Annotated in this window: 62 protein-coding genes, 1 tRNA gene and 4 pseudogenes (1 of these 67 only partly in view); 10 read left to right on the top strand and 57 right to left on the bottom strand. The window is 63.6% G+C overall.

What is annotated here, in order from left to right:
- On the top strand, positions 1-1,073 hold the 3' portion of the coding sequence (gene serB, locus AC54T3_RS07185) for a phosphoserine phosphatase SerB (RefSeq protein ID WP_496623566.1). 154 nt of this gene lie to the left of the window's left edge; the window shows 1,073 of its 1,227 coding nt (coding positions 155-1,227); its start codon lies beyond the left edge, outside the window; it ends in the stop codon at positions 1,071-1,073.
- On the opposite strand, the pseudogene AC54T3_RS07180 reads toward serB, so the two are convergent.
- From AC54T3_RS07180 to pncC, 8 genes and pseudogenes are all read right to left on the bottom strand, one after another.
- Positions 1,022-1,453: pseudogene (locus tag AC54T3_RS07180) on the bottom strand (BREX system Lon protease-like protein BrxL); the annotation flags it as partial. The gene serB and the pseudogene AC54T3_RS07180 sit on opposite strands and share 52 nt — an antisense overlap.
- A 383-nt stretch (positions 1,454-1,836) precedes the next feature.
- Positions 1,837-1,927: transfer RNA gene (locus AC54T3_RS07175), tRNA-Ser, on the bottom strand.
- A 207-nt stretch (positions 1,928-2,134) separates the two neighbouring features.
- A complete protein-coding gene (csrA, locus tag AC54T3_RS07170; protein ID WP_201246251.1) occupies positions 2,135-2,353 on the bottom strand; it encodes a carbon storage regulator CsrA in 219 nt (72 codons plus the stop codon).
- 172 nt (positions 2,354-2,525) lie between these two features.
- Positions 2,526-3,755 (bottom strand): aspartate kinase, encoded by a 1,230-nt coding sequence (locus AC54T3_RS07165; protein ID WP_496623565.1) that lies wholly within the window; start codon positions 3,753-3,755, stop codon positions 2,526-2,528.
- A 4-nt stretch (positions 3,756-3,759) separates the two neighbouring features.
- Entirely contained in the window at positions 3,760-6,372 is a 2,613-nt protein-coding gene (gene alaS / locus AC54T3_RS07160; RefSeq protein ID WP_496623563.1) for an alanine--tRNA ligase, read from the bottom strand.
- A gap of 139 nt (positions 6,373-6,511) precedes the next feature.
- Positions 6,512-7,087 (bottom strand): regulatory protein RecX, encoded by a 576-nt coding sequence (locus AC54T3_RS07155; protein WP_496623562.1) that lies wholly within the window; start codon positions 7,085-7,087, stop codon positions 6,512-6,514.
- Positions 7,080-8,243, bottom strand: coding sequence for a recombinase RecA (recA, locus tag AC54T3_RS07150; protein WP_496623560.1), 1,164 nt, complete (start codon positions 8,241-8,243; stop codon positions 7,080-7,082). Before recA ends, AC54T3_RS07155 begins: the two co-directional genes overlap by 8 nt.
- 75 nt (positions 8,244-8,318) lie before the next feature.
- A complete protein-coding gene (pncC, locus tag AC54T3_RS07145; RefSeq protein WP_496623558.1) occupies positions 8,319-8,819 on the bottom strand; it encodes a nicotinamide-nucleotide amidase in 501 nt (166 codons plus the stop codon).
- Between the two features lie 78 nt (positions 8,820-8,897).
- Between pncC and AC54T3_RS07140 the strand changes: the two genes are divergently transcribed.
- On the top strand, positions 8,898-9,179 hold the full coding sequence (locus AC54T3_RS07140) for a cupin domain-containing protein (protein WP_496623556.1): 282 nt from the start codon (positions 8,898-8,900) through the stop codon (positions 9,177-9,179).
- Between the two features lie 18 nt (positions 9,180-9,197).
- Here the strand turns inward: AC54T3_RS07140 and larE are convergent, their stop codons facing one another.
- Positions 9,198-9,980, bottom strand: coding sequence for an ATP-dependent sacrificial sulfur transferase LarE (gene larE, locus AC54T3_RS07135; protein ID WP_496623555.1), 783 nt, complete (start codon positions 9,978-9,980; stop codon positions 9,198-9,200).
- 283 nt (positions 9,981-10,263) lie between these two features.
- On the opposite strand from larE, the gene AC54T3_RS07130 reads away from it, so the two are divergent.
- Complete coding sequence (locus tag AC54T3_RS07130; protein ID WP_496623553.1) at positions 10,264-10,761, top strand: DUF302 domain-containing protein; 498 nt, start codon at positions 10,264-10,266, stop codon at positions 10,759-10,761.
- A 35-nt stretch (positions 10,762-10,796) separates the two neighbouring features.
- Here AC54T3_RS07130 and AC54T3_RS07125 read toward each other — a convergent pair whose 3' ends face one another.
- From AC54T3_RS07125 to AC54T3_RS07115, 3 genes are read right to left on the bottom strand one after another with little or no spacing between them, the layout of a single operon-like run.
- Positions 10,797-11,921: an MFS transporter gene (locus tag AC54T3_RS07125; protein WP_496623552.1), complete on the bottom strand. Its 1,125-nt coding sequence runs from the start codon at positions 11,919-11,921 to the stop codon at positions 10,797-10,799.
- Positions 11,922-11,947: 26 nt separating this feature from the next.
- On the bottom strand, positions 11,948-13,063 hold the full coding sequence (gene aroC, locus AC54T3_RS07120; RefSeq protein ID WP_496623550.1) for a chorismate synthase: 1,116 nt from the start codon (positions 13,061-13,063) through the stop codon (positions 11,948-11,950).
- A gap of 9 nt (positions 13,064-13,072) precedes the next feature.
- Positions 13,073-14,449 (bottom strand): TolC family outer membrane protein, encoded by a 1,377-nt coding sequence (locus AC54T3_RS07115; RefSeq protein WP_496623629.1) that lies wholly within the window; start codon positions 14,447-14,449, stop codon positions 13,073-13,075.
- A 270-nt stretch (positions 14,450-14,719) separates the two neighbouring features.
- Here AC54T3_RS07115 and AC54T3_RS07110 point away from each other — a divergent pair, with 270 nt between their 5' ends.
- From AC54T3_RS07110 to AC54T3_RS07090, 5 genes are all read left to right on the top strand, one after another.
- Entirely contained in the window at positions 14,720-15,769 is a 1,050-nt protein-coding gene (locus AC54T3_RS07110; RefSeq protein ID WP_496623548.1) for a hydrolase, read from the top strand.
- 98 nt (positions 15,770-15,867) lie between these two features.
- Positions 15,868-18,837 carry an ATP-dependent RNA helicase gene (locus AC54T3_RS07105; RefSeq protein ID WP_496623546.1) on the top strand — a complete coding sequence of 990 codons (2,970 nt, stop codon included), beginning with the start codon at positions 15,868-15,870 and terminating at the stop codon, positions 18,835-18,837.
- Between the two features lie 217 nt (positions 18,838-19,054).
- Positions 19,055-20,398 carry an NAD(P)/FAD-dependent oxidoreductase gene (locus AC54T3_RS07100; protein WP_496623544.1) on the top strand — a complete coding sequence of 448 codons (1,344 nt, stop codon included), beginning with the start codon at positions 19,055-19,057 and terminating at the stop codon, positions 20,396-20,398.
- Positions 20,395-21,159 carry a DUF1365 domain-containing protein gene (locus AC54T3_RS07095; protein WP_496623543.1) on the top strand — a complete coding sequence of 255 codons (765 nt, stop codon included), beginning with the start codon at positions 20,395-20,397 and terminating at the stop codon, positions 21,157-21,159. Before AC54T3_RS07100 ends, AC54T3_RS07095 begins: the two co-directional genes overlap by 4 nt.
- Entirely contained in the window at positions 21,159-22,688 is a 1,530-nt protein-coding gene (locus AC54T3_RS07090) for a class I SAM-dependent methyltransferase (protein ID WP_496623541.1), read from the top strand. Before AC54T3_RS07095 ends, AC54T3_RS07090 begins: the two co-directional genes overlap by 1 nt.
- Here the strand turns inward: AC54T3_RS07090 and AC54T3_RS07085 are convergent.
- Both AC54T3_RS07085 and ffh read right to left on the bottom strand, forming a co-directional pair.
- The gene (locus AC54T3_RS07085; protein ID WP_496623540.1) at positions 22,680-26,558 is read right to left on the bottom strand and encodes an EAL domain-containing protein; all 3,879 of its coding nucleotides are present in this window, start codon (positions 26,556-26,558) and stop codon (positions 22,680-22,682) included. The genes AC54T3_RS07090 and AC54T3_RS07085 overlap by 9 nt on opposite strands.
- Before the next feature lie 45 nt (positions 26,559-26,603).
- Positions 26,604-28,019 carry a signal recognition particle protein gene (ffh, locus tag AC54T3_RS07080; RefSeq protein ID WP_496623539.1) on the bottom strand — a complete coding sequence of 472 codons (1,416 nt, stop codon included), beginning with the start codon at positions 28,017-28,019 and terminating at the stop codon, positions 26,604-26,606.
- Between the two features lie 164 nt (positions 28,020-28,183).
- On the opposite strand from ffh, the gene AC54T3_RS07075 reads away from it, so the two are divergent.
- Positions 28,184-28,990 (top strand): cytochrome C assembly family protein, encoded by an 807-nt coding sequence (locus AC54T3_RS07075; protein WP_496623537.1) that lies wholly within the window; start codon positions 28,184-28,186, stop codon positions 28,988-28,990.
- 70 nt (positions 28,991-29,060) lie between these two features.
- On the opposite strand, the gene AC54T3_RS07070 is transcribed toward AC54T3_RS07075, so the two are convergent.
- Together AC54T3_RS07070 and arsS are read right to left on the bottom strand one after the other, a co-directional pair.
- Entirely contained in the window at positions 29,061-29,693 is a 633-nt protein-coding gene (locus AC54T3_RS07070; RefSeq protein WP_496623536.1) for a TIGR04282 family arsenosugar biosynthesis glycosyltransferase, read from the bottom strand.
- 1 nt (position 29,694) lies between these two features.
- A complete protein-coding gene (arsS, locus tag AC54T3_RS07065) occupies positions 29,695-30,660 on the bottom strand; it encodes an arsenosugar biosynthesis radical SAM (seleno)protein ArsS (RefSeq protein WP_496623627.1) in 966 nt (321 codons plus the stop codon).
- Between the two features lie 400 nt (positions 30,661-31,060).
- Between arsS and AC54T3_RS07060 the strand changes: the two genes are divergently transcribed.
- Positions 31,061-31,642, top strand: coding sequence for an ice-binding family protein (locus AC54T3_RS07060; RefSeq protein ID WP_496623534.1), 582 nt, complete (start codon positions 31,061-31,063; stop codon positions 31,640-31,642).
- Positions 31,643-31,767: 125 nt separating this feature from the next.
- Here the strand turns inward: AC54T3_RS07060 and AC54T3_RS07055 are convergent.
- The 41 genes and pseudogenes from AC54T3_RS07055 to rpsJ form a co-directional block, all read right to left on the bottom strand.
- Positions 31,768-31,992: pseudogene (locus tag AC54T3_RS07055) on the bottom strand (dCTP deaminase); the annotation flags it as partial.
- Positions 31,993-32,754, bottom strand: a pseudogene (locus tag AC54T3_RS07050) (dCTP deaminase domain-containing protein); the annotation flags it as partial. It lies immediately after the preceding pseudogene.
- A gap of 9 nt (positions 32,755-32,763) precedes the next feature.
- Positions 32,764-33,117: pseudogene (locus tag AC54T3_RS07045) on the bottom strand (dCTP deaminase); the annotation flags it as partial.
- 113 nt (positions 33,118-33,230) lie between these two features.
- Positions 33,231-34,271, bottom strand: a complete 1,041-nt coding sequence (locus AC54T3_RS07040) for a LysR family transcriptional regulator (RefSeq protein ID WP_496623532.1) — start codon at positions 34,269-34,271, stop codon at positions 33,231-33,233.
- A 94-nt stretch (positions 34,272-34,365) separates the two neighbouring features.
- Positions 34,366-35,622, bottom strand: a complete 1,257-nt coding sequence (gene tatC / locus AC54T3_RS07035) for a twin-arginine translocase subunit TatC (protein ID WP_496623531.1) — start codon at positions 35,620-35,622, stop codon at positions 34,366-34,368.
- A gap of 10 nt (positions 35,623-35,632) precedes the next feature.
- Positions 35,633-35,938 (bottom strand): Sec-independent protein translocase protein TatB, encoded by a 306-nt coding sequence (gene tatB / locus AC54T3_RS07030; protein WP_496623529.1) that lies wholly within the window; start codon positions 35,936-35,938, stop codon positions 35,633-35,635.
- A 60-nt stretch (positions 35,939-35,998) separates the two neighbouring features.
- Positions 35,999-36,271, bottom strand: coding sequence for a twin-arginine translocase TatA/TatE family subunit (tatA, locus tag AC54T3_RS07025; protein ID WP_496623528.1), 273 nt, complete (start codon positions 36,269-36,271; stop codon positions 35,999-36,001).
- A gap of 174 nt (positions 36,272-36,445) precedes the next feature.
- Positions 36,446-36,763, bottom strand: a complete 318-nt coding sequence (locus AC54T3_RS07020; protein WP_496623527.1) for a phosphoribosyl-ATP diphosphatase — start codon at positions 36,761-36,763, stop codon at positions 36,446-36,448.
- A gap of 65 nt (positions 36,764-36,828) precedes the next feature.
- The gene (gene hisA, locus AC54T3_RS07015) at positions 36,829-37,569 is read right to left on the bottom strand and encodes a 1-(5-phosphoribosyl)-5-[(5-phosphoribosylamino)methylideneamino]imidazole-4-carboxamide isomerase (protein ID WP_496623525.1); all 741 of its coding nucleotides are present in this window, start codon (positions 37,567-37,569) and stop codon (positions 36,829-36,831) included.
- Positions 37,570-37,603: 34 nt separating this feature from the next.
- Positions 37,604-38,212 carry an imidazoleglycerol-phosphate dehydratase HisB gene (gene hisB, locus AC54T3_RS07010; protein WP_496623626.1) on the bottom strand — a complete coding sequence of 203 codons (609 nt, stop codon included), beginning with the start codon at positions 38,210-38,212 and terminating at the stop codon, positions 37,604-37,606.
- Positions 38,213-38,298: 86 nt separating this feature from the next.
- Entirely contained in the window at positions 38,299-38,736 is a 438-nt protein-coding gene (gene dtd, locus AC54T3_RS07005; RefSeq protein ID WP_496623523.1) for a D-aminoacyl-tRNA deacylase, read from the bottom strand.
- A gap of 31 nt (positions 38,737-38,767) precedes the next feature.
- Positions 38,768-39,709, bottom strand: coding sequence for a prolyl aminopeptidase (gene pip / locus AC54T3_RS07000; protein WP_496623522.1), 942 nt, complete (start codon positions 39,707-39,709; stop codon positions 38,768-38,770).
- 81 nt (positions 39,710-39,790) lie between these two features.
- Positions 39,791-40,579, bottom strand: coding sequence for an SAM hydrolase/SAM-dependent halogenase family protein (locus AC54T3_RS06995; RefSeq protein WP_496623520.1), 789 nt, complete (start codon positions 40,577-40,579; stop codon positions 39,791-39,793).
- Between the two features lie 91 nt (positions 40,580-40,670).
- Positions 40,671-41,060 (bottom strand): 50S ribosomal protein L17, encoded by a 390-nt coding sequence (gene rplQ, locus AC54T3_RS06990; RefSeq protein WP_496623518.1) that lies wholly within the window; start codon positions 41,058-41,060, stop codon positions 40,671-40,673.
- Between the two features lie 31 nt (positions 41,061-41,091).
- Complete coding sequence (locus AC54T3_RS06985; RefSeq protein WP_496623516.1) at positions 41,092-42,108, bottom strand: DNA-directed RNA polymerase subunit alpha; 1,017 nt, start codon at positions 42,106-42,108, stop codon at positions 41,092-41,094.
- 25 nt (positions 42,109-42,133) lie between these two features.
- The gene (rpsD, locus tag AC54T3_RS06980) at positions 42,134-42,754 is read right to left on the bottom strand and encodes a 30S ribosomal protein S4 (RefSeq protein WP_496623515.1); all 621 of its coding nucleotides are present in this window, start codon (positions 42,752-42,754) and stop codon (positions 42,134-42,136) included.
- A 13-nt stretch (positions 42,755-42,767) separates the two neighbouring features.
- Positions 42,768-43,154, bottom strand: a complete 387-nt coding sequence (rpsK, locus tag AC54T3_RS06975; RefSeq protein WP_201244756.1) for a 30S ribosomal protein S11 — start codon at positions 43,152-43,154, stop codon at positions 42,768-42,770.
- A gap of 81 nt (positions 43,155-43,235) precedes the next feature.
- On the bottom strand, positions 43,236-43,592 hold the full coding sequence (gene rpsM / locus AC54T3_RS06970; RefSeq protein WP_496623512.1) for a 30S ribosomal protein S13: 357 nt from the start codon (positions 43,590-43,592) through the stop codon (positions 43,236-43,238).
- A gap of 105 nt (positions 43,593-43,697) precedes the next feature.
- Complete coding sequence (gene rpmJ / locus AC54T3_RS06965; RefSeq protein WP_200344028.1) at positions 43,698-43,811, bottom strand: 50S ribosomal protein L36; 114 nt, start codon at positions 43,809-43,811, stop codon at positions 43,698-43,700.
- An 85-nt stretch (positions 43,812-43,896) separates the two neighbouring features.
- Positions 43,897-45,249 carry a preprotein translocase subunit SecY gene (secY, locus tag AC54T3_RS06960; protein WP_496623510.1) on the bottom strand — a complete coding sequence of 451 codons (1,353 nt, stop codon included), beginning with the start codon at positions 45,247-45,249 and terminating at the stop codon, positions 43,897-43,899.
- Positions 45,250-45,296: 47 nt separating this feature from the next.
- A complete protein-coding gene (rplO, locus tag AC54T3_RS06955; protein ID WP_496623508.1) occupies positions 45,297-45,734 on the bottom strand; it encodes a 50S ribosomal protein L15 in 438 nt (145 codons plus the stop codon).
- Position 45,735: 1 nt separating this feature from the next.
- Positions 45,736-45,924 (bottom strand): 50S ribosomal protein L30, encoded by a 189-nt coding sequence (gene rpmD, locus AC54T3_RS06950; RefSeq protein WP_496623507.1) that lies wholly within the window; start codon positions 45,922-45,924, stop codon positions 45,736-45,738.
- A 9-nt stretch (positions 45,925-45,933) separates the two neighbouring features.
- Positions 45,934-46,440 carry a 30S ribosomal protein S5 gene (rpsE, locus tag AC54T3_RS06945; RefSeq protein WP_496623624.1) on the bottom strand — a complete coding sequence of 169 codons (507 nt, stop codon included), beginning with the start codon at positions 46,438-46,440 and terminating at the stop codon, positions 45,934-45,936.
- A gap of 10 nt (positions 46,441-46,450) precedes the next feature.
- Complete coding sequence (rplR, locus tag AC54T3_RS06940; RefSeq protein WP_496623505.1) at positions 46,451-46,807, bottom strand: 50S ribosomal protein L18; 357 nt, start codon at positions 46,805-46,807, stop codon at positions 46,451-46,453.
- Positions 46,808-46,816: 9 nt separating this feature from the next.
- Positions 46,817-47,350 (bottom strand): 50S ribosomal protein L6, encoded by a 534-nt coding sequence (gene rplF / locus AC54T3_RS06935; protein WP_496623503.1) that lies wholly within the window; start codon positions 47,348-47,350, stop codon positions 46,817-46,819.
- 11 nt (positions 47,351-47,361) lie between these two features.
- Entirely contained in the window at positions 47,362-47,760 is a 399-nt protein-coding gene (gene rpsH, locus AC54T3_RS06930; protein WP_496623502.1) for a 30S ribosomal protein S8, read from the bottom strand.
- Positions 47,761-47,980: 220 nt separating this feature from the next.
- Complete coding sequence (gene rpsN / locus AC54T3_RS06925; RefSeq protein WP_496623501.1) at positions 47,981-48,286, bottom strand: 30S ribosomal protein S14; 306 nt, start codon at positions 48,284-48,286, stop codon at positions 47,981-47,983.
- 15 nt (positions 48,287-48,301) lie between these two features.
- A complete protein-coding gene (gene rplE, locus AC54T3_RS06920; RefSeq protein WP_496623499.1) occupies positions 48,302-48,841 on the bottom strand; it encodes a 50S ribosomal protein L5 in 540 nt (179 codons plus the stop codon).
- A gap of 4 nt (positions 48,842-48,845) precedes the next feature.
- Positions 48,846-49,163: a 50S ribosomal protein L24 gene (gene rplX / locus AC54T3_RS06915; RefSeq protein ID WP_201244767.1), complete on the bottom strand. Its 318-nt coding sequence runs from the start codon at positions 49,161-49,163 to the stop codon at positions 48,846-48,848.
- 71 nt (positions 49,164-49,234) lie between these two features.
- Positions 49,235-49,603 (bottom strand): 50S ribosomal protein L14, encoded by a 369-nt coding sequence (gene rplN, locus AC54T3_RS06910; protein ID WP_496623497.1) that lies wholly within the window; start codon positions 49,601-49,603, stop codon positions 49,235-49,237.
- Between the two features lie 87 nt (positions 49,604-49,690).
- Positions 49,691-49,951 carry a 30S ribosomal protein S17 gene (gene rpsQ, locus AC54T3_RS06905; RefSeq protein ID WP_496623495.1) on the bottom strand — a complete coding sequence of 87 codons (261 nt, stop codon included), beginning with the start codon at positions 49,949-49,951 and terminating at the stop codon, positions 49,691-49,693.
- A complete protein-coding gene (rpmC, locus tag AC54T3_RS06900) occupies positions 49,948-50,157 on the bottom strand; it encodes a 50S ribosomal protein L29 (protein ID WP_496623494.1) in 210 nt (69 codons plus the stop codon). The genes rpsQ and rpmC overlap by 4 nt, the downstream gene beginning before the upstream one ends.
- Positions 50,157-50,570, bottom strand: coding sequence for a 50S ribosomal protein L16 (gene rplP, locus AC54T3_RS06895; RefSeq protein ID WP_496623492.1), 414 nt, complete (start codon positions 50,568-50,570; stop codon positions 50,157-50,159). The genes rpmC and rplP overlap by 1 nt, the downstream gene beginning before the upstream one ends.
- 3 nt (positions 50,571-50,573) lie before the next feature.
- The gene (gene rpsC, locus AC54T3_RS06890; protein ID WP_496623491.1) at positions 50,574-51,248 is read right to left on the bottom strand and encodes a 30S ribosomal protein S3; all 675 of its coding nucleotides are present in this window, start codon (positions 51,246-51,248) and stop codon (positions 50,574-50,576) included.
- 3 nt (positions 51,249-51,251) lie between these two features.
- Positions 51,252-51,596: a 50S ribosomal protein L22 gene (rplV, locus tag AC54T3_RS06885; RefSeq protein ID WP_496623489.1), complete on the bottom strand. Its 345-nt coding sequence runs from the start codon at positions 51,594-51,596 to the stop codon at positions 51,252-51,254.
- 10 nt (positions 51,597-51,606) lie between these two features.
- The gene (gene rpsS / locus AC54T3_RS06880) at positions 51,607-51,885 is read right to left on the bottom strand and encodes a 30S ribosomal protein S19 (protein WP_200343995.1); all 279 of its coding nucleotides are present in this window, start codon (positions 51,883-51,885) and stop codon (positions 51,607-51,609) included.
- 21 nt (positions 51,886-51,906) lie between these two features.
- On the bottom strand, positions 51,907-52,734 hold the full coding sequence (gene rplB, locus AC54T3_RS06875; RefSeq protein WP_496623488.1) for a 50S ribosomal protein L2: 828 nt from the start codon (positions 52,732-52,734) through the stop codon (positions 51,907-51,909).
- An 82-nt stretch (positions 52,735-52,816) separates the two neighbouring features.
- Positions 52,817-53,113 carry a 50S ribosomal protein L23 gene (rplW, locus tag AC54T3_RS06870; protein WP_496623623.1) on the bottom strand — a complete coding sequence of 99 codons (297 nt, stop codon included), beginning with the start codon at positions 53,111-53,113 and terminating at the stop codon, positions 52,817-52,819.
- An 8-nt stretch (positions 53,114-53,121) separates the two neighbouring features.
- Complete coding sequence (gene rplD / locus AC54T3_RS06865) at positions 53,122-53,730, bottom strand: 50S ribosomal protein L4 (RefSeq protein WP_496623486.1); 609 nt, start codon at positions 53,728-53,730, stop codon at positions 53,122-53,124.
- A gap of 2 nt (positions 53,731-53,732) precedes the next feature.
- Entirely contained in the window at positions 53,733-54,386 is a 654-nt protein-coding gene (gene rplC, locus AC54T3_RS06860) for a 50S ribosomal protein L3 (RefSeq protein WP_496623484.1), read from the bottom strand.
- A 10-nt stretch (positions 54,387-54,396) separates the two neighbouring features.
- Positions 54,397-54,708 carry a 30S ribosomal protein S10 gene (gene rpsJ / locus AC54T3_RS06855; RefSeq protein ID WP_200343988.1) on the bottom strand — a complete coding sequence of 104 codons (312 nt, stop codon included), beginning with the start codon at positions 54,706-54,708 and terminating at the stop codon, positions 54,397-54,399.
- Positions 54,709-54,768: the final 60 nt, after the last annotated feature.

Here is a 54,768-nt window from a genome sequence, read left to right as displayed (position 1 = left end):
TGCCCGAGGAGCCGGCGAGCTGCCCGGTGTTCAAGGAGCTGCTGTTCGCCGCCCATGAGCTTGGGCTCGCGGTGCGCTTCACCCCGGTCGAGGCCGACGCCTACGAGCGTTGGGTCGATGAGCAAGGCAAGGCGCGCCACATCCTGACCCTGCTCGGGCGCGAGATCACCGCCGCGCAGATCGCCCAAGTGTCCGCCGTGGTCACTCAGAACGGGCTCAACATCGAGCAGATCACGCGGCTCTCGGGGCGCATCTCGCGCCGCGCAAGCCGACCGAGCCGCCCGGCCAGCGTCCAGCTCTGGCTCAAGGGTCCAGTCGCCGATGTCGGCGCCCTGCATGCGAGCTTCCTCGAGCTTGGCCATCACCTCGAGGTCGATATTGCCATCCAGGAGGACGACATCTTCCGCCGCAACCGGCGCCTGGTCTGCTTCGACATGGACTCGACCCTGATCCAGACCGAGGTCATCGACGAACTCGCCGCCGCCGCTGGCGTCGGCCCCCAGGTCGCCGAGATCACCGAGCGCGCGATGCTGGGCGAGCTGGATTTCAACGAGAGCTTCCGCCGCCGCATGGCGTTATTGGAGGGGCTGGAGGAGACGGTGCTTGCCGGTATCGCCGAGCGGCTACCGATTACGGATGGCGCCGAGCGGCTGATCAGCGCGTTGAAGCAGCTCGGCTACCGGGTCGCGATCCTCTCCGGCGGCTTCACCTACTTTGCCGAGCACCTGCAACGGCGCCTCGGCATCGACGACGTGCATGCCAATCAGCTCGAATTCGAGAACGGCCGACTGACCGGCCGCGTCACCGGCCGCATCGTCGACGGCCAGCGCAAGGCCGAGCTGCTGCGTGAGATCGCCGCCCGCGAAGGCATCCGGCTGGAGCAGGTCATCGCGGTCGGCGACGGCGCCAACGACTTACCGATGCTCTCGATCGCCGGCCTCGGCATCGCCTTCCACGCCAAGCCGCTGGTCAAGGAGCAGGCGCGCCACTCCATCGCCACCGTCGGCCTCGACGGCATCCTCTATCTGATCGGCATGCGCGATCGGGACTTGGAGGCGCTGGGACGGGAGTAAGGGTCAACGCCGATGCTGTTCTCGCTCGACAGCTCCAGCGTGGCGACGAAGGTCTCGACCCCCTCCTCGCCGAGCAGATAGCTGAAGTCGGTGTTGCGAAACTCCGCCGAGCCGATCCGCTTCTGCTGCTCTTTGACGCGCCGACGCACCTCCAGCGCCAACCGCACGGCCCATTCCAGATCCGCGTCGGAGATCGGTGCGTCAACGGATGGGTAGAGCAGTTTCAGTAGCCCGCTCAGGGTCTTGTTGGTCGCGTTGATGTCGCGCCCGCTGAGCGCGCCGCCCAACTGTACGCGACCCTGCAGTTGCGGCAACCGACTCTCCATGCGCAGCCGGCTCGGGCACTCGGAGAGGACATCGCTGACCAGCCCGAAGTGATCGGTGAATAGGGCTTGGAGATAGCCTCTGGGCTATTTGCGCCCAACCCCTCAAAAAGGTAAAAGTTAGCGACTTAGAGGCGAAAAGGGCAGCCTATGGCCTGGCTGGCACGGGCGCATACGCAGCCTAAAACGCTGCCCAGCCGAATTGAATCGACACTGCCTGCCTGATTGCTTCGGCACTGATCAATCATCGGCCAACGCAAAGTTTGAGCATCACCCCTTGTATCACGAGGTTCAAGTGCTGTCTGCGAAATCGCGCACCGCATCCGCAGGGGTTAGCGCGGCGCTCAGGACTGGTCGCTATCGGTGGGACGCCAGACCAGAGTTAAGGATGACGCTGCTTCAAAGGGTGGTCTTTGAGGTGGTCTAGGCGGGATCTTCTATGGCGGAGAGAGAGGGATTCGAACCCTCGATGGGCTATTAACCCATACTCCCTTAGCAGGGGAGCGCCTTCAGCCACTCGGCCATCTCTCCGTAGGGGCAAAATTGTAGCAGAGTTTGGGGGTGCTTGCGTCTACCCGTGTGAGCCATGGGGCAGCTCGGTAGGGGATTACTAGCTTGGCAGAAAAACCTGTCCGCCCAAACATGACGCGTAAAGCGCGGACAAAGCAGTACGGGCGGAGCAGGTATTCTATCCTATAGCGGCCCTGTAGCGGCTCGAGTTCGATTCACTTGGAATCGCTAGTCGTCGAGTCCCACATCGTTCGCAATGCGCGGTTCGGCGGTGCCCTGCGCCTGCTCACGTTTGATGCGCTCGTAGATCTCTTCGCGATGCACGGCAACCTCGCGCGGTGCATTAACGCCAATGCGAACCTGGTTTCCCTTGACGCCAAGCACCGTGACGGTCACTTCGTCGCCGATCATCAGGGTTTCGCCAACGCGGCGGGTCAGTATCAACATAGCGGTCTATCCTTTCTGTCCTTTCATGAGCCGAGCCGCGGTTCCCTCAGCATCTTAGGTCTCGCAGCCTTGTTACCTTAACCATCTGCCTAGTTGACCGCCGCAACGGCCAAAGGTGCAAATAGTGTAGCACCGAAGTTTAGCAGCAGACATTCGTGCATTGCAGCAATTGTTACAATATGGTTTTTTCGGCTAGTCCAAAGGCCTCGTGCAGGGCGCGCACACCAAGCTCGAGGTACTTTTCGTCGATGACGACCGAGATCTTGATCTCCGAGGTCGAGATCATACGGATATTGATGCCTTCGCGAGCCAGGGCCTCGAACATCTGGCTGGCGATACCCGCATGTGAGCGCATGCCGACACCAACCAGGCTGAGCTTGACGATCTTCTGATCACCCAAAACCTCGCGCGCCGAGAGTTGCTCGGCCGTCTCACGCAGCACCCCCAGCGCCGTGTCATAGTCGTTGCGATGCACAGTGAAGGTGAAGTCGGTGGTGGCGCTGTCAGAGCCGACATTCTGCACGATCATGTCCACTTCGACATTCGCCTCGGAGATGGGACCGAGAATCTTGTGTGCAATCCCCGGCTGATCCGGCACCCCGAGCACGGTGAGCTTCGCTTCGTCCTTAGCGAAAGCGATGCCGGCAATCTTGGCGTCTTCCACGTTTTCCTCCTCGAAACTGATCAGCGTTCCCTCCCCCTCGCTAAAGCTCGAGAGCACACGCAGGGGGACACGATACTTGCCGGCGAACTCGACGGCGCGGATCTGGAGCACCTTCGAGCCCAAGCTGGCCATCTCGAGCATCTCCTCGAAGGTGATCCGGTCAAGTTTACGCGCGCGTGGCTCGATGCGCGGATCGGTGGTGTAAACACCGTCCACATCGGTGTAGATCTGGCATTCATCGGCCTTGAGCGCGGCGGCCATAGCCACCGCAGAGGTGTCGGAGCCGCCGCGGCCCAAGGTGGTAATGTTGCCGGCGCGATCGATGCCCTGAAAACCAGCGACCACCACCACGCGTCCAGCCTCGAGATCGCTGCCCACGCGCGCGCCGTCGATATCGCTAATGCGCGCCTTATTGTGCGCGCTATCGGTGCGGATCTGCACTTGCGAGCCGGTGTAGGAGCGCGCCGGACAGCCAACGGCTTCCAAGGCCATCGCCAGCAAGGCGATGGTGACCTGCTCGCCGGTGGCGATCAGCACGTCGAGTTCACGCGGTACCGGCCGTGGCTGAATCGCATGCGCGAGTCCGATCAGCCGATCGGTCTCGCCGGACATCGCCGAGACCACGACCACGACGTTGTGCCCCTGATCGCGGGTGCACTTCACGCGCTGCGCGACGGCTTGAATACGCTCGACGCTGCCCACCGAGGTGCCGCCATATTTTTGGACGATCAACGCCATGGGTCTAGGACACCGCCGCCGGTGCGCGTTCCTTGACCCAATCACCAACCAGATCGAGCGCGGCCGGGATGCCAGCCGGATCGGTGCCTCCGGCCTGGGCCATATCGGGCCGGCCGCCACCGCGCCCACCGACCTTCTCGGCCGCGACCTTCACCAAATCGCCGGCCTTGAAACGGCCGACCAGATCCTTGGTCACACCGGCGATCAGGTTGACCTTGCCATCGCTCTCGGTGGCCAAGAGGACCACGCCGGAGCCGAGCTTGTTCTTGAGTTGATCCAGGGTCTCGCGCAGTGACTTGACGTCGACGCCATCGAGCCGCGCGGCCAGCACCTTGACCCCGTCGATCTCGACCACAGCGTCGGTCAGCTCGCTGCCAGCGGCGCTGGCGAGCTTGGCCTTGAGCTGCTCGAGTTCCTTTTCCAGCCGGCGGGAGCGCTCGACCAGCGCGGCGACCTTGTCGTCGGCATCGTTCGCCGCCCCTTTGACCAAGGCGGCGATGCGCGCCAGCCGCGCCTCTTCTTCCTCGACCCAGCTCAGCGCCACAGCGCCGGCGACCGCCTCGACGCGGCGCACGCCGGCGCTGATGCCGGATTCGGCGACGATCTTGAATAGCCCGATATCGCCCACCGCGCGCACATGGGTACCACCGCAGAGTTCGGTCGAGAAATCGCCCATGCGCAGCACCCGCACCTGCTCAGCGTACTTCTCGCCGAACAGGGCCACTGCGCCCGAGGCCTTGGCGTCCTCGAGATCCATGATGCGGGTCTCGACGGTGTGGTTCTCGCGGATCTCTTGATTCACTAGGCGCTCGATCTCGCGCAGTTGCTCGCGCGTGAGCGGCTCGAAATGGGTGAAGTCGAAACGCAGTCGCTCCGGATCGACCAGCGAGCCACGTTGCTGCACGTGATCACCCAGCACGTGGCGCAGCGCCGCATGCAGCAGATGGGTAGACGAGTGGTGCAGCGCGATCGCGCGCCGCCGCGTCCGATCGACCTGGGCCTCGATGCGATCCCCGACCGAGAACTCGCCCTCGAGCAGGCGCCCGAGGTGGCAGATCACTCCAGACTGCTTCCGAGTGTCGCGCACCTCGAAGCGGGCGGTTTCTGTGCTCAGGGTGCCGCGATCGCCCACCTGTCCGCCGGACTCGGCATAGAAGGGCGTGACATCGAGCACCAGCAGTCCCTCCTGACCCGCGCTGATGCGCTCCTGCGGCTCGCCGTCCAGGTAGCAGCCGATCAGCGTCGCTTGATCGACCACCCCTTCGTAGCCGCTGAAATCGGTCTCGCCCTCGACATCCAGCTCGATGATTTCGCCGGCCCCGAACTGGTTCGCGGCGCGCGCGCGTTCCTTTTGCGCCGCCATCGCCTCCTCGAAGCCAGCGATGTCCAGGGTCAGTCCACGCTCGCGGGCGATATCGGCGGTGAGGTCGGCCGGGAAGCCGTAGGTATCGTACAACCGGAACACCGCCTCGCCGGGGATCTCGGTGCCACTCAGCCGCGCGACGATCTCATCGAAGATGCGCAAGCCCTGCTCCAGGGTATCGGCGAAGCGCTCCTCCTCGGTCTTCAGGACCCGTTCGATCTGGGCCTGTTTCTCGCGCAGCTCGGGGTAGGCAGCGCCCATCTGCTCGGCCAGGGGCGCGACCAGGCGCCAGAAGAACGGCGCCGTCTGCCCGAGTTGATAGCCGTGGCGGATGGCGCGGCGGATGATGCGCCGCTGCACGTAGCCGCGTCCTTCGTTGCCGGGCGTGATGCCATCGATGATCAGGAAGGCCGCCGAGCGGATGTGATCGGCGATCACCCGCAGTGATTTATTGCTGAGATCATCGCAGCCGGTCGCCTCGGCGGCAGCACGGATGAGGGCCTGGAACAGATCGATCTCGTAGTTGCTATGCACACCCTGCATCACCGCCGCGAGCCGCTCGAGCCCCATGCCGGTGTCGACCGAGGGGCGCGGCAGCGGATGCAGTTCGCCCTTGGCATCGCGGTCGAACTGCATGAACACCAGGTTCCAGATCTCGACGTAGCGGTCGCCGTCCTCATCGGGTGAACCGGGCGGCCCACCCGGGATCTCGGGGCCGTGGTCGTAGAAGATCTCGGAGCAGGGCCCGCAGGGACCGGTCTCGCCCATCGACCAGAAGTTATCCTTCTCGCCACAGCGCGAGAAGCGCGCCGGGTCGACGCCAATCTCATCGAGCCAGATGCGCGCGGCCTCGTCATCGTCGGTATAGACGGTGATCCAGAGCCGCTCGGCCGGCATCGCCAGCGTCTTGGTCAGAAACTCCCAGGCAAAGCCGATGGCCTCGCGCTTGAAGTAATCGCCAAAGCTGAAGTTGCCGAGCATCTCGAAGAAGGTGTGATGACGGGCAGTGTAACCGACGTTCTCGAGATCATTGTGCTTGCCGCCAGCGCGCACGCAGCGCTGCGAGGTAGCGGCGCGGCTGTAGGGGCGTTTCTCGCGGCCAAGGAAGACGTCCTTGAACTGCACCATGCCCGCATTGGTGAACAGCAAGGTGGGGTCATTTCCAGGCACCAACGGGCTGCTTTCGAGTGGCGTGTGACCACGCTCGGCGAAGTAATCGAGGAAGGCCTGACGAAGCTGGGCACTGCTCTTCATGACAAGGAGTCGACTCCGGAGACGGGTCTGTGCATTAGCGGGATGCGCCGCTCGAAGCGGCACGGAAAGCGGCCCGACATCAACGCGTGCATCGATATCGGCACTGACGACATCAGCATGGGCGCGCGCATCAGCCCATTCATCGAGTTGACCTGGCACTCGGGCTCGAGCCGAGGAAGCGAGCGATCAAGTGCGACGGGAACCCCCGATACTCGAGGAAGCGCGCGCGTTTCGCCTGCTCGCGCCGGTCCTCGGCCTCAGTCTCACCGAAGCGTTTTTGATAGGCCTGGGTCAGATAGTCGATTAGGGTCTGATCGTCGAGTTCGAGATAGGGCTGAACCCTCTCATCCGAAAGCCCTTTCTCGCGTAATTCGGCGCGGATACGCAAGGGCCCGAAGCCCTTACCAAGACGCTCGGCGACATAGGCTGCGATCAGGCGCTCTTCGCTCAACAGCTCGTTGACTACTAGGGATTCGATCACCGCCTCGACGGCCGCGTCTGGATAACCGCGTTGGCGCAGCTTGCGCGCGAGTTCCAGGCGACTGTGTTCGCGCGTGCTGAGCAACTTCAGCGCCCGGCTGCGGACCTCCTCGAAGAGCGCATCCGGCGCTTCGCCAGCGGCTGCCTCGGTTGCAGCTCTCTCGGCTGCGGCTGCCTCAGCCGTAGCTTCCGTGGCAGCAACCTCCGGAGCGGACTCCACAAGCGCTTCAGTCATCGGTCGCCGCCTTGGCATCCTTGTTGGCGCCCTTGACATCCTTGGCGTCCTTAGCCGCCTTGGCATCGGCATCGCCCGCAGCAGCCGGCGTTTTCAAAGCGGCATCAGGGGCCGCGTCGGGGGCTGATGCCGATCCGGCCCCCTCCTCGGCGTGAGTAGGCTTTGGCTTCGGTAGCAGGGCATCGCGTATCTTGGCATCAATGGCGGCGGCAATCTCCGGATTCTCCTTCAGGAAATTGCGCACATTGTCCTTACCCTGACCGATCCGGCTGCCGTCATAGCTGTACCAAGAACCGGATTTTTCGACGACATCGGCGCTGACGCCGAGATCGACCATCTCGCCCTCGCGCGAGATGCCCTCGCCATAGAGGATGTCGAACAGAGCCTCGCGAAACGGCGGCGCGACCTTGTTCTTGACCACCTTAACGCGGGTCTCGTTGCCAACCACATCGGCGCCACGTTTGATCGAACCGATGCGGCGGATATCGAGCCGCACCGAGGAGTAAAACTTGAGCGCGTTGCCGCCGGAGGTCGTTTCCGGCGAGCCGAACATCACGCCAATCTTCATCCGGATCTGATTGATGAAGATGACGATGGCATTGGAGCGCTTGATGTTGGCGGTGAGCTTACGCAGCGCCTGCGACATCAGCCGCGCCTGCAAGCCGACGTGCGAATCGCCCATCTCGCCCTCGATCTCGGCCTTGGGCGTCAAGGCCGCGACCGAGTCGACCACCACCATATCGACCGCCCCGGAGCGCACCAGCATGTCGGTGATCTCGAGCGCCTGCTCGCCGGTATCCGGCTGCGAGACCAGCAGTTCGTCCATGTTCACGCCAAGCTTCTCGGCGTAGCCGGGATCAAGCGCGTGCTCGGCATCGACGAAGGCCGCCGTGCCGCCGGCGCGCTGCGCCTCGGCCACTGCGTGCAGGGTGAGCGTAGTCTTACCGGAGGATTCCGGACCGTAGATCTCGATGACGCGACCGCGCGGCAGGCCACCGATGCCGAGGGCGATATCGAGCCCCAGGGAGCCGGTCGAGACGGTTTCGACATTCGGTATAGCGCCGGCATCGCCCATGCGCATCACCGAGCCCTTGCCGAACTGCTTCTCGATTTGGCTCAACGCGGCTGCCAACGCTTTCTTGCGATTCTCGTCCATTGTCACTCCAGGAACCAGGGTTGTTAAGGATTATCCCACAGCCGACCCGCCCCCACACAAGTCACTAGGCGCGATTCAGGCCGACGCGCAATGCGCCAAACAGCGAGCCAGTAGCCCCCGCAGCACATGCGCGACCGCCTGTCGGCGCACCTGCTCGCGATCACCGCGAAACTGCAGTGTCTCGACCGCGACGCCATCCGGCAGCGCCCAGCCGAAACAAAGGGTGCCAACCGGCTTCGTGGCCGTGCCGCCGCCAGGGCCGGCAATCCCGCTCACCGCCACCGCAACCGAGGCGTGGCTGTGCGCGATCGCGCCGCGCGCCATCTCGGCGACGACGGCCTCGCTGACCGCGCCCCAGGCCGCAAGCGTCTCCTCGGCCACGCCGAGCATCTCCTGCTTGGCCGCGTTACTGTAGGTGACAAAGCCGCGATCGAGCCAGGCGCTACTCCCCGGAACATCGGTGATGCACTTCGCAATCCAACCCCCAGTGCAGGATTCCGCCGTGGCCAGCCGCAGCCCCGCGCGTTGCAAGCAGTGTCCGACCCGCGTTGCCAGCGTTGCAAGATCCTCGCACATGCGCGCCTCTATTGTGGCCGACTCGATCGCCATGAACTTATAGAATGCAACCTAACGACTGATCTTCAGGAGTCAATCATGTCCGATGAATCCATCCTCTGCGAGCACAATCCGCCACCGGCCAAGCTCGAAGTCCTCGGCGTCGAGGACTGGCCGATCTGGAAGAAGGAGCCATCTAGCTTCGAGTGGACCTATCACCAGCAAGAGACCTGCTATGTGGTGCGCGGCACCTTTAGCGTCACGCCCGAGGGCGGCGAGCCCGAGCACTTCAAGCGTGGCGATCTGATCACCTTCCCGGTCGGCATGCGCTGCACCTGGGAGATCACCGTTGCGGTCGAGAAGCACTATCGTTTGGACTGAAGGCGATGGGATGGCAGCCTAGCCGGCCATGCTGCCGGACTGATAGCCGGCCAGATCCATGGTGACATACCGAAAACCGAAGCGCTGGATGCCCTCGATCACCACGCCCGCATCGCTGAGCAGACGCTCGCGTTGGACCGGCGCGACCTCAATGCGGGCGAGGTCGCTGTGGCAGCGAACCCGCACCCAGGTATACCCAAGCTGGGTCAAAAAACGCTCGGCCTCCTCAATGCGCTGCAGCTGATCCATCGAGACCCTGACATTGAAGCCGATGCGCGTGAGCAAGCAAGCGGTGGTCGGCTTATGCCAGGTTGGCAGATCCATCTCGCGTGCCATCTGGCGCACGCCAGCCTTGTCGATCCCAGCCTCGATGAAGGGACTGCGAATCCCGAGTTCGCGCAGCGCGCGCAAGCCTGGGCATTGTTCATCGGCATCATCGGCATTGCTGCCGTCGACCAGGCTGGCAAAGCCATACTCGGCCGCGCTCTCCACCAGATGGCCGTACATCGCGTGTTTACAACGATAGCAGCGGTCGGCCGGGTTGTGCTCCATGCCCTCGGGCATGGGAATCTCGACCAACTCATGGCGAACCGCCAGCTTGGTGGTCAAGGCCACCGCGTCACCGATCTCCTGGCGCACCATGTAGGGCGTCACCGCCGTCAGCGCGATCACGCGCTCGGCGCCGAGCCGCTTGCGCAGCAGCGCCAGTAACAGGGTGCTATCGGCGCCCCCCGAGAAGGCCACCGCAGCCGTCTCCAATCCTTCAAGCTGCTCGATCAGCGCACCATGGCCTCGCTCCATCGTGCTCCTCCTCTCTGGTCCCAAGGGGTGTTTGCGTGCGCCCCAAGCTCATTGGCTCGGGTTCGTTATCGATGCGATCGGGCGCCGAGTATACGCTCGGCGTCACGGCGGTCACAGCCCGGCTCCGATTTTGCGGATGGCTTGGAGACAGGTCACAATGGTTCGTGTCGCGCCATCCGCTGGGATCGGCCGGCCCACCACCAGCTCGCCGTGGCTGGGCTCACAACACACCAACAACACACCAACAACACACCAACAACACACCAAATGAGAGTGACGACCCATGCGTTCCAAACCCTTACTGCTCCTGCCGTTCCTGGCGTTCTTCCTTGCCCTCGCCACCGTCAGCGCAAGCGCGCAAGGCATCGCCATCTCGGACACCGTGCTGAAGATGCCACTGGCTGATGATGTGTCGATGGATGACGCCGTCGACTCGATGACACTGCGCGCCAACGCATTGAACTTCAAGCTGGTCGCCCATTTGCCGCTGTCCAAGGAGCTGGCGGCGATGGACGTCGAGTCGGGGCGGATCGAGATCTTCCAATTTTGCGATGCGCGTATCGCGAACGAGATGCTCCAATTCAATGCCGACTTTGCTGCTTACCTGCCCTGCCGAATCGCGCTTATCGAAGATACCGAGGGTAAGCCCTGGCTGGTAACGCTAGACTTGGGCAAGATTATCCCCGGCGCCAACCTGCCGCCGGACCTGCTCGAGAAGGCCGAGCTGGTGCGCGACAATATCGAGTCGATCATGACCGCAGGCGCCAACGGCGAACTCTAAACCCTTGACTCAAGGCTTGGCGAACGCTGATCGCGTCAGCGCTTGCTAAGCAGCACCGCAACGAAACCGAGCGCGGCAAAACCGGCCGCAGCCACATAGGTCCAAGCAGCACCTGCGTCTGACCACAGCAGGCCACTGGTCAGGCTGCCAAGCGCCCCACCGGCGCCAAAGCTGATGCTGTTGTACGCGGCTTGCCCCCGGCCCTGCGTCGGCCCTGGGAAGTAGCGGTGGGCGAGGTGGATCGCCGAGGCATGGAACACCCCGAAGGTCGCCGCATGCAGGGTCTGCGCGATGATCTGCAGCGCTAGGATCTCCACAAAGAACCCGATCATGAGCCAACGCAGCACCGCGAGCGCCAGACTCGCGAGCATCAATGCGTGGGCGCTGAAGCGCTCCAGCAACCAGTGCATGCGCAGGAATACCAGCACCTCGATGGCCACGCCCAAGGCCCAGAGCGCGCCGACGGCGGATTGCGAATAGCCCTCCGCCTCGAGATAGATCGAGTAAAACGCATAGTAGGCGCCGTGACTAGCCTGCATCAGCAGGCAAGCGGCGAGAAAGAAGAGGATCTCGGGGCGCCGCAGCAAACGCCGCAACGGGGGATGCTCGTGCGCTCCATGGGCGTGTGGTCGATCCGGTATTACCAAGACGCTCAGCCAGATGCCGCCGAACAGCAGCAGCACCGCGATCGGCACCACGCCGCTGCCGGCCTGCTGTTGCCACCAGCCCACCCCGAGCACCGCCAGGATAAAGCCGATGCTGCCCCAGACCCGGACCTGCGCGTAGCGGCTGATCCGCGCCCCCAGATGATTGAAGGTGACGGCCTCCATCAGCGGCAGCGGCCCATTCCAGAAGAAGCTCCAGATGGCCATGGTCAGGGCCATGGGCCAGAAGCCCTCGGACCAGAACACCGCACAGAAGCTCAGCAGCGCCATCAACGCGCCGAGCCGCACGATCGGCATGCGCTCCCCGCGCCGATCGGCCACCGCGCCAAACAGATTCGGCGCCACGATCTTGGTGCCCATCAGGATCGCCATCAGTCCACCGATGGCGATCGGCTCGAACCCGCGCTCGAGCAGATAGGGCCCCCAGAACGGGACCAGCGCGCCGAGCGCGGCGAAGTGGAAGAAGTAGTAGCTCGAGAGACGCGCGTAAGGCATCGGCTTGGCCAGACGCGGAGGCTGACTCAGGACGCTTGCGACGGGATCGGCGCCAGCGGCGGCACCACTTGGGCATTTTGCGCGCGATGACGCAGCAGATGATCGATCAGCACCAGCGCCAGCATGGCCTCGGCGATCGGGGTCGCGCGGATGCCGACGCACGGATCATGGCGCCCCTTGGTGATGACCTCGGTCTCAGCGCCGGTGATGTCGATGCTGCGGCCAGGCAGCCGGATGCTCGAGGTCGGCTTCAGGGCCAGCCGGGCAATGATGTCCTGACCGGTCGAAATGCCGCCCAGCACGCCACCGGCGTTATTGGAGAGAAATCCATCCGGGGTCATCTCGTCGCGGTGTTCGGTGCCGCGCTGGGCGACGCTGCCGAAGCCGGCGCCAATCTCAACCCCTTTGACCGCATTGATGCTCATCAGCGCATGGGCGATATCGGCATCGAGCCGGTCGAAGATCGGCTCGCCAAGGCCGGGTGACAGGCCCGTGGCGATGACCGTGACCTCGGCGCCAATCGAATCGCCGGACTTGCGCAGCTCATCCATGTAGGTCTCAAGCTCGGCGACCCGTGCCTCGCCGCCACAGAAGAACGGGTTCTGCTCGACCTGGGCCCAATCAAACGCATCATCGCCTGGAACGGGCAGCTTGATCGGGCCAAGTTGCGTCAGGCACCCCTGTACGTCGATCTGTTGTAGATGTCGCAGACACACCTTAGCGATGCCGCCTGCGGCGACTCGGATCGCGGTCTCGCGCGCCGATGAGCGACCGCCGCCACGATAATCGCGCCGGCCATACTTCATCGTATAACTGTAATCGGCATGGCCGGGCCGAAACCGGGTCGCGATCTCGGAGTAATCCTTCGAGCGCTGGTCCTGATTCTCGATCAGCAGCCCGATCGGCGCGCCGGTGGTCTCGCCCTCGAAAACGCCGGAGAGAATGCGCACCTGATCGGACTCGCGCCTTTGCGTGGTGTGGCGGGATTGTCCCGGCGCGCGCCGATCCAGATCATGCTGCAGATCGGCTTCGCTCAACGGCAGCCCAGGCGGGCAGCCATCGACGATGCCGCCGATCGCCGGACCATGACTCTCGCCGAAACCGGTGACGACGAACGAGCGACCGAAGCTGTTTCCTGACACGGCGGCGAATCAGTAGGCGGGCGGCTGGACCATGTCCTGCTCGGTGAGCCAGGCATTGCCCTTGGCCAAGACATCGCGGGTCAGGGTACTGGTCGCCTGATGCAGCTGGATGCCGTTGAGGATGTAATCGTAACGCGCCGAGAGGTAGTCGAACTCGGCCTGGAACAGGTTGCGCTGGGCATTGAGCACATCGACCTGGGTGCGGGTGCCGACTTCGAGACCGGCCTCGGTGGACTCCAGCGAGCTGCGTGCCGAGACGATGGCCGCCTGCCGTGCCTTGACGTCGCTGATGCTCGAGAGGATGCCGCGAAAGGCGTCCTTGACCTGGTTCATCACCGCGCGACGTTGCTGATCGAGCCGATCCTGCGAGGCCCGGAATAGGTGTCCGGCCTGGCGCGTCGACGAGGCGACGGCACCGCCCTGATAGAGGGGGATATTGACGTTCAGGCCGATGAAGCCGGAATCGGTATCGGTACCGAGTTCCCGACCAGTGCGCGACATGTCATAGCCGGCCTGTACATCGACGCGCGGATAATACCCGGAGCGCTGGATCTCGATGTCCTTGCGCGCCGCCTCGGCTGCAGCCTTCGCCGCCGCGATGCCGTAGTTATTCGCCAACGCGGTTTCGGCCCAGACATTGATCTCGTTCGGCTCCGGCGGTGTCAGCGGCAGGCGATCGCCGAGCCGTGCCAATGGCACCCTGACTGGCCCAACGATGCGACGCAGCGCCTCCCAGGCATTGTTCAGATTGTTCTCGGCGGTGATCAGCTCCGCGCGCGAACGGTCGAACGCGGCTTGGTTGTCGTTGACGTCGGTGATCGCCACCAGACCGACCTCGAAGCGCTGTCTCGATTGCTCCAACTGGCGCTCATCGGCCGTGACCAGGGCCTCTTGCACCCGCACCAGATCGGAGGCGCGCAGCACCTCGAAGTAGGCCTCGGTGGTGCGCACCATGAGGTCGACCTCGGCATTCTGGAACTCAGCCTCGGCCCGCGCGATGGTGTCGTCGGACTGGCTCAGGCGTATCCAGTCGCCGCGGTTGTAGACCGACTGCGACACGCTGGCGGCGAGATTGGTCGTCTCAAAGGTATCGCTGCGGTTGGCGTTCTGGAAGTTCAGACTCTGTCCGCTCGAGTCGACGGCGTTGTAATCGACACGACCGGAGACGCCAAAATTGGGCAGCAAAAGCGCCCGCGCCTGTGGCTTCGCTTCCCGGCTGGCGTAAAAGGTCTGCTCCGCCTCGCGCAGCGTTGGATCGCTCCTGACAGCCAGATCGTAGATCTGCAGCAGATCCTCGGCCCGCGCCTGCGAGGGCAGCAGACACACTGGCAGCAGGGGGATGCATAGCAGCGCAATCGGGCCCAGGGCCCTCCTAAGCGGTCTCATCATCGTTCTCGGTCATATCCGTTGGAGTCAGAGGGGCGGCTTTGGCGATCGGCCGCACATAGCCGTGGAGTATAGGCGAGCGCCCCAATGGCCCACAATGTCAGTTGGTGCCCGTTGCCGTCAATGCGCTGCCATCAATCCGGACTCGTTCTTCCGAGCGTGCAGCTAGCGGATGTTCAACAGGCCGTTCATTGTAATCTAGGCGCCTCAACGCGATACGCCTCAACCCGGCCAAGCCCAGGCAGACTGACCTCAGCCAACAGAGACGCCATGACCAACGGCAGGATCATCGACAGCGACTTCCGCCCACCCTGGTGGCTGAAGAGCCCACATCTGCAGACACTCTGGCCAAAGCTGCTGATGCACCTGGGCCAGCACCGGGGCGCGCGCAATCCACCGCAGACAGCGCTCGAGCGGCGCCGCATCGAGCTCGCCGATGGGGACTTCATCGACCTCTCGAGCAGCGTCGGACGCGAGGGACCGCGCGTGCTGATCCTGCACGGGCTCGAGGGCGGGCTCGAATCGCACTACGCCGGCAGCCTGGTCGATCGACTTTCAGAGGCTGGTTTCCAGCCCGTATTCATGCACCTGCGCGGCGCCAGCGGCGAGCCGAACCGACTCGCGCGTTCCTACCATTCCGGCGCCAGCGAGGATCTGCGCGCGGTGCTCGAGGTCTTGGCCGAGGATACCGATGGCCCGCCGATGGCCGCGATCGGCTTCTCGCTCGGTGGCAATCTGCTGCTCAAGTATCTGGGCGAGTGCTGGAACGAGCACGGCGATGGGTACGGCGACCCGCTGCTCGATCGCGCCATCACGGTCTCGGTCCCCTTCGTGCTGCGCGATGCGATGCTGCGGCTCGAGCTTGGCTTCGCCCGGGTCTACCGGGGCTATCTGGTCAGCCGCCTGAAGACCAGCTATCGGCAGAAGTTCGCGCAGCGATCGTCACCGCTCGACGTCGACCTGGATCGGATCAAGGACTTCAATCAATTCGACGATCAGATTACCGCGCCGCTGAATGGCTTCGCCGGCGTCTTCGATTACTATCAACGTGCGAGCTGTCGTGGCTATCTGCGCCAGATCCGCACCCCGACCCTCATCATCCATGCCGCCGATGATCCCTTCATGTTCCCGAGCACGGTCCCCTTCGAGCACGAGCTTGGCCCCGGTATTCGGCTTGAGCTATCGGCGCATGGCGGCCACGTCGGCTTTATTGAGGCCAGCGGCCCGGGGTTGTCCTCCGGCTGGCTTGAGTCGAGGATTCTGCGCGAGTTATTGGCATGCACTCCCGGCAACGCAGAACCGAGTGCCGAAGCGACATAGCGCCAGTCGCCTCGCTTGCGTGCCGGGTCGCTCGCCAAGGATGAGACCGGATCCGTCGCCGAGGATGAGCAGGCATCGATTCGGCCAGACGATTCACCATGAGCCCTGAATCCCCACGCCCCCGCCAGAGCGCGCTGCCGATCGAGACCAGCCTGCCCGAGCTTCACCGCTGTCTCGCGCAGGGTCATGCGCTGCTCAGCGCGCCAACTGGCTCCGGCAAGACCACGCGAGTACCGCTGTCGCTGCTGGATGCCGGCGGGCTCCCCAACCGGCTCCCGGCCTGGCTCCAGGGCCGCTCGATCCTGATGCTGGAGCCGCGCCGCCCGGCCGCGCGCATGGCGGCGGCGCGCATGGCGGCGATGCTCGGCGAGACGGTCGGCGAGACGGTGGGGCATCAGGTGCGCTTCGAGCGGCGCATCGGTCCGCGCACCCGGATCGAGGTGCTGACCGAGGGCATCCTGACCCGGCGCATCCAAAGCGACCCGGAGCTGAGCGACTGCGGCCTGCTGATCTTCGACGAGTTCCACGAGCGCAGCCTGCAGGCCGATCTGGGGCTGGCGCTGGCGCTCGATGTGGCCAGTCTGCGCGAGGATCTGCGCATCCTGGTGATGTCGGCAACCCTGGACAGCGAGCCACTCGCGGCCCTGCTCGGCGATGCACCGGTCATCCGCAGCGCAGGGCGCGCCTATCCGGTCGAGCTGCACTATCTGGAGCGGCCCGAGCGCGATCCATCGGCCGCCGTGCTGCCGGCGGTGCGGCGCGCGCTCGCGGCGCACTCGGGCGATCTGCTGGTGTTCTTGCCCGGCGCCGGCGAGATTCAGCGCGCTGTCAGCCAGCTGAATCAGGCACTCGTCTCGTCGGCCGTCCAACAGGGCTCCAGTATTCAGGCTCAGGCGCCATCCGCCACAAATACCTGGCCTGCCGCCGGTGTGCCTGCGCAGGCACTCGCTCCTGGTGTCGCTGACCGGGGCGCCGGCACCCCCATGCAGCCTGCCGCCGCTCGCGGCACCGGCGCCCTCGCCGGGGAACCAGCCAGCACGACCAAGGCTGCCGGCATCGATATCCTGCCGCTGCACGGCAGTCTCTCGCTAGCCGATCAGGATCGGGCGTTGCGCCCCGCGCCCGATGGCCGTCGCCGCATCGTGCTCGCGACCGATATCGCCGAGACCTCGCTCACCATCGAGGGCATCGAGGTGGTGATCGACAGCGGCCTGACGCGCAAGCCACGCTTCGAGCCCGGCCCGGGCCTGACCCACTTGCTGACCCTACCGATCTCGCAGGCCTCGGCCGAGCAACGCGCTGGCCGCGCTGGGCGGCTCGGACCCGGACATTGTTATCGGCTTTGGAGTGAGGAGCAGCATCGGACCCGCCCGGCCCAGCGCGGCGCCGAGATCCTAGAGGCCGATCTGGCGCCGCTGGCGCTCGAACTCGCGCTCTGGGGCGTAACCGATCCATCCCAGCTGCGCTGGCTCGATCCGCCCCCGAGCGCGGCCTGGGCCCAGGCCGTCGAGCTGCTGCAAGTGCTCGGCGTGCTTGAAAGCAGTGGCGCGCTTACTGCCGCCGGCCGGCGGCTAGCAGCACTCCCGGTCCATCCCCGCCTAGCCCAGATGCTCACGGCGGCGCCGGCCAACGCGCGCGGGCTGGCGTGCGATCTGGCGGCACTGCTCGAGGAGCGCGATCCCTGGCAGCATCGGACCGGCCGTTGGCGCCCGGTAGACCTGCAACCACGCCTAGATGCCCTCGAGCGCTTTCGCCATCGGCAACCGACCCCCGACTTCGATACGGTGCGACTGCGCGTGGTGCAGCGCACAGCCGCGCAGTTCCAGCGGCTTGTCGCCGAACAAAACGTCACCAAGCCCAACGATCACGCGATCAAGCCGAAGTGCAGACCAACCTCCCGACCGGTCGCCAACCTGGCCGCCAATTCGGCCAGCGATTCGGGAAACGATCCAGGGATCGATCTGGCCAGCGATCCTATCGGCCACCCGCTCATCGAGCCCGTCCGCGATTCGATCGGGGCGCCAGCCAAGCCCACGACCAGGGCACGAGCCGCGCACGACAGGCTGAGCCCCTGGCCGAGTCTCGGCGCCCTCCTCGCGCTCGCCTACCCGGAGCGCATCGCCCGGCGCCGCGACGGTCGCGAGGGCGTCCAGGGCGGCACCCGCTATCTACTGCGCAACGGCAGCGGCGCCGAGCTTCCGCGCGACGATGCACTGGCCACCGAGCCCTGGCTGGTGATCGCCGACCTCGACGCGGCCTGCGGCGATCATCGCATCCGCGCCGCAGCGGTGATCAGTGAGGCCGAGGTCCGTGCCCACTACGCCGAGCAAATCAGCACTACCCGAACCCTGACCTGGGATGTACAGCGAGAGGCGGTGGTCGCGCGCGACGAAGTCCAGCTCGGCGCCATCCTGCTCGATGCCCAACCGGCGCCGCTCGCCGACACGGACGACGGTCTTGCGCTCTTGCTTACGGCGATCGCACACGACCTCGAGCGATCGCTCAACTGGACCCCGACCGCACGCCAGCTCTGCGCCCGCGTCCAGCTCGCTCGACGCCTGCAGCCCGAAGCCGATTGGCCAGACCTCTCGACGGCCGGGCTCAAGGCCAGTCTCGATCACTGGCTAGCACCCTGGCTCGCCGGCAAGAGCCGCCTGGCCGAAGTGCGCGCGCTCGACCTGACCGAGATGCTGCGCCAACATCTGGGATGGACCAAGACCCAGGCGCTCGATACCCTCGCACCCATCCGCCTCCACACGCCGGCCGAGACCTGGCGTCCAATCGACTACCTCGCAGGTGAGCAACCGGCACTGCAGGTCCCCATGCAAGAACTCTTCGGCGTCAGCGACACACCACGCATCTTCGACGCTCGGCAACCGCTGCTGCTGCATCTGCTTTCGCCTGCAGGCCGTCCACTACAGGTCACCCAGGACCTAGCCGGGTTTTGGTCCGGCGCCTACGCCGAGGTGCGCAAGGAGATGCGCGGCCGCTACCCGAAGCATCATTGGCCGCAAGACCCCGCGCGAGAGCAGCCGACCAAGGGTGGCCTGAAGCGCCATGCACGATGAGCGCGGAGCGCGAAGCACGCAACCCACACTGAGCCGTGCTACCTTGGATCGTTTCCAAGCGGCCGCGTCGATACCCTTACCACTGGCGTGGCCATCGGTCGCGACCAGCAACTTCATCACCTTTCCCACCTCGGCACCGTCGCGGAGCAGGCATTGAAGCCACCTAGGCATTGAAAATGCTTGAGGTGTCCAGATGTCCTGCCAGCAGCGGCTTGACATGAACCAGACACTCCATCGCATGCGCAAACAGATCGCCGTCATCGGCAGCGGAATCGCCGGCTTGGCCGCCGCCTGGCTCTTGAGCCGGGAGCACCAAGTGACCCTCATCGAGAAGAACGACTACATTGGCGGGCACACCCACACCATCGATGTCGACGAAGCCGGCCAACGCCTCGCGGTCGATACCGGCTTCATCGTCTATAACATCGCCAACTACCCGCTGCTGACGCGGCTGTTCGATGTCCTCGGCGTCGCCACGCGCGAGAGCGATATGTCGTTCTCGGCCTCGATCGGCCCGGGTGCGATCGAATATTCGGGCGATAGCCTCAACACCCTCTTCGCGCAGCGGCGCAACCTGCTCAGCCCGAGCTTCTTGCGCATGATCGCCGACCTCGTGCGCTTCAATCGGCGCTGCAAGACCATGCTGCGCGAGGGCGGCTTTGATGGGCTGAGCGTCGGTGCGCTGCTCGAGCGCGAGCGCATGAGCGACAGTTTTCGCGATCACTTTCTGCTGCCAATGGCGGCCGCGATCTGGTCTTGCCCGACCCGCACCATGCTCGATTTCCCGGCCGAGAGCCTGGCGCGCTTCTTCAACAATCATGGTCTGCTGAACCTGATCGATCGCCCGCTCTGGCGCTCGGTCACCGGCGGCAGCGCGCGCTATGTCGAGCGCTTCGTCGAAACGATTGGCCGCGAGCAGATCCGGCTCGATGCGGCGCGGGCGGTCCGACGCACCGAGCAAGGCGTTGAGGTCACCCTGGCCTCCGGCGAGCGTTCCCTGTTCGACGACGTCGTGTTCGCCTGTCATGCCGATCAAGCGCTAGCGCTGTTGGAACAGCCAAGCGCTGCCGAACAAGCATTGCTAGGTTGCTTCCGTTATCAACCAAACCGCACCTATCTGCACACCGACATCGGCCTGATGCCGCAGCGTCGCCAAGTCTGGTCATCCTGGAATTACCTCTCGCAGCCGTCTCGGGACGGCTCCTGCGCGGTCTCGGTGACCTACTGGATGAACCGGCTGCAAGGGCTCAAGACCGACAAGGACTATCTGGTCTCGCTGAATCCGCTGCGCCCGCCCGCCGAGGAAACCATCATCGCCGAGATGGATTATGACCACCCGGTCTTCGACCAGGCCGCGATGGATGCGCAGCCAAGGCTCCCCGAGCTGCAGGGCCAGGACCGGCTTTGGTTCTGTGGCAGTTATTTCGGTTACGGTTTCCATGAGGACGGGCTGGCTTCGGCGGTGGCGATGGCCGATCGCTTCGGCGTCGACACCTCGATGCTCAGGGCGCCTGTGACTGCGCCGCCGACGCCGGCATCCACGACGGGCACCCGCGCATGAGCGAGAATCCGCATCGCATCTACTTCACCCAGGTGATGCACCGACGGCTGTTCCCAGTGCAGTACCGCTTCACCTATCGAGTCTTCAGCCTGTTGCTGGACTTGGATGCGCTCGACCAGGTGCCGGGGCTGCTGCGCACCAGCAAAGGCGTTGGCCTGTTCCGCTTCGCACCCGAGGATCACGGCCCGCGTGATGGCTCACCGCTGCGACCTTGGGCGGATCAACTGCTGCGCGAGCAAGGTATCGAACTCGAGGGCGGGCGCATCCGCCTGCTCTGCATGCCGCGCGTGCTCGGCTATGGCTTCAACCCCTTGAGCCTCTGGTACTGCGAGCACGCCGACGGGCAGTTGCGCGCAGTGCTGGCCGAGGTCGGCAATACCTTCGGCGACTCGCATTTCTATCTGCTGGCCAACGGTGGCAAACCACTGGCCTGGCCGGTGCGCGACAAGGCGATCAAGTGCTTCTATGTCTCGCCATTGATGGAGATGGCCAGCGAGTACCACTTCCGCCTCGCTGAGCCGGCCGAGCACCTCGGCGTCTTCATCCGCCAGTTCTACGCCGATGGCCGCTTGCAGCTGGTCGCCACCCAATCCGGCGCCGGCGAGCCGCTGACCCAGCGCGCCCTGTGGCGGGCGCTGCGGCGCACGCCGCTGATGGGCTTCAAGGTCATGGCCGCGATCCACTGGCAGGCGCTGAAGATCTGGCTGCGCGGTACGCCCTATGTCCCAAAAACCGCCCCACCCCCGCCCGAGGTGACCTGATGGCAAGCGAGAAGACGGCCGAGGCCGCCCTGCCCCGACTCCAGCAGCCGCTCTTCGGCCCGGTGCCGCGCATCCTGCTGAAGCCCGTGATCTGGCCGATCACACGGCTCTTCGACCGTATCGCAGCCGGCCAGCTGCGGCTGCGGCTTGGTGGCCGCACTTATCTGCTCGAGAGCGATCGCGACGGCCCCCAAGCCGAGATCGATATCCACCGCCCCCTGCGCATGGCCCGACGGTTGGCGACCAAGGGACATCTCGGCCTCGGCGAGAGCTGGATGGCCGGCGACTGGGACAGCCCGGACCCGACCGCGCTGCTGCATCTGCTTGCGGTCAACGAGCATCGCTGGCGCGAACGCCAGCGTGGCGGTCCACTGCACCGGCTGATCTCGCCACGGCGCCATCAGCGGCGCAGTAATACCCACACCGGCAGTCGCCGCAACATCGCCTATCACTACGACTTGGGCAACGACTTCTACCGGCTCTGGCTCGATGAGAGCATGACCTATTCCAGCGCCCTCTACGCGCAGCCGCTCCAAGAAGTGGCCCCGCAGTCGACGCCGCCCCCAAAGCACGCCTCGCAGTCAGACCAACCAGCTCTGAGGCTGAACCTGCGGCCACAGCCGCGAGCGGAGACCGCGCGAGCGTCAGCAACCGCCCCGAGCGCGGAGTCAGTCGCCGCAGCGAACACCCGATCAGCCGCTGGACTATCCGGCGCCGACGGCGGCTCAAGTGCTGGCTTAAACGCCGGCATCAGCGCCGCCTTGAGCGCGGCACCGCTGAGCGCTGACAACGATCAAGCGCTCGCCCAGGCGCAGCGGCGCAAATATCAGCGCCTGCTCGGGATGCTCGATGCCAAGCCCGGACAGCATCTGCTGGAGATCGGCTGCGGCTGGGGCGCGATGGCCGAGGCAGCGGCCGAGCGCGGGCTCACGCTCACCGGTATCACGCTCTCGGAGAAGCAACTGGCTTGGGCCAAGGCGCGCTTGGACGGCAGTCCGCTCGCAGCACAGGTCGAATTGCGGCTGCAGGATTATCGCGACGTCACCGAGACCTTCGATCATATCGTCTCGATCGAGATGTTCGAAGCGGTCGGCGAGGAATACTGGCCGACCTATATGGAGACGCTGCGCGAGCGCCTGCGCCCCGGCGGCACCGCAGCCCTGCAGGTGATCACGATCTCCGATGACCTCTTCGAGGACTACAAGGCGAGCCCGGATTTCATCCAGCACTATATCTTCCCGGGCGGCATGCTACCGACGGTCGGGCGCTTCGACGCCGCCGTGCAGGCGGCTGGGCTTGAGGTCGTGCAGCGCGACTTCCACGGCAAGGACTACGCGCGCACCCTGCGCGCCTGGCATCGCCGTTTCCTCGCGCGCGAGCCCGAGGTACGCGCGCTCGGCTACGACGGGCGCTTCATCCGCATGTGGCGCTACTATCTCTCGTACTGCGAGGCCGGCTTCCTCGATGAGCGCATCGATGTGATGCAGGTCGCGCTCAGGCATCGACAAGGCGCGGAGCCGTCAGCCTAGGTCGTCGCTCCAGGCACCGGGATACACTGCGGGGCTGAGCCGTTCGGAACGCTCCGCCGGTGTCACCTGTTGGATGAGCCGCCCGATCTCGGTCAGGAGATCGTCGCTCGCCTTCTGCAACGGCAGCCATCGCTCGTCGGAGGCATCCATTGCCTCGTGATCGGCTTGGGCGAGGAGTTGGACGGCGAGCGCATGCAGCCGCTCGTGGCGCCGGCCAAGGGCTTGGAACTCGGCAAACGCCTGGTAGCGAGCGCGGCCAGATCCCGCATACCAGCGCCCGAAATCGCATGCCTCCGCCTCCAGATCGGCGCTCTGGAGCGGCCCGTCCTGCGGCTGCGTTAACCGGCACAGAAAGCGCTGCAACCAGCGACGATGATTCTGTGCCGCCAGCATCAAGGGCAGATCGTCGCGCTCCGATAGCCCCTCCAGGTCGTCCAAACACGCATGGGTCGACCAGTGTGCGAACCACTCCGGCAGCGCATCGGCAGGCATGGGGCGGGCGATCCCATAGCCCTGACCAAAACGGCAGCCGAGCCAGGTCAGCATGGCCGCATGCGCCAGGGTTTCGACCCCCTCGGCGATCACCGGGCGATCAAAGGCGCGCGCGAGCTGCACCACACTCTGGACGATCTCCCTGTCACCCGGATCCTGCAGCATGTCGCGCACGAAGCTTTGGTCGATCTTGAGCACATCGACCGGCAGCGCCCGAAAATACGCCAGCGACGAGTAGCCGGTGCCGAAATCGTCCAAGGCGAAACGCACCCCGAGTTCGCGACAGCGAGCCAACACGCGCTGCGCCTGCTCAAAATCGCTCAGGGTCGCGGTCTCCAGAATCTCAAGCTTCAGATCCGCGCCGGCGGCAGCGGGATGGGCGCGCAGTGCTTGCTCAAGGCGCGCCGCGAAGTCGGGTCGCAACAGATGGCGGGCACCGATATTCAGGCTGATCGGCAGTCCTCGGCCTTCGCGGTTCCAGGCTTCAAGCTGCTGCAAGGCGTGCTCGATCACCCATTCGTCGACCGCGACCTCGAGTTCGGTGCCTTCAATATCGGGCAGGAAGGTTCCCGGCATGCGCAGCCCGTCCTCGGGATGCTGCCAGCGCACCAGGGCCTCGACGCCGATCACCTCGCGGCTGATCATGTCGACCTGCGGCTGAAAATGCAGGATCAGCTCGTTGCGCCGCACCGCCTCGCCGATACGCTCGAGTTTGCGCTGACGTTCCTGGAGCAGTTGGTCTTGCTGCGCGTCGTAGAGATGGTAACCATCCTTGCCTGCCTCCTTGGCGCGATACATGGCCTGATCGGCATGTCGCAAGAGGGTATCCGGGTCTGCGAGATCCGGCGGACAGAGGGTGACGCCGATGCTGGCCGACAGGCGATGGGTGACCTCCCCGACCCTGACCGGTTCGCGGATGCCAGCGAGAACCCGGCTGAGCAGGCCAAAACAATCGTCGGGTTGTGTCAGATCGGTCAACAGCAGCACGAATTCATCGCCCCCGAGACGCGCGACCGAGTCCTCGCCACGCACCATCCGGCGCAAGGACTCGGTGACCTTGACCAACACGCGATCACCCACCGCATGCCCATAGCGGTCGTTGATCGGTTTGAAGCCATCGAGATCCAGGTAGCAGACCGCCAGCGCGATCCCCGTGCGTTTGGCATGCGCAATGGCCTGTTCGAGGCGATCCATCAACAGACGCCGATTCGGCAGGCCGGTGAGGTGATCGTAATGGGCAATGCGATCGAGTTCTGCCTCGTGTTCCTTGAACTGGCTGATATCGGTGAAGACCCCAATATAATGCTGCAACACCCCCGAGGCATCGCGCACCACTGAAATCGACAGGAGTTCGGGGAAGATCTCGCCGTTCTTGCGGCGGTTCCAGATCTCGCCCTGCCAGAATCCGTCCGCCTCAATCGCTGCCCACATCTGCTGGTAAAACACGCGTTCATGCCGACCGGAGGCGAGCTTCTTTGGGTCTTCACCCAGCAATTCATCCTTCGTATAGCCGGTAATACGGGTGAAGCTAGGGTTGATGTCGACCAGCCGATTCTTCGCATCGGTGATCGCAATACCCTCGAGACTGTGCGCGAAGACGCTCGCGGCGAGCCGCAACCGCGTCTCGGCGTGGTGACGCTCGGTCACATCATGGATATAGCCATGCCAGAGGACGCTGCCGTCGGATTGGCGCTGCGGCGAGGCCTCGCCCTCGACCCAGAGGATGCGGCCCTCGGGTAATCGGACCCGGTAGGATTCCCGCCAGGTCGTCATGCGCTGGGCCGAACGCTCGATCGAGGCCTTGATCCGCTCGCGGTCATCGGGATGAAGGGCGGTAAACGCCAGACTCGCATCCTCTTGGACCTGGGATGGTTCAACGCCATAGATCGCCTTTAAGCCCGGGCTTGCAAAGGGGAAACAACTGCGACCATCGGGCCACCACTGATACTGATAGAGCATCCCTGGAACATGAGCGGCGATCTTCTGGATGCGCTCGTGCAGTTCCTGGATGCGATCGCGCTCGCGCGTGAGTTCCTCTTGTGCCCGCACCTGCGCGGTGATGTCGCGCCCGATCCCGAGCACACCAACCAGGCGCCCCTCGGCGTCATACATCGGGGTCTTGATGATCTCGACCTGTTCCTGATGACCATCATCGGCGAAGGTCAGGTATTCGCGACCCACGACGGGACCATTCGCGGCCAAGGCCGCGAGATCATGTTGGCGGAAGGAGGTGGCCCGCTCGGCGGAGACGAAATCGGTCGCACAGCGGCCTTTGATCTTCCCTTCAGGGAGGCCGAAGAGGCGCTCGAAACGCGGATTGCAGGCCAGATACACACCCTCGCGATCTTTCAGCCACACCAGGTCCGGGATGGTCGCGATCAGGGTGGCGAGAAACCCGCGCTCCCGCGAGAGGGCATCACTCAGGGCCTTGGCCTCGGTGATGTCCTGAACGGTGCCGCACAGCACGTGGACACGCCCGCTGCGATCGCGAACCGCCTGGCCGCGCACGCTCATCCAGCGTTGGCTGCCATCGGTGTGCCGCGCCTGGATATCGCAGCGCCAAGGCTGGCCATCGACCAGGGCCTGCTTGACCGCCGCCAACAGGCGCTTCCAGCTCTCTCGTGTCAGCAGGCGTCGCAGCGTCTTGAGCGGCGGGGGCTCGGTCGGGGCGAGGCCGATGAGCCCGAAGACCTCATGCGACCAACAGTGCGCGCCGGTGCGCACGACCAGCTCCCAGTCACCCAGGCCGGCGATACTCCGGGCTTCCAGCAGACGCGCCTGGCTTTCGCGCAGGAAGTGTTCATCATCCACGCGTTGTTCCTGCTGGCGCAGCAAGAGCCCGAGCAGCATCGAGACGAGCGGAAAGACCAACAGGAAAGGCAGCGCGACCTGCCCCAGCACCTGAGCCCGCTGTGCTGCGGGCAGCAGCCCGACCCAGGCCATCGCCGCCAAGTGCAGCAGAAGGCCAAAGGCCACCAGCGTCAAGGGCGTCAGCCGCAGCTTGCCGGCACGACGCAGGTGATGAAACAGCGCACCGAAGACGACGGCGGTGACAATGGTCGCGATCCCCATCGGCATACCGGCACCGCCAAGCCAGCCACGGTAGAGCGCCGCGATCAGGCCGGAGACGAGCGCTGCCGGCAGCCCGCCGAAGAGGCCCGCCATGCTGATGATCAGGGTGCGCCCATCGAAAATCAGTCCGGGGCCGATGGTCACTGGATAGACCATGCCCAGCAGTGCCGTGAGCCCGAACAACAGGCCGATCAGGAGTTGGGTCGAGGTCTGCTCGCGCGGCAACTGCGCGATGAACAGCCCGTGCGCCAAGGCCAGGGCCAACAACAGGGAGGCGTTCTGGATCAGCCCACCCAGGATACTCATGATCGGTCCACGCGCAGGGTCACCTCTGTTCGCCGCAACAAGGCGCTACATCGGAAAACCGCCGCCGGGCGGGAAGCCGCCCCCCCCCGGTGGCATCCCGCCCATGCCGCCCATGCCCGGCGGCAAACGGCCTTGCATCTGCTTCATCATCTTGGCCATGTTGCCGCCCTTCATCTTCTTCATCATCTTCTGCATCTGGGTGAACTGCTTGAGCAGCTTGTTCACGTCCTGCACCTGGGTGCCGGAGCCATTGGCGATGCGCCGCCGGCGCGAGCCCTTGATGATCTGCGGGTGCTGGCGCTCCATCGGCGTCATCGAGTCGACGATCGCGATCAGCTTCACCACCTCCTTGTCGTTGACCTGATTCTTCATGTGCTCCGGCAACTGCCCGGCACCGGGCAACTTCTCCAACAGCCCGGCCATGCCGCCCATCGAACTCATCTGCTTGAGCTGATCGCGGAAGTCGGTGAGATCAAAGCCCTTGCCCTTCTTGATCTTCTTGGCGAGCTTCTCGGCCTTCTCGTGATCGACCTTCTGCTGCATCTCCTCGACCAAGGAGACCACATCGCCCATGCCGAGGATGCGCGAGGCGATCCGATCTGGATGAAAGGGCTCGAGGGCGTCGCTCTTCTCGCCGACGCCGAGGAACTTGATCGGCTTGCCAGTGATCTCGCGGATCGAGAGCGCGGCACCACCGCGGGCATCGCCGTCGGTCTTGGTGAGCACCACGCCGGTGAGCGGCAGCGCGTCATGGAAGGCGCGCGCGGTCTTGGCCGCATCCTGACCGGTCATGCTGTCGACCACGAACAGGGTCTCGACCGGCGTCACTGCGGCGTGCAGATCCTTGATCTCCTGCATCATCCGCTCGTCGATCGCGAGCCGTCCGGCGCTGTCGACGATGAGCACATCCTTGCCCTGCCGGCGCGCCGCCTCGAGCGCGGACTGGGCAATCTCGACCGGCTGCTGTTGCGGGGTGCTCGGGAAGAAGGCGGCGTCGACCTCAGCGGCAACGGTGCGCAGCTGATCAATGGCGGCGGGGCGGTAGATATCGCAGCTCACCACCATCACGCTCTTCTTCTGGCGCTCCTTGAGATAACGCGCGAGCTTGCCAGCGCTGGTCGTCTTACCCGAGCCTTGCAGGCCGGCGAGCAAGATCACCGCCGGCGGCTGCTGGCGCAGGTCGAGTTCCTCGTTGGCCTCGCCCATCAGGCTGACCAGTTCGTCGTTGACGATCTTGATCAACACCTGCCCGGGTGTGAGACTCTTGGTGACCTCGGCGCCCAACGCCTTCTCGCGCACGCGCTCGATGAAACCGCGCACCACCGGCAAGGCGACATCGGCCTCGAGCAGCGCCATGCGCACCTCGCGCAGGGTCTCCTTGATGTTGTCCTCGCTGAGTCGGGCCTGACCGCGCAGACCCTTGAGCACCTCACCGAAGCGCTCTTGAAGATTATCGAACATGGTGTCTCTCTTGCTAAACCCGGTTGGCTTGCGCCAACCCATACATCTGTGGGATGCGGTTTGTTAATCTATATCAAGGCGGCGCGATTGAGCGGCCGCAAAGCAGCCGCAGGCGCGCTCGCGTGCGTTTGCAGTCCATCGTGCTTATGCGATGATCGCAGACTATGAACAACGTCGTCATCTCGATCGCAACCCTGATCGCCTACTTTGGCTCGGCCACCCTCATCGGGTGGCGGCTCTTCACGCATCAGCCAGACACCACAGCCCGGCTACGGGGGGTCACGCTCGGCCTCGCCTATGCCGGGCTCACGCTACATACCTGGCTGCTGTACATGGCGCTCTTCAGTTCCGAGGGCATCAATCTCGGTTTCTTCAACGCGCTCTCGCTAGCGGCCTGGACCGTGGTCGCCTCGCTGCTGCTCTCGAGCCTGAACAAGCCCATCGAGAACCTGGGCCTAGTGATCCTGCCGCTAGCCGGTCTCTCGGTGCTGCTCGATATGTTCTATCCGAGCACGCCGTTTCTGGCCGAGAACACCAGTTGGGTGCTGAAGCTGCACGTGCTGCTGTCGATGCTGGCCTACAGCCTGCTGACCCTGGGCAGCGTGCAGGCGGGACTCCTCTGGGTGCAGGACTCCTACCTGCGCGGGGGCAAGCCGGGCGGTTTCGTCCGTGCACTGCCGCCGCTGATGACTATGGAAGCCTTGATGTTCGAGATGATCGGCATCGGCTTCATCCTGCTCACCCTCGCGCTGCTGAGCGGCTTCGCGTTCCTCGACAACATGTTCGCCCAGCACGTCGTGCATAAGACCGTGCTCTCGGTGGTGGCCTGGTTGGTGTTCGGCGGACTGCTGCTCGGCCGCCGCCTCTGGGGCTGGCGTGGACGCAAGGCCATCTCCTGGACCCTGACCGGCTTCGGCATCCTGATCCTGGCCTACTTCGGCTCCAAGCTAGTGCTCGAGCTGATCCTGTAGCAGCCGAGCTGAGAGAGGGCCTGACGACGGTCAAGCCCGCCCATGCACGAGCGAGCCGGGCCGATGCCACTCATGTCATGCGCAAGTCGACATGGGCCAGATCCTCCGGCCGATCGATATCAGCCAGGCTTGGCAATTCGACCCAGTCCAGGTGCGCCTCACGCAGGCGCGCGCGGGTCATCGCCGCGACCTGAGCAGTCCCCCAAGGCATGGCCGCGAACAGCGTGGGCAATGCCGGAGCCGCATCAGACCGCAAACCCAGTAGCACATAGCCGCCGTCGTCGGCCGGACCCAGCACCGCAGGCTGCTCGCTCAACGCCAATAGCGCTTGCCTTAGATAATCGGCGTCGAGCGCCGGGCAATCGGTGCCGATCAGCAGCACGCGTTCCGAGGTCGCCAATGCCAAGGCGCTTGCTGTCCGCATGCGCGCGCCCAGGTCTGAGCCACGCTGGGTCTCCAGCCGAAGCACGAGGCGTTTCGCCAAGGTCTGAAACAACGGATGAGTGGCATCGGGTGCGCACCAGAGTTCGATAGGCGCCAGTCGCACGCGCGCAACGCGTTCCAGGGTCTCGCGCAGCAGGGTCTCGGCGAGCCGCGCGGCCCCATCGGCTCCCAGCGCTGGAATCAGTCGGGTCTTGCAGGCACCAGGCACCGGCGCCTTCGCGAACACCAGGATGCGCGCGTTCGGGAAACCATACCCCACACTAGCCGAGCGCGCCGCCACAGCTACTGCCCTGCCCGGCGGTGCAGCCATAGCAATGCTCACCCACCTGAATCGCTCGCCCCGCCAGCGCCTCGGGCGTGCTGAGATCACGGATGTGCAGACGCTCACCCTGCGTGGGCTCGAGCGGTAGATTCAGCATCTGATTGAAATCGCAATCGTACAAATAGCCCTGCCAGTCGACACTGATCAGGTCACGACACATCACCGCGTCCAGATTCGCCTCCTGATGAGCGCCCTTGAGCCGTTCGAGGTAGGCATCAAACTGCCGGGTCGACTGCAGCCAACTGCCGAAGCGACGGATCGGCATGTTGGTCAAGACGAGCAACCGATTGAAACAGATGCCATAGCGCGCCTGGAGTTCGTGCTTGTAGTCAGCCTCGAGCGCCGCTTGCGGTGGCGGCAGGCTTGCACCGACCGGATTATAGACGAGATTCAGCGACAAACCGCTGTCGGGCTGGCCATAGCCGCGCGCGTTTAGCGCTTGCAGGCTGCGGAGACTCGCCGCAAAGGTGCCCGTGCCGCGTTGTCCGTCGACGTTCTCCTCGAGATAGCAAGGCAGTGAGGCAATCACCTCGACCCGATGCGCAGCCAAGAAATCGGCCAGCTCTTCCTGTCCCGTCTCGGCGAGGATGGTCAGATTACAGCGATCCATGACCTGGATGCCCAGCTCACGGGCCGCCTCCACCAGCGGCCGGAAAACGGCGTTGAGTTCCGGCGCGCCGCCGGTGATATCCAACACCTCCGTGCCCCCGCAGCGTAGATAGGTCAGCACGGCGTCCAAGGTATCAGCGTCCATCTCCTCGCGTCGCGAGGGGCCGGCGTCGACATGGCAATGCAGACAGGACTGATTGCAGCGATAGCCGAGGTTGACCTGCAGGGTACGCACGGATCGGCGCGTTAGCGGCGGGAAATGGGATGGAAACAGCAAGGGTTTGGAGTCGAGCACGGATAGCTCCCGAGAGCGCAGGTAGGCAATTAAGGATAACGCTTGCGCGGCTGATCGTCTGCCCGAGAGGCCCACGACAAGCTGCTTCAGCTTACCGGCCGCATCCCGATAACCCTCGACCCGTTGCGGATAGCCCCGAGGACCGGACTGGGTGATGTTTCTGAAATTCACCGGTGGAAGATCCCCTCCAATTCAGGCGGTGATTCGCCGATAACGGTGTGGACAACACTATATGCGGGTTACCGAACGGAGCGCCTGCCCAGCCTGCACTATCGTGCCTCTCAGATCAGATTATCTGCATGTACGGTGCCGATCGATCTGCAACGCCACCAACAGGATCCGGCCATGAGCCGGCCCTCGGTATCGGGCTAACGAACGTCACGACAGTGAGGAACAATCAATGACCATCACCAGAATCGCTATGCCATTATGCGTAGCCTTGACCTGTCTCTCAGGACAGGTTGCAGCCGGCCCCCTTCTCGGCTCCGATTTGGAGAGTTTCACGGTGCTGGGTTCGTCGACCGTGACCAATGTTCCCACGAGCACGATCAACGGCAATGTCGGGGTCTGGTCCAGCGGCGGCGCCAACGCCATTACCGGCTTTCTTTCTGCGCCAAACGTTGCGACATCGGATCCGCAGGTGACCGGCGGCCAGGTGCACGCCGGCACTGCGCTTGCGCAATCCGCACAGGGCCAGCTCACGACCGCTCGCAATCTGCTCTCGTCCCTCGGTTCGGGTACAGGACTTTCGGCAGACCTGACCGGTCTCACGATCTTTCCCGGGGTGTATACCGTGCCTGCGGGGACGACCAACCTGTCGGGTTCAATGACCCTGGATGGCCAAGGTAACGCCAATGCGGCCTGGATATTCCAGTTGCCGAGCACGCTGATCACCTCGCCCAACTCGGTCGTCAATATCACGAACACGGGTGATCACGATGCGCGCGCTCCACCGCACCTCGGTCTCAACGCGGATCGTTAGTGTATCCATGAGCGTGCCTCCAAATCTCGATATCGCGATTGAACTGCGCAAACAAGGTGGCGAGATCGACAAAGAGCACCCGTCTTTGACGCTGATAATCGGGGATCGCCCCTATTGGCGTCTAGTCACGGCTTCGGCAAGGTCACGCCGCGCTGCCCCTGATACTTCCCGCCGCGATCCTTGTATGAGGTCTCGCAGACCTCGTCCGACTCCAGAAACAGGATCTGCGCTACGCCCTCGTTGGCGTAGACCTTGGCGGGCAACGGCGTTGTATTCGAGAACTCGAGCGTCACATGCCCCTCCCATTCGGGCTCCAAAGGAGTGACATTGACGATGATGCCGCAATTGCTGACGAACACACCGGCGGCGAGTGCAAAATTGCCGGCTTCGGGCACGGTCAAGCAGTAAACGTCGTGGTCGCCCTTGACCTCGCGAATGCGCTGTATCTTGTGGTTGTACACAGCCGCTGATTCTCCTTTCCCACGAAAGGCGGCGATGACGTCTGGAAAACGTCGAAATACCGAACGATCGCAGTCGAGGAGCCGAGCCAGTGCCTCGCGAATGGATTGACTATGCTCATCCGGGTTAAAGTCTTCACCATAACTCTCGGCATTGTGCAGCCGGATGTGCTCAGACGCCGCGAGGCGCTCGATATTCCAGGGCAAGTTGTTGAGGTAGTCGAAGTCCTTATGATGCCGGTGCGTTCCGGGCACATCTTCGTAGAGGCCATTGCGCAGGTTCCATTCATCGGCAAGCCGATGCGTTGGATACAGATGACCATTGGACGGCTGATAGACCATCTCGTATCCACGAGCAAGATGTCTATACAAGGGCATCAATGAATCGTTCGGGCGCAACTCATTGGCCGCGAGCATGCGGCCATCACGCAGCACGAATTCGTGATCCGGCGTGCAATGGATCTGCTGGCCGTTGTCCAGCGTCAGCTCGAGCAATGCGTCGCGGCCGATATAGCGCGGGGCCTCGAGCAGAGCGGCGATCACACGGCCATATTGGCCAATGCTGTAGCCCCAGAACAGCTCTCCCTGCTCAGCTCGCAGCGCCATCTCCTCCAAGGTGGGCGCGGAGCCGTCGAGCAGCGCAACGCGGGTGTCGGCGCGAAAGCAACGAGCATAGGTGCTCTTGCCGAGACAGATGGTCAGCACATTGCGTGGGATACGGAAGTATTCGACGGTTCGGGCGAGCGCGAATGAATTCGGCGGAATGATGCAAACATCGGCCCTGAGGTCAACGAAGCTCGATGAGTCAAAGTTCTTTGGATCGACGATGGCCGAATTGATGTTGGTGAAGATCTTGAACTCGTCGGCACAGCGGATATCGTAGCCGTAGCTTGAGGTGCCGTAGGAGATGACGCGACCGCCGCCTTCGGACTCCCGCACTTGGCCGGGAACGTAGGGTTCGATCATGCCCTGCTCGCTCGCCATGCGGCGAATCCAGCGGTCGGATTTGATACTCATAGTGTCGACGTTGTACCGAAACAGGGAGCCAGGGTCGCTGATCGACCGGGCTCGACTACAAAGACAGGATTCAGCGCTGCGGGCTTGCCTTGGGCGCTTCAGCGCTTGGCGGATCAGCCGAGCAGCCCGTCCTCAAAAGAGTCATCGCCGGCGGGTGGCGGCTGGCCGGAACGCTCGCCGCCAGTCAAGAACAGCTCGGTCATCAGCGCCTGGAAGCGTTTGCTGCTCGCGGACATGAACTTGCCGCGCCTGAGCACCAATCCATAGCTGCGCGCCGGGAAATAGGCATCCAACGGCCGGCGTGCCAGCGGCTCTTCGCCGGTGAGGCAGACATCGGTGACGATCGAGATGCCGAGCCCGAGCGCGACATACTTCTTGATCACCTCCCAGCCGCCCGCCTCGAGACGCACCTGATAGCTCAGCCCCTGTTGGCGAAACACCAGGTCGACCAGCCGCCAGGTGCTCAGATGTCGCGGCGGCAAGATCAGCCCATGCTCGGCGATATCCTGCAAGGACACCTTGGGTTTCTCGGCCAGCGGATGTCCGAGCGGGGTGATGAGCATCGGCCGGTAGGTCACGATCGGGATATAGCGGATATCATCCGGCACCTCGAGCATCGAGCCCACCGCCAGATCGACCTCATCGGCGCGCACCATCGCCAGGCCATCGCGGCCAGTCACGTTGTGTAGCTGTAGCTCGATGCCCGGATACTGCTCGGCAAAGCGTTGGATCGGATCAGGCAGGATGTAGAGGATGGTCGATTCACCCGCAGCAATGTCGAGCCGGCCGCGATCGAGCCGCCCACACTGCGCGGCGAAGGTCTCCTGCAGCCCATCAATGCCCTGCACCAGCGGCTGCGCCAGCTCGAACAGCAAGGCGCCCTCTGGGGTCAGTTGGATCTTCGGGCCGCGACGCTCGAATAAAACGGTATCCAGCTCACGCTCGAGCGATTGAATCTGCAGCGAGACGGTAGGCTGACTGAGCGAGACCAGCTCGGCGGCGGCGCTGACGCTGCCAACGCGTGCCGCATGGCAGAAGGCACGCAACTGCTTGAGGCGATTTTGACTGCCGCGTCCGGTGGCCGTGCCCGCCTTTTTCCGGCGACGCGACAACGGCGCGGAAGGCTGCTCTTGGTCGGTGGGCAAGCGGGTCATCCCAGGCAGCGTCCGACGATGCGAGCCTCTTCGGCGCGGACTGCCGAGGGCGCGGGCCAGAACCCTGTCCAGCAAGCGAACGTCAACGGCTCGTTCACTGGTCCAGATCGACGAGGATATTGCGAGCGACCGCGCGTTGGTCAGCGTTGCCTTCCTCGAGCACCCGATAGAGCAGCTGCTTGGCATGGGCAACCTCACCCGATGCCCGAAGCTGGTTCGCCTTGCGGATCAGGGTCTCGATCAGCGCGACCTGAGCCGACTCATCGGTGGCGCTTGGTGCTGAGTTGGGCGCTGACTTGGCCCCCGGCTTGTGCGCCAAGACCTCGAGTTCCTCGGCCTCGATGGCGTCGAGTTCAGCCTCCATCTCCTCATCGGTCATGGGTCGATAGCGCCCTGACTCGTTGCGATCGCCGCCATCGAGTTCACTGCCAACCGGGGTCGACGAAGCGCCCCGCGACGAGCCGTCAAGCATCGCTGACTGAGTAGGCGACTGGGCAGCCGCCGGAGACGCAGGGCCGCTCGGCCCAGCATCGTCGGGCATCTCTGCAGGGTCACCGCCACCGTCATCACCATCGTCTAGCCGGGGCTGAACGAAGCGCGAGAAGAAGATACCAGCCTCGAACAACAGCCACATCGGCAACGCCAACAGGGTCTGGCTGATCACATCCGGTGGCGTCAGCAACATGCCGGCGACGAAGACACCGACGATCACATAGGGACGCTTAAGCCGCAGTGCCGCAGGCGTGGTCGCGCCAATCGCGACCAGCAGAATGGTCGCAATGGGGATCTCGAAGGCAATGCCGAAGGCGAAGAATAGCTTCAGCACGAACTCGAGATAGAACTCGATATCGGGCATCTGCGCGACGCCTTCGGGCGTCACCGCCGAGAAGAAGCCGAACACCAGCGGAAACACCGCGTAGTACGCGAACAACATCCCGAGGTAGAACAGGACGATGCTGGAACTGACCAGCGGCAGCGCTAAGCGCTTCTCGTGGGTGTAAAGGCCCGGCGCGACGAAACCCCAGAACTGATAGAGCAGATACGGCATCGCGACGAAGACCGCGACCACCAAGGCCAGTTTGAACGGGGTCAGGAAAGGCGAGGCAACCTGAGTCGCGATCATCTGCGAGCCAACCGGCAACTGCGCGCGGATCGGCTCGGCAACGAAGGTGTAAAGATCGTTCGCAAACGGAAACAGGACCAGGAACACCAGCAGGATGGCAATGACCATCCGGATCAGGCGATCGCGCAGCTCGACTAGATGCGAGATGAACGGCTGCTCAGCACCCAAGCCGTCGGGCTCCGAGGGGGTCTGCTGCTTTGGGGTTCCTTGCGGAGCGGGAGCGGTCATCCGGCGTGACTCATGGACGATCCTTGGAACCTTCGCCAGGAGATGACGCCGATGGCTTTGATCTCGAGCGCGAGCCCCTGCCCTCTTCGAGGAGGCTCTCCAGCGGATTGCTTTCGGCCTGTTTGCGCAGGATCTCTTTCAGCTCGTCGGCCTTGATCTCGCGGTCGATCTCTTCCTTGACCGAGGAGAAGGCACGCCGCGCCCGACCGACCCAGAGCCCAGCGGTGCGCGCCAATGTCGGCAGCCGCTCGGGCCCAACGACGATCAGCGCGACCACGCTGATGACTAGCAGCTCCAATGCGCCTATATCGAACATCTGATCCGCCTCGCTCCAGCCTGTTCAGCCGCTCGATTGCTCAGCCCGCCATCGCGCATCTCAGACCTTGGTCTTGTCCGCTGGCTTGCCCGAGGCGGGGTCGGCCGTCGACCCGGTCGACTCGGACGCCTGCTCTGACTTGGCCGCGTCGAGCCGTTTCGGGTCTTCGTCTTCTTCAGCCGCTTTATCCGCGTCCGTCATCGCCGAACGGAAGCCTTTGACCGCGTTGCCGAGGTCCGAGCCGATGCTCTTCAATCGCTTGGTGCCGAACAGCAGCACGACGATCAAGAGGATGATCAACAGTTGCCAAATACCAATTCCACCGACGCCCATCGAAACCTCCAGGACAAGCCTTGATGTCACCCGTAGTGGGTAAGCTTAAGTGTTCGTTTTCCCAACAATCAGGCAGCCGCCGCGCGAACGCGGCTCCGCGAGCCGTGACCCGCGACTATACCGCATGCCCAAGTCGCAGTGCATACATGCCGGCAGCAATGTCAACAGCAACGCCTAATCCGGGCGCGCGGCCTTCTCGGTGAGCCCCGAGAGGCCGAAGCGCCGATCGAGTTCTGCAAGCACCGCATCCGGATGCAGCCCCTGATCCGCCATCAACACCAGCGAGTGGAACCAGAGATCAGCCAGCTCGTAGACCAGCTTCTCCGGGTCGCCATCCTTGGCGGCCATCACGGTTTCCGTCGCCTCCTCGCCGATCTTCTTGAGGATCGCATCGAGCCCCTTGCCATAGAGCTTGGCGACATAGGAGGTGCTGGGATCAGCCCCCTTGCGCGCCTCTAACACCTCGGAGAGCCGATTCAGGACATCGGACACGTGACTAAACTCCCGTGATCTGTGATCGACAGCTGGTGATCCAAGCGGACGCCGAAGCAGAGGCTTCATGCCTTGGCGGCGCCCGCTGCCACGCGCTGTCCCTCGGCGAAATCCAGCGTGCCTTCATAGATGGCACGGCCGGTGATGGCACCGATGATGCCCGGCTCGGCAACCGCCGCCAAGGCCCGCAGATCATCGAGATGGGTGATGCCGCCAGAGGCGATGACCGGGATGCGGATGGCGTCGGCAAGGGCGCGGGTCGCCTCGATATTGGGGCCGGTGAGCATGCCATCGCGACCGATGTCGGTGTAGACGATGGCCTCGACGCCGTCGTGCTCGAAACGCCGCGAGAGGGCCTCGACGCGGTGCTCGGTGACCTCGGCCCAGCCATTGATTGCCACCTGCCCGTCCTTCGCATCCAGCCCGACGATGATATGCCCCGGAAAGGCGGCGCAGGCGCGGGCGACGAGTTCCGGCTGCTTGACCGCCTGGGTGCCGATGATGCACCAGTGCACCCCGGCCTCGAGATAGGCGCCGATAGTCTGTTCATCGCGAATGCCGCCGCCGACCTGGATCGGCAGATCGGGAAAGGCGGCGGCGATGGCGCGGATGGCATCGCCATTGACCGGCTCGCCGGCGAAGGCGCCGTTGAGGTCGACCAGATGCAGCCGTTTGGCGCCCGCCGCGACCCAGCGCCCGGCGACTGCGACCGGATCATCGGCGAAGACGGTCTCGTCCTCCATCCGCCCCTGGCGCAGGCGCACGCAGCGGCCGTCCTTGAGGTCGATTGCGGGAATCAGCAGCATCGAAGGCCCTCCAGCGGGCGATTGAGGTGAATGGTCAGAGACTGCCCTTAGTCGATGGGGTGATGCCCGCCATGCGCGGGTCGGGCTCCACCGCCATACGCAATGCGCGACCAAACGCCTTGAACACGGTCTCGGCCTGATGATGCGCATTGATGCCCCGCAGGTTATCGATCTGCACGGTCATCGCCGCATGGTTGACCAGGCCCTGAAAGAATTCGCGCAGCAGGTCGACATCGAAGCCACCGATCAGGGCGCGGGTATAGGGCACCTCATAGGTCAGCATCGGCCGGCCGGAGAGGTCGATCACGACCCGCGACAGGGCCTCGTCCAAGGGCACATAGGCATGACCATAGCGACGGATACCAGCCTTGTCGCCCAGGGCTGCGGCGAGTGCCTGGCCAAGCGTGATCCCAACATCCTCGACCGTGTGATGCGCATCAATGTGCAGATCGCCCGTGGCTTGCACATCGAGATCGATCAGTCCATGGCGGGCGATCTGGTCGAGCATGTGCTCGAGAAAGGGCACACCGGTCTCAAAGCGCGTGCGCCCGCTGCCGTCTAGATCGAGCTTGACGCGCACCTGGGTCTCGAGCGTCTTGCGCTCGATCTCGGCAGTGCGATGAGTGGAGGTCTCAGTGGCCATCATGGGATGTCGGTGCAGGGTTTCGCTCAGCTCAGGGTCTCGATCAGCGGCTCGCGCGCAAGCCAGCCGCACAGTATAAACAGGACTCAGGTCTCGAGCCAGAAGGTGACCGGTCCGTCGTTGGTCAGGCTCACCTGCATCTCGGCGCCGAAGCGACCGCTGGCCACCGGTGCATGGCGCTCGCGCGCGCGTTCGAGCAGCAGGTCGAACAAGTGCTTCCCGGTCTCGGGGGCGGCCGCACTGGTGAAGCTCGCGCGGGTGCCCTTCTTGGTATCGGCGGCCAGAGTGAACTGAGGCACCAGCAACAGCCCGCCACCGATGTCGACCAGACTGCGGTTCATGCGCCCGCTCTGATCGGGAAAGACCCGATAGCCGAGCAGGCGTTCCAGCAGGCGCTGCGCACGCGCCTCGTCGTCACCCTGTTGTACGCCGACCAAGACCAGCAGTCCGGTCTCGATGGCGCCGACCATCTCCCCGTCGACATGCACCCGGGCCGAGCTGACCCGTTGCAATAAGCCGATCATCGCCGCCCCTCGGGGTTCGATCGCGGTAGGCTCAATGGAGTTCCGCAGCCAGACGATCGGTTGCGGCCACCAACGCTTGCGCGATCCCGGGCTCGAACGCGGCGTGGCCGGCATCATTGATGATCTGGAGCGAGGCGCTCGGCCAGGCCGCAGCCAGCTCCCAGGCCGAGCGCAGCGGACAGATCAGGTCATAACGACCATGCACGATGACGCCCGGGATATCGCGCAGGCGCGAGGCCTCGTCACGCAGCTGATGCGGACGCAAGAAGGCCTGATGGACGAAATAATGGCATTCGATCCGCGCCAGGCTCAAGGCGAGCCGCTCATCGCTGAAAGCGCTGCGGATCGTCTTATCCGGCAACAGGGTCGCGCAGCGCCCCTCCCAGATCGACCAGGCCTTGGCGGCGGTCAGCCGGGTGGCCGGGTCGTCTCCGGTCAGGCGTCGATGATAGGCACTGAGGAGGTCATCCTGCTCGTGCGCCGGGATCGGTGCCAGAAAATCGCCCCAGTGGTCTGGGAAGATCCAGTTCGCGCCCTGTTGGTAGAACCAGGCGATCTCCTCGGGGCGACAGAGGAAGATGCCGCGCAGCACCAGCGCGCTGACGCGCTCGGGATGGGTCTCAGCGTAGGCCAAGGCCAGCGTCGAGCCCCAAGAGCCACCAAACACCAGCCAGCGCTCGAGACCTAGATGCTCGCGGATGCGCTCCAGGTCGGCGACCAGATCCCAGGTGCTGTTGTGCTCGAGGCTCGCGTGCGGTGTCGAGCGCCCGCAGCCGCGCTGATCGAAGAGGATGATGCGATAGCGTTTGGGATCGAAGAAACGCCGATGCGAGGGCCCACAACCGGCGCCCGGCCCACCGTGCAGAAACACCGCCGGCATGCCGTTGGGATTGCCGCACTGCTCGAGATAGAGTTCATGGCCCTCGCCAACCGCGAGGCGTTCCGAGGCAAAGGGTTCGATGGGGGGATACAAGGGGCTTCGGCGTCTCCGCGCAATCGGGGCGTTCAGTGTTGGAAATAGGGTCGCGACACGGATTTCAAGGCGCCGCCGGTTTCAAGGTGCTGCTGCCGGAGGCGGCCGGCTGGAGATCGGATCGCCGAACCCAAGACCCAGGCAGTGATCGGCCCGCCCCTGATTCACGGCCAGTTCGACCAGGTCGAAGGCGTTGCGATACCAAAAGGCCTCGCCTACCGCGACATCGGCGAAGGTCCGCGCCGAGTTCAACGCATGTGTGCCGGCTTGCACCTCGGCATCGGCCGCAAGGCGATCGGCAGGCAGACCGGTGATCAGATTGCCAAAGGCGTCCACATAGCAGATGCGAGCGCAATCGGTGGGCCAGTCGGCGCCGACCAGTTGGCTCGCCGCGACAGGCTCGGCCTCCAGCCATTCCCCCGCGACCAGCCGCGCCGCTGCGGGCACGAACAGATCACGGCCATGAAAGGTCGCCGATAGCTGGGCTGGGCGCCAGTGCAGGCGGAAGATCTGCGCACTCGGATGAGCGCGCAACAGCGGCATCAGTAGACCATTATCCGGTGCCAACCACCAACCATGCGCCGCGCATTGCGCGATGATGAGCCCGCGATCGGTGCCCACCCCCGGATCGACCACGCAGGTGTAGAGCGTCGTTGATGGCATGCCACGGGCCAGGCCGGGCAGCAGATAGGCGGCCAGCTCCGGGCGGCAGGCTGGCAGATCGGAGATCAGCTCGATCACGGGCACTGCCGGCGCCAGCTCGGTCAAGCGCAGCCGCATCTGGCCGACATAGGGACCGGCGCCAAAATCGGTCAGCAGGGCGATGCGCGTGGGGTGATTTAGCTGTTGCCCCGGCCGTTGTTCTGGCATCAGGCAAATCCCAAAACGCAAACGGCCGGGTTGAACCCGGCCGTTTCAGCGCAAGACACAGGCATCACCCAGCGTCTTAAAGGGTCTCGACTCAATCGTCATCCTCGCCCGATGTCTCGTCGATGGGACGATCGACCAGCTCGACATAGGCCATCGGCGCCGCATCGCCGGCGCGGAAGCCGCACTTGAGGATGCGCAGGTAACCGCCGGGACGCTCGCTGTAGCGCGGGCCGAGTTCGGTGAAGAGCTTGCCGACGGCCTCCTTATCACGCAGCCGGGCGAAGGCCAGGCGACGATGATGGACCGAATCTTCCTTCGCCAAGGTGATCAAGGGCTCGGCCACGCGGCGCAGCTCCTTGGCCTTCGGCAGCGTCGTCTTGATCAGCTCATGTCGGAACAGCGAGCCCGCCATGTTGCGGAACATCGCCTCGCGGTGAGTGCTATTCCGGTTGAGTTTTCTTCCAGCTTTTAGATGTCGCATTGTTCTGTTCCGATCGGTAATGTTCCGGTCGCTACTTGACCATCAACTCTTCGATGTTCTCGGGCGGCCAATTCTCTAGGCGCATGCCGAGCGATAAGCCGCGGGTGGCCAAGACATCCTTGATTTCGGTGAGCGACTTCTTGCCCAGGTTGGGCGTCTTCAGAAGCTCGACCTCGGTGCGCTGGATCAGATCACCGATCAGATAGATGTTCTCGGCCTTGAGGCAATTCGCCGAACGGACCGTCAGCTCCAGCTCGTCGACCGGACGCACTAGGATCGGATCATAAGCCGGTTCGCTCGGACGCTCTTCACTACCGAGACTATCGGTTGGCCCAGTCTGGTCCAAATCGACAAAGCTGCCGAGCTGGTCACGCAGGATGGTCGCCGCGCGCTGTACCGCGTCCTTGGCATCGAGCGTCCCATCCGTCTCGATATCGATCACTAACCGGTCGAGATCGGTCCGCTGCTCGACGCGCGCCGCCTCGACATCGATCGCGACGCGCAACACCGGACTGAAGGTCGCGTCGAGCGGCAGCTTGCCGATCGGACGCTCCTCGGCGCCATTCGCCTCGCGCACACTCGCCGGCTCATAGCCGCGTCCGCGGCGCACGGTCAGCGACATGCTCAGCTCGCTCTTGCCGGTGAGGTTGGCGATCACCAGATCGGGATTGGCGATCTCGGCCGTGTGATCGATCTTGATATCGCCGGCGGTCACGGCACCAGGACCCACCTTGCTGAGGGTAAAGGTGCCCTCATCGCGCCCATGCAGGCGGATCGCGAGCTGTTTCAGGTTCAGCAGGATCTCAAGCACATCCTGCTGAACACCTTCGATCGTGGTGTACTCATGCAGGATGCCCTGGATCTCGACCTCGGTGACGGCGAAGCCATCCATCGAGGACAACAGGATTCGCCGAAGCGCGTTGCCGAGCGTATGCCCGAAGCCGCGCTCGAAAGGCTCGAGCGAGACCTTGGCGCGATTCGGACTGCCGGCGACGGGATCGACCTTGACGATGCGCGGCTTGAGAAAGCCGCCTGCGACGTCTGACATAAAAAACTCCCTCGGCGGCGTTGCGTTACTTGGAGTACAACTCGACGATCAGCGACTCGTTGATATCCGACGGCAGATCGACCCGATCCGGAACCCGCTTGAAGACCCCTTTCGCAGACTTGCTGTCGACCTCGATCCACTCCGCGAAGCCATTCGACTCGGCCAAGGCCAGCGCATTCTGCACGCGCACCTGCTTCTTGGCCTTTTCCCGGACCTCGATCTCGTCGTCGACCGCAACCTGATAGGACGGGATCGACAACACCTTGCCGTTGACCAACACGCCTTTGTGACCCACCAACTGCCGGGCCTCGGCGCGGGTGGCACCAAAGCCCATCCGATACACCACATTATCGAGCCGACGCTCGAGCAGCTGCAGCAGGTTTTCGCCGGTCGCGCCCTTGCGGCGCGCGGCCTCGGCATAGTAATTGCGGAACTGTTTCTCCATCACCCCATAGGTGCGACGGACCTTCTGCTTTTCGCGCAACTGCAGGCCGTAATCGGACAGCCGGCGGCGTCGATCTGCGGCCTGTCCAGGCTGTTTTTCCAGATTGCACTTGGTCTCGAGCGCGCGCGCGCGGCTCTTGAGACCAAGATCGACGCCTTCGCGGCGTGCCAGCTTGCAGGTGGGACCAATGTATCTCGCCATGTTCTCTGCCCCGTTAGACGCGCCGCTTCTTCGGCGGTCGGCAACCGTTGTGTGGGATCGGTGTCACGTCGGTGATGCTCGCGACCTTGAAGCCCGCGTTGTTCAACGCGCGCACCGCAGATTCGCGGCCCGGCCCCGGACCCTTGACGTGGACATCGAGGTTGACGACGCCGAACTCCTTCGCGGCCTGGCCGGCGCGCGTCGCGGCCACCTGGGCCGCGAACGGCGTGCTCTTGCGCGAGCCACGGAAACCGGAGCCGCCGGAGGTCGCCCAGGTCAGGGCATTACCCTGCCGATCGGTGATGGTGATGATGGTGTTATTGAACGAGGCGTGGACATGGGCCACGCCGTCCGCCACCTGTTTCTTAACTTTTTTGCGCGTGCGCAGCTGCTTAGCCACTGTAATCTGTCTCCGAGCGGAAAAGGCGTTCCCTGCCGCCGGCGCGTTCCCGCGCCAGTCGGTCAGAGGCCCTAGACGGGTTTAACGACGAACCGGGCGCCGCGGTCCCTTGCGTGTACGCGCGTTGGTGCGCGTGCGCTGACCGCGAAGCGGAAGGCCGCGCCGATGGCGAATCCCCCGGTTGCAGCCTAGGTCCATCAGACGCTTGATATTCATCGACACCTCACGCCGGAGATCACCCTCGACCGAGTATTTGCCAATCTCGGTGCGAAGACGCTCGATCTCGTCCTCGGATAGCGTGCGGATAGGCGCGGTGGTCGGCACCTGTGCGGCCTCGCAGATCGCGGCAGCCCGAGTCCGCCCGATCCCGTAGATCGATGTCAAGGCAATGACCGCGTGTTTTCGGTCTGGAATGTTGACTCCGGCGATTCGAGCCATGCGCGTTGCGCTCCTGAGCGTTCGGTTCTTTTAGAAGAAAAAGTGTAAACAGGGCAGTATAGCACTGCGCGCTTTCAGATGAAAGCAGCAACGCAAGCGCACACCTCAGCCCTGGCGTTGTTTGTGTCGCGGATCCTTACAGATCACGCGAATCGTGCCATTGCGACGGATGGTCTTGCAGTGGCGGCAGATCTTTTTGACAGATGCTCTTACCTTCATGGTTCTCTCCGTTTTCGATGGAGGGTCGCGGCCTCAATCGCTCAAGTGAGACGAGCGCTTCGCCGCGCCGCGCCCAATAGTCTTGTTATCGCGTTAGCCCCGCTCCGGGCGCCTTCAGATTGGCCTTCTTCATCAGGCCCTCGTACTGATGGGACATCAGATGCGCCTGGACCTGGGCCATGAAGTCCATCACCACCACCACGACGATCAGCAGCGAGGTGCCGCCGAAGTAGAACGGCACGTTCCAACCGACGATCAGGAACTCGGGCAGCAGACAGACGGCGGTGATGTAAAGCGCGCCAGCTGCCGTGAGCCGCGTCATGACCGAATCGATGTAGCGCGCGGTCTGTTCTCCGGGGCGAATACCCGGGATGAAGGCGCCCGAGCGCTTCAGATTATCAGCCGTATCCTTGGCGTTGAAGACCAAGGCGGTATAGAAGAAACAGAAAAAGATGATCGCGGTGGCGTAGAAGAGCACATAGACCGGCTCACCAGGCGAGAGTTTGCTCGTCAGATCCGCCAGCCAGCGCATGTTCTCGGACTGCCCGAACCACTGTCCGAGCGTGCCCGGAAAGAGGATGATGCTCGAGGCGAAGATCGGCGGAATCACGCCCGCCATATTCAGCTTCAGCGGCAGATGCGTGCTCTGCGCCGCGAGCATGCGCCGTCCCTGTTGGCGTCGCGCATAGTTGACGGTAATCCGCCGCTGCCCGCGCTCGACGAAGACCACGAACGCGGTGACTGCGAGGGCCAGCGCGAAGAGCACCAGCACGGCGAGCGCGTTCATCTCACCGGTGCGCACCAGCTCCAGGGTGCCGCCGACGGCGGCCGGCAGGCCCGCGACGATACCGGCGAAGATGATCAGCGAGATGCCATTACCTATACCGCGCTCGGTGATCTGCTCGCCAAGCCACATCAGGAACATGGTGCCGGTCACCAACGACACCGCTGCGGTGAAAACAAAGCCGAAGCCCTGCTGGACCACCAAGGCGGAGCCTCCGGCGGTCTGACCCTGCAGCGCGATCGAGATACCGATCGCCTGAAAGGTCGCCAAGACCACGGTGCCATAGCGCGTGTATTGGGTGATCTTGCGGCGGCCGGCCTCACCCTCCTTCTTCAACTGCTCGAGCTGCGGGATGACCGCCGACATCAGCTGCATGATGATGCTCGCCGAGATGTACGGCATGATCCCCAGCGCGAGGATGCTCGCCCGCTCCAAGGCACCGCCCGAGAACATGTTGAACATGTCCAGGATCGAGCCCTGGTTTTGGTCGAAGATAACGGCCAACGCCTCGGGATTGACTCCCGGCACCGGTATGAAGGTGCCGATCCGGTAGACGAGCAGTGCACCGAGCACGAACAGCAGCCGCTGTCGCAACTCGGTGAGCCGCCCCATGCCACCGAGCGACTGCATCATCGATGCCGTGTTCTTCGCCATCTTCGCGCCCCTTGATCTATCGGTTGAGCTGTCGGTTGAGCGATCGTTTAGCTGTCGCTGACCGATCCGCCGGCCGCTTCAATCGCGGCACGCGCGCCAGCGCTGACCCGCAGACCCTTGACCTGATAAGCGCGATCGACCTCACCGGATTTGATGAGCTTCACCGACGAGATGGCACCACTGACCAACCCGGCGGCGCGCAGGCTCGCCAAGTCGACCTCGGTACCCTCGAGCCGCTTCAGCTCGCCGAGCCGGATCTCATCCTTGCTGATCGCCTTGCGCGAGCGAAAGCCGACCTTGGGCAAACGCCGCTGCAACGGCATCTGGCCGCCTTCGAAGCCCGTCTTATGGAAGCCGCCTGTGCGCGCCTTCTGGCCTTTATGGCCACGACCAGCCGTCTTGCCGAGCCCGCTGCCGATGCCGCGACCGACGCGCTTGGCGTCGGAGCGGCTACCCGGATCGGGTGAAAGAGTATTCAGACGCATCTCAACCGTCCTCCAAAACGCGGACCATGTACTGCACCTTGTTCACCATCCCGCGCGTCGCTGGCGTATCTTCCACCTCGACGATCTGGTGCATGCGCCGCAAGCCGAGGCCGCGGACACAATCCTGGTGCGTCTTCAAGCGCCCGTGCATGCTGCGCACGAGCTGTACCTTCAGCCTGTTCTCCGCCATGTCTTGCTCCTAACCTAGGATCTCATCGACGGTTTTGCCGCGCTTGGCCGCAACCGCCTCGGCGTCGGCCATGCCGGAGAGGCCATTGATCGTCGCCTGAACCACGTTGATGGCGTTATTGGTACCGATGCACTTTGCCAGCACATCCTGCACCCCGACCACCTCGAACACCGCGCGCATCGCACCACCGGCGATGATGCCCGTACCCTCGGAGGCGGGTTGCATGTAGACATGCGCCGCGCCGTGCCGGCCGTTGACCGGATACTGCAGGGTTGAGCCCTTGAGCTTGATATCGACCATGTTCTTGCGCGCGCTCTCCATCGCCTTTTGGATCGCGACCGGGACTTCGCGCGCCTTACCGGTGCCATAGCCGACCCGGCCCTTGCCATCACCAACCACGGTGAGCGCACCGAAGCCGAACACGCGGCCGCCCTTGACGACCTTCGCGACACGGTTGACCGAGATCAGCTTTTCGAGCAGATCGTCGCCTTCGGGCTTGGGGTTGTAATTCGACATCATCGTCTCCTCAGAACTGAAGCCCGTGCTCGCGCGCGGAATCGGCCAGCGCCTTGACGCGGCCGTGATACTTGAACCCGGAGCGGTCAAAGCTGACCTTCTCGACCCCCGCTGAACGCGCACGATCGGCGATCGCTTGGCCGATCTTCGCCGCCGCGCTGATATTGCCGGTGTGACCTTCGCAGGCGGCCTTGAGCTCTTTTTCGACCGTTGAGGCGCATGCGATCACACGATCACCGCCCTCACCGATCACCTGAGCGTAAATGTGGCGCGGCGTGCGATACACGCAGAGCCGATAGCCACCGAGTTCGCGAATCTTAGCCCGGGCGCGCGTCGCGCGCCGCAGCCGCGCATGTTTCTTATCCATCCGCATCACCTATTTCTTCTTGGCTTCTTTACGCAGGACCTGTTCATCCGCGTAACGAACGCCCTTGCCCTTGTACGGTTCCGGCGGACGGAATCCGCGAATCACCGCAGCGACCTGACCGACCTGTTGTTTATCGATGCCGCGCACAACGATCTCGGTTGGCGTCGGCGTTTCGATCTCGATGCCTTCCGGCATCGAGAAGTCGATCGGATGCGAATAACCGAGCGCGAGGTTCAACACCTTGCCCTTGGCTTGCGCACGATAACCCACGCCCACGAGAGTGAGCTTGCGCTCGAAGCCGCTGCTGACGCCGTGCACCATATTGTTCAATAGAGCGCGCGTGGTGCCGACCATCGCCCACTGCTCATCCTCGTCATTCGCGGGACGCGTGGTGACGATGGCGCCATCGATCTCGACCTCGACGAACGGATGCACCGACCACGAGAGTGAGCCCTTCGGCCCTTTGACGGTGACATCGCGACCGGACATCGATACATCGACGCCGCTCGGTACCTTGACGGGTGCTTTCGCTATTCTGGACATGACAACCTCCCTTAGGCCACGTAAGCCAGGATTTCGCCGCCGTGTCCGGCTTGGCGCGCCGCGCGATCGGACATCAAGCCCTGTGAGGTCGAGATGATGACCACACCAAGGCCGCCCCAGACACGAGGCAACTCGTCCTTGCCGCGATAGATGCGCAACCCTGGGCGCGAGACGCGCTTCAGGTACTCGATCACCGGCTTACCGCGGTAATACTTCAGTTTGAGCACCAACTGTGGCCGGGCTTTGTCATCGTCCTCGACGGACACGTCGGCGATGTAGCCTTCATCGCGCAGGAGGTTGGCGATGGCTTGTTTCTTCTTCGAGAGCGGCATCGAGATCGTAATCTTGCCGCGCGCCTGGCCGTTGCGGATGCGCGTCAGCATATCCGCAATGGGATCGGTCATACTCATTAGATTGACTCCAGGGTCAGACCGCCGATGAGAGCGCGATACCCTTTAGGGTTTCTCGGTCCCGCGCGCCTATGGCGAACAGGGTGATCGGACACTCCGATCAAATCCGCCGGCGCATGCCCGTCCCAGCGGATGAGGTTCTCAATGCTAGACCCGACTCGGGAGGTGCCTTGGAGCGACTCCCAAGAGGTCGATCACGCGCGGTTTCACCAACTGGGTTTTACCAGCTGGCCTTGACCACGCCCGGCACGTCGCCGCGCATCACGGCCTCGCGCAGTTTATTGCGTCCGAGGCCAAACTTGCGATAGACCGAATGCGGCCGACCACTAACGCGGCAACGGCGCTGATAGCGCGACGGACTGGCATCGCGCGGCAGCTTTTGCAGAGCCACCACCGCCGCCTCAACCTGCTCCGGATCAGCGCTCCGATCATTGATAACAGCCTTCAACTGCGCACGCCGTTCTGCATAGCGTTGCGCAATCAGTGCACGCTTGCGGTCGCGCGCGATCATGCTCTTTTTCGCCAACCTTGCCTCCGAAAATTAGGTACGAAACGGGAACTGGAAGGTCTCGAGCAATGCGCGCCCTTCCTCATCGGTGCGTGCCGTGGTGGTAATCACCACATCGAGGCCGCGCACGGTATCGATCTTATCGTAGTCGATCTCCGGGAAGATGATCTGCTCGCGCACACCGAGCGAATAGTTGCCGCGCCCGTCGAACGCCTTGGGGCTGAGGCCACGAAAATCCCGCACGCGAGGGATCGCGACATTGATCAGCCGGTCGAGGAATTCGTACATGCGCTCGCGCCGCAGCGTGACCTTGCAGCCGACCGGCCAGCCCTCGCGGATCTTGAACCCAGCGACTGACTTACGCGCATTGGTCACGATCGGCTTCTGGCCCGCGATCTTGGTCAGATCGCCGACCGCAAAATCCATGACCTTCTTGTCCGTCACGGCTTCACCGACGCCCATGTTCAGGGTGATCTTGGTGAGCCGAGGAACCTGCATCACGCTCTTGTAACCAAAGCGCTCGCGCAGCTCGCCGACGTACTTTTCGTGATAAATCGTCTGTAGCCTAGACATAACTTTACCCAACGTCCACGACTTCGCCGTCGGACTTGAAAACACGGACCTTTCTACCGTCCTCGAGGGTCTTGAATCCAACCCGATCGGCGCGTCCAGCTGCGGGGTTGTAGACGCCAACATTCGAGCGATGCAAAGGCATCTCTTTATCGACGATACCGCCGGGGACGCCCTTTTGTGGATTCGGCTTCTGGTGCTTCTTCGCCATGTTGACGTTTTCCACCACGATGCGGTCACCATCCATCTTCAGCACGGTGCCGCGTTTGCCCTTATCCTTGCCGGTGATGACCATCACGTCATCGCCTACCTTGATCTTGTTCATGACTTGAACCTGCCTGCTACCGTTCTGGTGTCGCTCGCAATGCGCACTCCACCGCAACCCGGGTTGTGAATTCAGAGAACCTCGGGTGCCAGCGAGATAATCTTCATGAAGCGCTCGCCGCGCAATTCACGCGTCACGGGCCCGAAAATACGGGTGCCAATGGGCTGCAGTTGATTGTTCAACAGCACCGCCGCATTCCCGTCGAAGCGGATTCGCGAGCCATCCGGGCGCCGCACACCCTGACGCGTACGCACCACAACCGCGTTGTAAACGTCGCCCTTCTTGACCTTGCCACGCGGGATCGCATCCTTCACCGTGACCTTGACCACGTCACCGATGCCCGCATAACGCCGGTGCGATCCGCCAAGCACCTTAATGCACTGCACTGAGCGCGCACCGCTGTTATCGGCGACGCCGAGGCGGGTTTGCATTTGAATCATTGTGTGAACCTACCTTTGCAACTGCTGAGCGGATATCGAGCGAGACCCGGCTCGTGCGTCCAAGTCGACGACCCGCGAGCGCGCGACCTAGCGCGCGCGCTCGACGACCTCGACCAACCGCCAACTCTTGGTTTTCGACAAGGGCCGGCACTGCTCGACGCGCACCCAATCACCCTTATTGCATTCGTTCGCGTCGTCGTGCGCATGCACTTTGGTGGAACGGCGCATGAACTTGCCATACAACGGATGTTTGACCCGGCGCTCGATCACGACGGTAATGGTCTTATCCATCGCGTTACTGATCACCTGGCCGGTGAGGACGCGATTGCTGTCATTCTTCTCACTCATTGACCGATCCCCGCCGAGGGCTTGGTTTGCTCAGTCATTAGGGTCTTGACCCGGGAAATATCACGCCGCACTGCCTTGACCTGCGACGGCCGTGACAGTTGGCCGGTGCGCTGCTGCATGCGCAGATTGAACTGCTCCTTGAGCAGCTCGTGCAAGCGCTTCTGCAGTTCGGCCTGACCGAGTGCGCGGAGTTCTTGAGCCTTCATCAGAGCACCGTCCTCTTCTCAAATCTGGTCTGCATGGGGAGTTTGGCGGCGGCGAGCTGAAAGGCCTCGCGCGCCAACTCCTCGGGGATGCCCTCGATCTCGTAGAGCATGCGTCCGGGCTGGATCAACGCGACCCAATATTCAACGTTGCCCTTACCTTTACCCATGCGGACCTCGAGCGGTTTCTTCGAGACCGGCTTATCCGGGAAGACGCGAATCCAGAGCTTACCGCCGCGCTTGACCTTACGCGTGATCGCACGCCGTGCCGCCTCGATCTGTCTCGCTGTCAGACGACCGCGACCGACTGCCTTGAGGCCGAACTCACCGAACGAGACCTGATTGCCGCTCTGCGCCAGGCCGCGATTATGCCCCTTGTGCTGCTTTCGAAATTTTGTACGCTTTGGCTGCAGCATGGCTCAACCCTTCTTCTCGGTCTTGTCTTTGACGCCGGCGCCCGGGAAGTCCCCAAGAATCTCGCCGCGGAAGACCCATACCTTCACACCGAGGATGCCGTAGGTCGTCCGTGCTTCGGCGAAGCCATAGTCGATGTCGGCGCGCAAGGTGTGCAACGGCACGCGACCCTCGCGATACCACTCGGAGCGCGCGATCTCGGCGCCATTCAAGCGCCCGGCGATATTCACGCGCACACCGCCGGCGCCGGCCCGCATGGTGCCTTGCACCGCGCGTTTCATCGCGCGACGGAACATGATGCGGCGCTCGAGCTGCTGGGCAATGCCCTCGGCAACCAACTGCGCATCGAGCTCAGGCTTACGGATCTCCTCGATGCTGATGTGCACCGGAATCCCCATGCGCTCGGAGACCTCCGCGCGCAGCTTGTCGATATCGCCGCCCTTTTTACCGATGACAACGCCGGGGCGCGCGGTATGGATGGTGATGTGCGCGTTGCGTGCCGGCCGGTTGATCTGGATGCGACTCACCGAGGCGTTGGAGAGCTTCTTCTTCAGAAACTCCCGGACCTCGAGATCGTTGTTCAACAGATCGGGATAATCCTTGGTGCTCGCGTACCAGGTCGAATTCCAATCCTTGACGATGCCGAGCCGAATACCCGTTGGATGTACTTTTTGTCCCATGCCTCAACCCCGACCGTCGCGTTCGGCTACCCGGACACTAATGTGGCTGGTGCGTTTCAAGATCCGCGACGCTCGGCCCTTGGCCCGAGCGCGCAGGCGCTTCATCGTTGGACCCTCGCCCACCTGCACCTCGATGACGTGCAATTGGTCGATGTCCGCTCCGGCGTTATTCTCGGCATTGGCGATCGCGGACTCCAAGAGCTTGCGCAGCATGCGCGCGCCTTTCTTGGTGCTGAACGCCAGATCATTGAGTGCGCGTTCAACGTGCTGTCCGCGAATCTGATCCGCGACCAGCCGCGCTTTCTGCGCCGAGATACGCGCATACTTCAGTGTCGCTGCTGCTTGCATGCCTTATCCCCTAGCGCTTCTTGGCCTTGCGGTCCGCCGCGTGACCGCGGAAGGTCCGGGTCAGCGCGAATTCGCCGAGCTTGTGGCCAATCATGTTCTCATTGATCAACACCGGCACATGCTGGCGACCGTTGTAGACGGCGATGGTCAGACCGACCATCTCCGGCAATATCATCGAGCGGCGCGACCAGGTCTTGATCGGCCGTTTACTATTCTGGGCCACCGCATCCTCGACCTTTTTGGCCAAGTGATGATCGATGAACGGGCCCTTGCGGATCGAACGTGCCACGTGATCGCTCCTCGCGTTGTCTTACTTGCGCCGACGACGACGTACGATCATGCCGTCCGTACGCTTGTTGTTTCGAGTCTTATGGCCCTTGGTCGGTAGTCCCCAGGGGCTCACCGGGTGACGACCACCCGAGGTGCGGCCTTCACCACCACCGTGCGGGTGATCCACCGGATTCATGACGACGCCACGCACCGTCGGACGCACGCCGCGCCAACGCGAGGCACCCGCCTTACCAAGCTTGCGCAGGCTATGCTCGCCATTGCCGACGACACCAACCACGGCACGGCAGTCGGCATGCACCTTGCGCATCTCGCCGGAACGCAGCCGCAAGGTCGCGGAGTCACCTTCGCGCGCGACCAGCTGCACCGAGGCCCCTGCCGCCCGAGCCAACTGCGCGCCCTTGCCGGGACGCATCTCGATGCAATGCACTTCGGTACCGACCGGGATATTGCGCAGCGGCAAGCAGTTGCCCGCCGAGATCGGCGCCGTCTCCGAGGCCACCACGGTCGCGCCTTGGCTCAGACCCTTGGGTGCGATAATGTAGGCGCGCTCGCCATCGGCGTACTTGAGCAGGGCGATGTTGGCGCTGCGGTTCGGATCGTATTCGATCCGCTCCACGACAGCCGGCACCTCTTTCTTGCGGCGCTTGAAATCGACCAGCCGATAGCGCTGCTTATGACCGCCACCACGATGCCGCACCGAGATACGGCCCTGATTGTTACGACCACCGGTCTTCGACTTCTTCGAGAGCAATGCCTCGTGTGGCTCACCCTTGTGCAGCCCGGTCCCGGTAATCTTGACGACAAACCGCCGGCCAGGCGATGTCGGATTTGTTTTCACGATAGCCATTGTTTGTTATCCGTGTCGTTGATGGGCCTTAACAGGTGCCGCCGTGCGCGCGCATCACGCGCCGTCGCTCGAGTTCAGCCGATCAGGCACCGCCCCCAAAGTCGATATCATTGCCGGACGCGAGGCGCACATAGGCCTTACGCCAGCCAGGTCGTTTGCCAAGCCGTGCCCCAAAGCGCTTCGCCTTGCCTTTGACGTTGAGCACTTGCACCGAGTCCACCTTGACCTCGAACAGCAGTTCGACGGCCTGGCCGATCTCGCGCTTGGTCGCGGTTGGCTCGACCTTGAACACGTATTGCGCGGACTGGTCGGCGGCGAGCGAGGCCTTCTCGGAGATGATCGGCCCAAGCAGCACCTTCATCAGTCGTTCTTGATTGATGCCGGCATTCATGACAGACGCTCCTCGAGACGACGCAACGCCGCCTCGGTGACGATCAGATGTTCGGCTGCGACCAGGCTGACCGGATCCACACTGGTGGCCGTATCGACCCAGACGCCCGGCAGATTGCGGGCTCCCAGTGCCAGGTTGTCCTCAACCTCATCGACCAGGATCAGTGCGCGCTCGAGGCCGAACTCAGCCAGCTTCGCGCGGACCTCTTTGGTCTTCGGCGTGCTGATGCTCAGCTCCGAGACCAGAATCAGGCGCTCGGCGCGGATCAGCTCCGAGAGGATCGAGCGCACCGCGCCACGATACATCTTGCGATTCACCTTCTGCTCGTAGCTGCGCGGTTGGGCCGCGAAGGTCACGCCGCCGCTGCGCCACAATGGGCTGCGGCTGGTACCGGCTCGCGCACGGCCAGTCCCCTTCTGCCGATACGGCTTAGCCCCGCCACCGCTCACCGCAGCACGGTTTTTTTGCGCCTTGGTTCCGGAACGTGCACCGGCCAGATAGGCCGTGACGACTTGATGCACAAGTCCCGGCTTGTAGTCGACACCGAAGACCAGGTCGGCAACCTGGACCGACGACGACTCGGCGTTGCGAATAGCCAGCTCCATGATTAACCCTTCCGATTCTTCTGTTTCACCGAGGGCACCACGAACAGACGCCCACCGGCTGGACCCGGCACACCGCCGCGGATCAGCAAGAGATTGCGATCAACGTCGACCCGAATCACCTCGAGATTTTGCTGACAGCGATTCACGTTACCCATCTGGCCGGCCATCTTCTTGCCCTTGACCACGCGTCCTGGGGTCTGGCATTGGCCAATCGAGCCCGGAGCACGATGCGACAACGAGTTGCCGTGGGTGCTGTCCTGACCGCGAAAATGATGGCGCCGGATGGTGCCGGTAAAACCGCGCCCCTTGGTGACGCCGCGCACATCGACCTTTTGTCCAACCTCGAACAGCGAAACCGTCAGCTCGCCGCCGTCGCTCAGGTCTTCGCCCACGCCGGCGTCGCGACGGAATTCGCGCAGCGTCAAGCCCGGCGCGCCGCCCGCCGTCGCGAAATGCCCAGCCATCGGCTCGGTCACCCGCGTCTGACGGCGGCGCCCCGTGGTCACCTGAATCGCACGGTAACCATCTCGCTCCTCAGTCTTATTTTGAGTCACGTGGTTCGGCTGCACCTCGATCACGGTGACAGGAACAGAGCGACCGTCGTCACTGAAGATACGGGTCATACCGGCTTTACGGCCGATCACACCAATGGCCATCGTCTTAACCTCAGCTCAGTTTGATCTGTACGTCGACGCCGGCAGCCAGGTCGAGCTTCATCAGGGCGTCGACCGTCTTGTCGGTCGGATCGACGATATCCATCAGCCGCTTATGCGTGCGGAGCTCATACTGATCGCGTGCGTCCTTGTTGACGTGTGGCGAGATCAATACGGTGTAACGCTCATGCCGCGAGGGCAGCGGCACGGGGCCACGCACCTGCGCGCCTGTGCGCTTTGCCGTATCCACGATCTCGCGCGCGGACTGATCGATCAGTCGGTGATCGAACGCCTTAAGTCGAATGCGTATGCGTTGGCTTGCCATGGTGATTACTCAATCACCTTGGCGACGACGCCAGCACCGACGGTGCGGCCACCTTCGCGC

Source organism: Halochromatium sp. NSM3 (assembly GCF_059621085.1).
Note: the sequence above shows the minus strand (reverse complement) of the source record. Positions and strands in the feature narration are given on the sequence as shown.

Excerpts from the sequence above, each read along its gene's own strand:
- csrA (WP_201246251.1), bottom strand. The coding sequence starts at position 2,353 with ATGTTGATACTGACCCGCCGCGTTGGCGAAACCCTGATGATCGGCGAC.
- AC54T3_RS07165 (WP_496623565.1), bottom strand. The coding sequence starts at position 3,755 with ATGGCGTTGATCGTCCAAAAATATGGCGGCACCTCGGTGGGCAGCGTC.
- alaS (WP_496623563.1), bottom strand. The coding sequence starts at position 6,372 with ATGAAGAGCAGTGCCCAGCTTCGTCAGGCCTTCCTCGATTACTTCGCC.
- AC54T3_RS07155 (WP_496623562.1), bottom strand. The coding sequence starts at position 7,087 with ATGACTGAAGCGCTTGTGGAGTCCGCTCCGGAGGTTGCTGCCACGGAA.
- recA (WP_496623560.1), bottom strand. The coding sequence starts at position 8,243 with ATGGACGAGAATCGCAAGAAAGCGTTGGCAGCCGCGTTGAGCCAAATC.
- pncC (WP_496623558.1), bottom strand. The coding sequence starts at position 8,819 with ATGTGCGAGGATCTTGCAACGCTGGCAACGCGGGTCGGACACTGCTTG.
- AC54T3_RS07140 (WP_496623556.1), top strand. The coding sequence starts at position 8,898 with ATGTCCGATGAATCCATCCTCTGCGAGCACAATCCGCCACCGGCCAAG.
- larE (WP_496623555.1), bottom strand. The coding sequence starts at position 9,980 with ATGGAGCGAGGCCATGGTGCGCTGATCGAGCAGCTTGAAGGATTGGAG.
- AC54T3_RS07130 (WP_496623553.1), top strand. The coding sequence starts at position 10,264 with ATGCGTTCCAAACCCTTACTGCTCCTGCCGTTCCTGGCGTTCTTCCTT.
- AC54T3_RS07125 (WP_496623552.1), bottom strand. The coding sequence starts at position 11,921 with ATGCCTTACGCGCGTCTCTCGAGCTACTACTTCTTCCACTTCGCCGCG.
- AC54T3_RS07115 (WP_496623629.1), bottom strand. The coding sequence starts at position 14,449 with ATGAGACCGCTTAGGAGGGCCCTGGGCCCGATTGCGCTGCTATGCATC.
- AC54T3_RS07110 (WP_496623548.1), top strand. The coding sequence starts at position 14,720 with ATGACCAACGGCAGGATCATCGACAGCGACTTCCGCCCACCCTGGTGG.
- AC54T3_RS07105 (WP_496623546.1), top strand. The coding sequence starts at position 15,868 with ATGAGCCCTGAATCCCCACGCCCCCGCCAGAGCGCGCTGCCGATCGAG.
- AC54T3_RS07100 (WP_496623544.1), top strand. The coding sequence starts at position 19,055 with ATGAACCAGACACTCCATCGCATGCGCAAACAGATCGCCGTCATCGGC.
- AC54T3_RS07095 (WP_496623543.1), top strand. The coding sequence starts at position 20,395 with ATGAGCGAGAATCCGCATCGCATCTACTTCACCCAGGTGATGCACCGA.
- AC54T3_RS07090 (WP_496623541.1), top strand. The coding sequence starts at position 21,159 with ATGGCAAGCGAGAAGACGGCCGAGGCCGCCCTGCCCCGACTCCAGCAG.
- AC54T3_RS07085 (WP_496623540.1), bottom strand. The coding sequence starts at position 26,558 with ATGAGTATCCTGGGTGGGCTGATCCAGAACGCCTCCCTGTTGTTGGCC.
- ffh (WP_496623539.1), bottom strand. The coding sequence starts at position 28,019 with ATGTTCGATAATCTTCAAGAGCGCTTCGGTGAGGTGCTCAAGGGTCTG.
- AC54T3_RS07075 (WP_496623537.1), top strand. The coding sequence starts at position 28,184 with ATGAACAACGTCGTCATCTCGATCGCAACCCTGATCGCCTACTTTGGC.
- AC54T3_RS07060 (WP_496623534.1), top strand. The coding sequence starts at position 31,061 with ATGACCATCACCAGAATCGCTATGCCATTATGCGTAGCCTTGACCTGT.
- AC54T3_RS07040 (WP_496623532.1), bottom strand. The coding sequence starts at position 34,271 with ATGACCCGCTTGCCCACCGACCAAGAGCAGCCTTCCGCGCCGTTGTCG.
- tatC (WP_496623531.1), bottom strand. The coding sequence starts at position 35,622 with ATGACCGCTCCCGCTCCGCAAGGAACCCCAAAGCAGCAGACCCCCTCG.
- tatB (WP_496623529.1), bottom strand. The coding sequence starts at position 35,938 with ATGTTCGATATAGGCGCATTGGAGCTGCTAGTCATCAGCGTGGTCGCG.
- tatA (WP_496623528.1), bottom strand. The coding sequence starts at position 36,271 with ATGGGCGTCGGTGGAATTGGTATTTGGCAACTGTTGATCATCCTCTTG.
- hisA (WP_496623525.1), bottom strand. The coding sequence starts at position 37,569 with ATGCTGCTGATTCCCGCAATCGACCTCAAGGACGGCCGCTGCGTGCGC.
- hisB (WP_496623626.1), bottom strand. The coding sequence starts at position 38,212 with ATGGCCACTGAGACCTCCACTCATCGCACTGCCGAGATCGAGCGCAAG.
- dtd (WP_496623523.1), bottom strand. The coding sequence starts at position 38,736 with ATGATCGGCTTATTGCAACGGGTCAGCTCGGCCCGGGTGCATGTCGAC.
- AC54T3_RS06995 (WP_496623520.1), bottom strand. The coding sequence starts at position 40,579 with ATGCCAGAACAACGGCCGGGGCAACAGCTAAATCACCCCACGCGCATC.
- rplQ (WP_496623518.1), bottom strand. The coding sequence starts at position 41,060 with ATGCGACATCTAAAAGCTGGAAGAAAACTCAACCGGAATAGCACTCAC.
- AC54T3_RS06985 (WP_496623516.1), bottom strand. The coding sequence starts at position 42,108 with ATGTCAGACGTCGCAGGCGGCTTTCTCAAGCCGCGCATCGTCAAGGTC.
- rpsD (WP_496623515.1), bottom strand. The coding sequence starts at position 42,754 with ATGGCGAGATACATTGGTCCCACCTGCAAGCTGGCACGCCGCGAAGGC.
- rpsM (WP_496623512.1), bottom strand. The coding sequence starts at position 43,592 with ATGGCTCGAATCGCCGGAGTCAACATTCCAGACCGAAAACACGCGGTC.
- rpmJ (WP_200344028.1), bottom strand. The coding sequence starts at position 43,811 with ATGAAGGTAAGAGCATCTGTCAAAAAGATCTGCCGCCACTGCAAGACC.
- secY (WP_496623510.1), bottom strand. The coding sequence starts at position 45,249 with ATGGCGAAGAACACGGCATCGATGATGCAGTCGCTCGGTGGCATGGGG.
- rplO (WP_496623508.1), bottom strand. The coding sequence starts at position 45,734 with ATGCGTCTGAATACTCTTTCACCCGATCCGGGTAGCCGCTCCGACGCC.
- rpmD (WP_496623507.1), bottom strand. The coding sequence starts at position 45,924 with ATGGCGGAGAACAGGCTGAAGGTACAGCTCGTGCGCAGCATGCACGGG.
- rpsE (WP_496623624.1), bottom strand. The coding sequence starts at position 46,440 with ATGTCGAATTACAACCCCAAGCCCGAAGGCGACGATCTGCTCGAAAAG.
- rplR (WP_496623505.1), bottom strand. The coding sequence starts at position 46,807 with ATGGATAAGAAACATGCGCGGCTGCGGCGCGCGACGCGCGCCCGGGCT.
- rplF (WP_496623503.1), bottom strand. The coding sequence starts at position 47,350 with ATGTCCAGAATAGCGAAAGCACCCGTCAAGGTACCGAGCGGCGTCGAT.
- rpsH (WP_496623502.1), bottom strand. The coding sequence starts at position 47,760 with ATGAGTATGACCGATCCCATTGCGGATATGCTGACGCGCATCCGCAAC.
- rplE (WP_496623499.1), bottom strand. The coding sequence starts at position 48,841 with ATGTCTAGGCTACAGACGATTTATCACGAAAAGTACGTCGGCGAGCTG.
- rplX (WP_201244767.1), bottom strand. The coding sequence starts at position 49,163 with ATGAACAAGATCAAGGTAGGCGATGACGTGATGGTCATCACCGGCAAG.
- rplN (WP_496623497.1), bottom strand. The coding sequence starts at position 49,603 with ATGATTCAAATGCAAACCCGCCTCGGCGTCGCCGATAACAGCGGTGCG.
- rpsQ (WP_496623495.1), bottom strand. The coding sequence starts at position 49,951 with ATGAGTGAGAAGAATGACAGCAATCGCGTCCTCACCGGCCAGGTGATC.
- rpmC (WP_496623494.1), bottom strand. The coding sequence starts at position 50,157 with ATGAAGGCTCAAGAACTCCGCGCACTCGGTCAGGCCGAACTGCAGAAG.
- rplP (WP_496623492.1), bottom strand. The coding sequence starts at position 50,570 with ATGCTGCAGCCAAAGCGTACAAAATTTCGAAAGCAGCACAAGGGGCAT.
- rpsC (WP_496623491.1), bottom strand. The coding sequence starts at position 51,248 with ATGGGACAAAAAGTACATCCAACGGGTATTCGGCTCGGCATCGTCAAG.
- rplV (WP_496623489.1), bottom strand. The coding sequence starts at position 51,596 with ATGCAAGCAGCAGCGACACTGAAGTATGCGCGTATCTCGGCGCAGAAA.
- rplB (WP_496623488.1), bottom strand. The coding sequence starts at position 52,734 with ATGGCTATCGTGAAAACAAATCCGACATCGCCTGGCCGGCGGTTTGTC.
- rplD (WP_496623486.1), bottom strand. The coding sequence starts at position 53,730 with ATGGAGCTGGCTATTCGCAACGCCGAGTCGTCGTCGGTCCAGGTTGCC.
- rplC (WP_496623484.1), bottom strand. The coding sequence starts at position 54,386 with ATGGCCATTGGTGTGATCGGCCGTAAAGCCGGTATGACCCGTATCTTC.
- rpsJ (WP_200343988.1), bottom strand. The coding sequence starts at position 54,708 with ATGGCAAGCCAACGCATACGCATTCGACTTAAGGCGTTCGATCACCGA.